The organism is Acrocarpospora corrugata, from assembly GCF_009687845.1.
Lineage (GTDB): Bacteria > Actinomycetota > Actinomycetes > Streptosporangiales > Streptosporangiaceae > Acrocarpospora > Acrocarpospora corrugata.
Window position 1 is genome coordinate 55707 of record NZ_BLAD01000039.1, and the last position, 57671, is coordinate 113377.

Annotated in this window: 45 protein-coding genes (2 of these 45 cut by a window edge); 27 read left to right on the forward strand and 18 right to left on the reverse strand. The window is 71.8% G+C overall.

Features of this window, described 5'->3' with window-relative positions; translation table 11 throughout:
* The 5 genes in view from Acor_RS06290 to Acor_RS06310 are tightly spaced (at most 51 nt apart) and all read left to right on the forward strand, a layout consistent with a single transcriptional unit that may run on beyond the window.
* Positions 1–30, forward strand: the end of a protein-coding gene (locus Acor_RS06290; protein WP_155335591.1) for an amidohydrolase family protein. Its footprint begins 1185 nt before the window's first position; the window shows 30 of its 1215 coding nt (coding positions 1186–1215); its start codon lies beyond the left edge, outside the window; the stop codon is at positions 28–30.
* Complete coding sequence (locus Acor_RS06295; RefSeq protein ID WP_155335592.1) at positions 27–1046, forward strand: peptidyl-alpha-hydroxyglycine alpha-amidating lyase family protein; 1020 nt, start codon at positions 27–29, stop codon at positions 1044–1046. Before Acor_RS06290 ends, Acor_RS06295 begins: the two co-directional genes overlap by 4 nt.
* The gene (locus tag Acor_RS06300; RefSeq protein ID WP_155335593.1) at positions 1043–2251 is read left to right on the forward strand and encodes a uroporphyrinogen decarboxylase/cobalamine-independent methonine synthase family protein; all 1209 of its coding nucleotides are present in this window, start codon (positions 1043–1045) and stop codon (positions 2249–2251) included. The genes Acor_RS06295 and Acor_RS06300 overlap by 4 nt, the downstream gene beginning before the upstream one ends.
* Before the next feature lie 17 nt (positions 2252–2268).
* Positions 2269–3822, forward strand: coding sequence for an ABC transporter substrate-binding protein (locus tag Acor_RS06305; protein ID WP_155335594.1), 1554 nt, complete (start codon positions 2269–2271; stop codon positions 3820–3822).
* Between the two features lie 51 nt (positions 3823–3873).
* Complete coding sequence (locus Acor_RS06310; protein WP_246238464.1) at positions 3874–4761, forward strand: SDR family NAD(P)-dependent oxidoreductase; 888 nt, start codon at positions 3874–3876, stop codon at positions 4759–4761.
* Here Acor_RS06310 and Acor_RS06315 read toward each other — a convergent pair.
* From Acor_RS06315 to Acor_RS06340, 6 genes are read right to left on the reverse strand one after another with little or no spacing between them, the layout of a single operon-like run.
* Positions 4758–5546 carry an amidohydrolase family protein gene (locus tag Acor_RS06315; RefSeq protein WP_155335595.1) on the reverse strand — a complete coding sequence of 263 codons (789 nt, stop codon included), beginning with the start codon at positions 5544–5546 and terminating at the stop codon, positions 4758–4760. The two genes, Acor_RS06310 and Acor_RS06315, sit on opposite strands and share 4 nt — an antisense overlap.
* A complete protein-coding gene (locus tag Acor_RS06320) occupies positions 5543–6346 on the reverse strand; it encodes an amidohydrolase family protein (protein ID WP_155335596.1) in 804 nt (267 codons plus the stop codon). Before Acor_RS06320 ends, Acor_RS06315 begins: the two co-directional genes overlap by 4 nt.
* Complete coding sequence (locus tag Acor_RS06325; protein ID WP_155335597.1) at positions 6340–6759, reverse strand: lipocalin-like domain-containing protein; 420 nt, start codon at positions 6757–6759, stop codon at positions 6340–6342. The genes Acor_RS06320 and Acor_RS06325 overlap by 7 nt, the downstream gene beginning before the upstream one ends.
* The gene (locus tag Acor_RS06330; RefSeq protein WP_155335598.1) at positions 6756–7502 is read right to left on the reverse strand and encodes an HpcH/HpaI aldolase family protein; all 747 of its coding nucleotides are present in this window, start codon (positions 7500–7502) and stop codon (positions 6756–6758) included. The genes Acor_RS06325 and Acor_RS06330 overlap by 4 nt, the downstream gene beginning before the upstream one ends.
* On the reverse strand, positions 7499–8422 hold the full coding sequence (locus tag Acor_RS06335; protein ID WP_155335599.1) for a cupin domain-containing protein: 924 nt from the start codon (positions 8420–8422) through the stop codon (positions 7499–7501). Before Acor_RS06335 ends, Acor_RS06330 begins: the two co-directional genes overlap by 4 nt.
* Positions 8423–8435: 13 nt before the next feature.
* Positions 8436–9329, reverse strand: coding sequence for a DUF6282 family protein (locus Acor_RS06340; RefSeq protein WP_155335600.1), 894 nt, complete (start codon positions 9327–9329; stop codon positions 8436–8438).
* 110 nt (positions 9330–9439) lie between these two features.
* Here Acor_RS06340 and Acor_RS06345 point away from each other — a divergent pair, with 110 nt between their 5' ends.
* From Acor_RS06345 to Acor_RS06365, 5 genes are read left to right on the forward strand one after another with little or no spacing between them, the layout of a single operon-like run.
* A complete protein-coding gene (locus Acor_RS06345; protein WP_170316807.1) occupies positions 9440–10234 on the forward strand; it encodes a CoA-transferase subunit beta in 795 nt (264 codons plus the stop codon).
* Positions 10231–11049 carry an alpha/beta fold hydrolase gene (locus tag Acor_RS06350; protein WP_155335602.1) on the forward strand — a complete coding sequence of 273 codons (819 nt, stop codon included), beginning with the start codon at positions 10231–10233 and terminating at the stop codon, positions 11047–11049. The genes Acor_RS06345 and Acor_RS06350 overlap by 4 nt, the downstream gene beginning before the upstream one ends.
* Positions 11046–11834: an alpha/beta fold hydrolase gene (locus tag Acor_RS06355; RefSeq protein WP_155335603.1), complete on the forward strand. Its 789-nt coding sequence runs from the start codon at positions 11046–11048 to the stop codon at positions 11832–11834. Before Acor_RS06350 ends, Acor_RS06355 begins: the two co-directional genes overlap by 4 nt.
* A gap of 26 nt (positions 11835–11860) precedes the next feature.
* A complete protein-coding gene (locus Acor_RS06360; RefSeq protein WP_155335604.1) occupies positions 11861–13426 on the forward strand; it encodes a class I adenylate-forming enzyme family protein in 1566 nt (521 codons plus the stop codon).
* A complete protein-coding gene (locus tag Acor_RS06365) occupies positions 13423–14304 on the forward strand; it encodes a CoA transferase subunit A (RefSeq protein WP_155335605.1) in 882 nt (293 codons plus the stop codon). The genes Acor_RS06360 and Acor_RS06365 overlap by 4 nt, the downstream gene beginning before the upstream one ends.
* Position 14305: 1 nt before the next feature.
* Here the strand turns inward: Acor_RS06365 and Acor_RS06370 are convergent, their stop codons facing one another.
* The gene (locus Acor_RS06370) at positions 14306–15307 is read right to left on the reverse strand and encodes an aldo/keto reductase (protein WP_155335606.1); all 1002 of its coding nucleotides are present in this window, start codon (positions 15305–15307) and stop codon (positions 14306–14308) included.
* 172 nt (positions 15308–15479) lie between these two features.
* On the opposite strand from Acor_RS06370, the gene Acor_RS06375 reads away from it, so the two are divergent.
* From Acor_RS06375 to Acor_RS06430, 12 genes are all read left to right on the forward strand, one after another.
* Entirely contained in the window at positions 15480–16973 is a 1494-nt protein-coding gene (locus Acor_RS06375; RefSeq protein ID WP_155335607.1) for an aldehyde dehydrogenase family protein, read from the forward strand.
* A gap of 30 nt (positions 16974–17003) precedes the next feature.
* On the forward strand, positions 17004–18089 hold the full coding sequence (locus tag Acor_RS06380) for a zinc-binding dehydrogenase (protein WP_155335608.1): 1086 nt from the start codon (positions 17004–17006) through the stop codon (positions 18087–18089).
* 89 nt (positions 18090–18178) lie between these two features.
* Complete coding sequence (locus Acor_RS06385) at positions 18179–18679, forward strand: VOC family protein (RefSeq protein ID WP_170316808.1); 501 nt, start codon at positions 18179–18181, stop codon at positions 18677–18679.
* 46 nt (positions 18680–18725) lie between these two features.
* Positions 18726–19847 (forward strand): alpha/beta hydrolase, encoded by a 1122-nt coding sequence (locus Acor_RS06390; protein WP_174876112.1) that lies wholly within the window; start codon positions 18726–18728, stop codon positions 19845–19847.
* Positions 19835–21067 carry an FAD-dependent oxidoreductase gene (locus Acor_RS06395; protein ID WP_155335610.1) on the forward strand — a complete coding sequence of 411 codons (1233 nt, stop codon included), beginning with the start codon at positions 19835–19837 and terminating at the stop codon, positions 21065–21067. Before Acor_RS06390 ends, Acor_RS06395 begins: the two co-directional genes overlap by 13 nt.
* The gene (locus Acor_RS06400) at positions 21064–22224 is read left to right on the forward strand and encodes an acyl-CoA dehydrogenase family protein (protein ID WP_218034164.1); all 1161 of its coding nucleotides are present in this window, start codon (positions 21064–21066) and stop codon (positions 22222–22224) included. The genes Acor_RS06395 and Acor_RS06400 overlap by 4 nt, the downstream gene beginning before the upstream one ends.
* A complete protein-coding gene (locus Acor_RS06405) occupies positions 22217–23860 on the forward strand; it encodes an AMP-binding protein (RefSeq protein WP_155335612.1) in 1644 nt (547 codons plus the stop codon). Before Acor_RS06400 ends, Acor_RS06405 begins: the two co-directional genes overlap by 8 nt.
* A complete protein-coding gene (locus Acor_RS06410) occupies positions 23857–24270 on the forward strand; it encodes an FAS1-like dehydratase domain-containing protein (protein ID WP_155335613.1) in 414 nt (137 codons plus the stop codon). The genes Acor_RS06405 and Acor_RS06410 overlap by 4 nt, the downstream gene beginning before the upstream one ends.
* Entirely contained in the window at positions 24267–24656 is a 390-nt protein-coding gene (locus tag Acor_RS06415; RefSeq protein WP_155335614.1) for a MaoC/PaaZ C-terminal domain-containing protein, read from the forward strand. Before Acor_RS06410 ends, Acor_RS06415 begins: the two co-directional genes overlap by 4 nt.
* Positions 24653–25534 carry an amidohydrolase family protein gene (locus Acor_RS06420; protein ID WP_281353163.1) on the forward strand — a complete coding sequence of 294 codons (882 nt, stop codon included), beginning with the start codon at positions 24653–24655 and terminating at the stop codon, positions 25532–25534. The genes Acor_RS06415 and Acor_RS06420 overlap by 4 nt, the downstream gene beginning before the upstream one ends.
* Positions 25535–25548: 14 nt before the next feature.
* A complete protein-coding gene (locus Acor_RS06425) occupies positions 25549–27045 on the forward strand; it encodes an FAD-dependent oxidoreductase (protein ID WP_170316809.1) in 1497 nt (498 codons plus the stop codon).
* Between the two features lie 61 nt (positions 27046–27106).
* Positions 27107–27814: an IclR family transcriptional regulator gene (locus tag Acor_RS06430; RefSeq protein WP_170316810.1), complete on the forward strand. Its 708-nt coding sequence runs from the start codon at positions 27107–27109 to the stop codon at positions 27812–27814.
* A 46-nt stretch (positions 27815–27860) separates the two neighbouring features.
* On the opposite strand, the gene Acor_RS06435 is transcribed toward Acor_RS06430, so the two are convergent.
* From Acor_RS06435 to Acor_RS06445, 3 genes are all read right to left on the reverse strand, one after another.
* Complete coding sequence (locus Acor_RS06435) at positions 27861–28304, reverse strand: DUF1707 SHOCT-like domain-containing protein (RefSeq protein WP_155335617.1); 444 nt, start codon at positions 28302–28304, stop codon at positions 27861–27863.
* A complete protein-coding gene (locus Acor_RS06440; RefSeq protein WP_155335618.1) occupies positions 28288–28992 on the reverse strand; it encodes a phosphotransferase in 705 nt (234 codons plus the stop codon). Before Acor_RS06440 ends, Acor_RS06435 begins: the two co-directional genes overlap by 17 nt.
* A gap of 78 nt (positions 28993–29070) precedes the next feature.
* Positions 29071–30582 carry a glycosyltransferase family 39 protein gene (locus tag Acor_RS06445; RefSeq protein WP_218034152.1) on the reverse strand — a complete coding sequence of 504 codons (1512 nt, stop codon included), beginning with the start codon at positions 30580–30582 and terminating at the stop codon, positions 29071–29073.
* Between the two features lie 318 nt (positions 30583–30900).
* Here Acor_RS06445 and Acor_RS06450 point away from each other — a divergent pair, with 318 nt between their 5' ends.
* The 5 genes from Acor_RS06450 to Acor_RS06470 all read left to right on the forward strand — a co-directional run bounded on the left by Acor_RS06450 (position 30901) and on the right by Acor_RS06470 (position 42296).
* Positions 30901–31737: an ABC transporter ATP-binding protein gene (locus Acor_RS06450; RefSeq protein ID WP_155335620.1), complete on the forward strand. Its 837-nt coding sequence runs from the start codon at positions 30901–30903 to the stop codon at positions 31735–31737.
* On the forward strand, positions 31727–32521 hold the full coding sequence (locus tag Acor_RS06455; RefSeq protein WP_155335621.1) for an ABC transporter permease: 795 nt from the start codon (positions 31727–31729) through the stop codon (positions 32519–32521). The genes Acor_RS06450 and Acor_RS06455 overlap by 11 nt, the downstream gene beginning before the upstream one ends.
* Positions 32522–32587: 66 nt before the next feature.
* The gene (locus Acor_RS06460) at positions 32588–37324 is read left to right on the forward strand and encodes a type I polyketide synthase (RefSeq protein ID WP_281353165.1); all 4737 of its coding nucleotides are present in this window, start codon (positions 32588–32590) and stop codon (positions 37322–37324) included.
* Complete coding sequence (locus tag Acor_RS06465) at positions 37321–41139, forward strand: SDR family NAD(P)-dependent oxidoreductase (RefSeq protein WP_155335623.1); 3819 nt, start codon at positions 37321–37323, stop codon at positions 41137–41139. The genes Acor_RS06460 and Acor_RS06465 overlap by 4 nt, the downstream gene beginning before the upstream one ends.
* Positions 41136–42296, forward strand: a complete 1161-nt coding sequence (locus tag Acor_RS06470) for an acyl-CoA dehydrogenase family protein (RefSeq protein WP_155335624.1) — start codon at positions 41136–41138, stop codon at positions 42294–42296. The genes Acor_RS06465 and Acor_RS06470 overlap by 4 nt, the downstream gene beginning before the upstream one ends.
* Here the strand turns inward: Acor_RS06470 and Acor_RS06475 are convergent.
* The 8 genes in view from Acor_RS06475 to Acor_RS06510 are tightly spaced (at most 41 nt apart) and all read right to left on the reverse strand, a layout consistent with a single transcriptional unit that may run on beyond the window.
* On the reverse strand, positions 42259–42882 hold the full coding sequence (locus tag Acor_RS06475; protein WP_170316812.1) for a 4'-phosphopantetheinyl transferase family protein: 624 nt from the start codon (positions 42880–42882) through the stop codon (positions 42259–42261). The genes Acor_RS06470 and Acor_RS06475 overlap by 38 nt on opposite strands.
* 11 nt (positions 42883–42893) lie before the next feature.
* On the reverse strand, positions 42894–43673 hold the full coding sequence (locus Acor_RS06480; protein WP_155335626.1) for a thioesterase II family protein: 780 nt from the start codon (positions 43671–43673) through the stop codon (positions 42894–42896).
* Positions 43663–44754: an HAD-IIIC family phosphatase gene (locus Acor_RS06485; RefSeq protein ID WP_155335627.1), complete on the reverse strand. Its 1092-nt coding sequence runs from the start codon at positions 44752–44754 to the stop codon at positions 43663–43665. Before Acor_RS06485 ends, Acor_RS06480 begins: the two co-directional genes overlap by 11 nt.
* Entirely contained in the window at positions 44754–45902 is a 1149-nt protein-coding gene (locus Acor_RS06490) for an acyl-CoA dehydrogenase family protein (RefSeq protein ID WP_155335628.1), read from the reverse strand. The genes Acor_RS06485 and Acor_RS06490 overlap by 1 nt, the downstream gene beginning before the upstream one ends.
* 1 nt (position 45903) lies before the next feature.
* Positions 45904–46152, reverse strand: a complete 249-nt coding sequence (locus Acor_RS06495) for an acyl carrier protein (protein ID WP_155335629.1) — start codon at positions 46150–46152, stop codon at positions 45904–45906.
* Between the two features lie 24 nt (positions 46153–46176).
* A complete protein-coding gene (locus tag Acor_RS06500) occupies positions 46177–47022 on the reverse strand; it encodes a 3-hydroxyacyl-CoA dehydrogenase family protein (RefSeq protein WP_155335630.1) in 846 nt (281 codons plus the stop codon).
* A 41-nt stretch (positions 47023–47063) separates the two neighbouring features.
* Complete coding sequence (locus Acor_RS42750) at positions 47064–56918, reverse strand: type I polyketide synthase (protein ID WP_155335631.1); 9855 nt, start codon at positions 56916–56918, stop codon at positions 47064–47066.
* Positions 56919–56944: 26 nt separating this feature from the next.
* Positions 56945–57671 carry the 3' portion of a type I polyketide synthase gene (locus Acor_RS06510; protein WP_155335632.1) on the reverse strand. 4079 nt of this gene lie beyond the right edge of the window, so 727 of the gene's 4806 nt are visible here — the last part of the coding sequence; its start codon lies off the right edge, out of view; the stop codon is at positions 56945–56947.

Sequence of the window (57671 nt, forward strand, 5' to 3'; positions counted from 1 at the left end):
TGGCTGCCGGCCACCCGGGGCGACGCGTGAGCCCGGTCACCCGCGGCGGCCGCCGCCGCTTCCAGGTCGAGGAGGGCTGGGAGCGCCTGCCGGACGGCCTGCGGCACGCGGACGTGACCGCGGTCGACGTGGACGCGGAAGACCGCGTCTACCTGTTCACCCGCTTCGACCACCAGGTCCTGGTCTACGAGCGGGACGGCACGTTCGTACGCTCCTGGGGCCTGGGCCTGTTCACCCTGCCGCACGGGCTGACGGTCGGCCCCGACGGCTCGGTCTACTGCGTCGACGCGGGCGACCACACGGTCCGCAGGTTCACCCCCGACGGCGAACTCCTGCTGACCATCGGCACCCCGGGCGAAGCATCCGACACCGGCTACACCTCCGACGGCCCGGCGCGGGTGCACCGCGTGGAGCGGGTCCGCCGCCCCGGCGGCCCGTTCAACCGCTGCACCGACCTGGCCGTCGGCCCGGACGGCGACCTGTACGTGACCGACGGCTACGGCAACTGCCGCGTGCACGTGTTCACCCCCGACGGCGAGCTGAGGCACTCCTGGGGCGAGGTCGGCACCGGCCCCGGCCAGTTCCACCTGCCGCACTGCCTGGCCGTCACCCCCGACGGCCGGGTCCTGGTCGGCGACCGCGAGAACGACCGCGTCCAGGTCTTCGACGGCGACGGCCGGTTCGTCACGGCCTGGACGGACGTGCGCCGCCCCTGCGCGCTGACCGTCGCCCGGGACGGCACGGTCTTCGTCGCCGAACTGTGGCGGCCGAAGGGCGGCAGGTCCTTCGTGCACGGCGAGACGGGCGAGGACCAGCCGGCCAGGCTCTCCGTGCTCGACCGGGACGGCCGCGTGCTCGAACGGTGGGGGGACTCCAGCCGGGAGCGCGCCGCCCCCGGCAACTTCATCGCCCCGCACGGCATCGCGCTGGACTCCCGCGGCGACCTGTACGTCGCCGAGGTGACCCACAGCTTCGCCGTCAGGCCCGGCCTGGTCCCGCCCTCGTGCGGCGACCACCAACTCCAGAAGTTCAAAGGAATCGTATGAGGCGCGACAACCATCGAATTCTCACCACGCACGGCGGCAACCTGCCCCGCCCGAGGGACCTGGACGAGCTGATCGCCCAGGGCGACCGGGCGGCCATCGACGAACGACTCCCTGGCGCCGTCGGCGAGGTCGTGGACCTCCAGCTCGCCTGCGGCCTGGACACCGTCAACGACGGGGAGTACGTCAAGGCCGCCAACCTGTCCGGCTACGCCGGCTACATCCACGCCCGGGTGACCGGCTGGGAGACCTTACCCATCGACCCGAGCCTGCCCCCGAAGCGCGAATACGTGGCCGCCCGCGACAAGGCCGACTTCCCCGGCACGTACGCCTCCGGGCTCTGGCTGGCGGGCTCCGGCGGCCCGGTCCGGCCGGGGTTCTCGACCCCGGGGGCGGCCCCCAAGCTGCCGACCAGCGGACGCGTGTGCACCTCCCCCGTCACCTACACCGGCCAGGACGCCATCGCGGCCGACATCACCGCACTCAAAACGGCCCTGGCAGGCCGGGAGGCGGACGGTTTCATCGCCGCGCTCGGCCCGCTCAGCCTGGGCGCGGGCGCCAGGAACGCGTACTACCCGACCGAAGAGGAGTACATGTACGCGGTCGCCGAGGCCCTCCGCGAGGAGTACCGGGCGATCACCGACGCCGGTCTGATCCTGCAGATCGACGAGCCGGAGTTCGCCACCACCTGGCAGTTCCATCCCAGCTGGACGGTGGCGGAGCTGCGCCGCTACCTGGAGTCCGCGGTCGAGGTGATCAACCACAGCATCGCCGGGCTGCCCGCCGAGCAGATCCGCATGCACACCTGCTGGGGCAGCGGTCACCGCCCGCACACGCGGGACATCGGCCTGGCGCACATCGCCGACCTGTTGATCAAGGTCAACGCGCAGGCGTACGCGGTCGAGGCCGGAAATGTCCGGCACTCGCACGAGTGGCGCGTGTGGGAGGACGTGAAGCTGCCCGAGGGCAAGATCCTCATCCCCGGCGTGGTCAGCCACGCGACCGACCTGGTCGAGCACCCGGAGCTGGTCGCGGAACGGCTGGTCAACTACGCCGGTGTGATCGGCCGCGAGAACCTGCACGCCGGCACCGACTGCGGGATCGGCTCCCGGGTGGGCCACGAAGAGATCGTCTGGGCGAAGCTGACCGCTCTCGCCGAAGGCGCCGCCATCGCCGCCGAGCGGCTGCGGACCAAAGCTCGACTCTGAAACATGGAGGCAAGGCCGTGAAACGAACGTCAGTCAAATCGGCCGGTGTGATTCTCGCCTTAGGTCTCGCCGTCGCCGGGTGCGGCGGCGGGACCGGAACCGGAGCAGGTTCCGGCGGGAGCACACAGGGAAACGCGGCGGGATTCGACCGCGACGCCATTCTGAGGTGGGCGGTGCCGGGCATGCCGACCTCCTTCGATCCCCGCAAGTCGGCGCCGCTGGACCCCGTCTTCCTGGACGTCGTCTACGAGAGCCTGATCAACCGGACCCCCGCAGGGGAACTCGCGCCGGGTCTGGCCACCGAGTGGCAGCTCGGGGACGAGAACAAGACGATCACCTTCAAGCTGCGGCAGGGCGTGAAGTTCCACAACGGCGAGGAACTCAACGCCGAGGCCGTGAAGGCGTCCCTGGAGGCGTACAAGAAGGAGGGGGCGCTGGCCGGCACCCTGGCGGGCCTGGACCAGGTCGAGGCGCTCGCCCCCGACCAGGTCAAGCTGACCTTCAAGGAGCCGTCCGGCTACATGATCAACGTGCTGGCCGGGGAGGCGGGCATCGTGGTCGCGCCGAGCGCGCTCACCGACCCGGGGCTGACCGGCAAGCCGGTGGGCACCGGGCCTTTCCAGCTGGACACCCTCAGTGAGGGCAAGGTGTCCTTCAAGCGGTTCGACGGCTACTGGGACGCCCAGCGGATCACCATCGGCGGCATCGAGATGGCGCTCTACTCCGACGAGTCCACCCGGCTGCGCGCGGTCAAGTCGGGGCAGGCGGACGGCACGTCCATCACGCCCGGCCAGATCAAGGAGTCCGAGGCGGCAGGACTGACCGTGATCAAGGGGCCGAACACCACCTTCAACGGCATCCTGATCAACACCGGCTCCGACAAGCTGAGCGACCCGAAGATCCGCCAGGCCATGCTGTACGCGATCGACCGCGAGTCCATCAGCAAGAACCTGTACGCCAGCTCGTGCGCGCCGGCCGTACAGCCGCTCCAGCAGGGATTCTGGGCGAACGTGCCAGAGCTGAACGACGTCAAGCAGTACTACGACCCGGCCAAGGCCAAGCAGCTGCTGGCCGAGGCGGGCTTCCCCGGCGGCTTCGAGATGCAGCTGGAGGTCGGCCCCAACACCTCCTACCAGACCCTGGCGCAGGCGCTCCAGGCCCAGCTGCAGCAGGTCGGCATCAAGGTCAACATCAAGGTCCTGGAATTCCAGCAGATGGTGAACGCGCGCAGGACCGGCAAGTTCACCGCCACCGTCTCGCTGCTCCAGGCCGGACGGCCCGACCCGAGCCAGTTCGTCGCCGACTTCTACCTCAAGGGCGGCCTCTACAACCCCGGCGGCTTCGAACTGCCGGGCGGCGCCGAGCTGCTCGCCAAAGCGCGGGTGAGCGACGACGTGACCCAGCGGGCCGCGCCGCTCCAGGAGATCTTCAAGAAGGTCCTGGAGGTGGGCCCGCCGGTGGTGCCGGTCTGCGGCGTCACCTACGTGGCCGCCTTCCGCAAGGGAGTCACCGGCATGAACGTGCCGGTGACGGGCGACTACGACTTCGCCCCCTTGAAGATCAGCTCATGACTCCCGGGGGCGCCCGCGTGGGGCGCCCCCACTCGACACGCAAAGAAAGGGATGACTGTGCGGCTCGACGACAAGGTCGCGATCGTCACCGGCTCCGGCCGGGGCCTCGGCCGCGCGTACGCCGAGGCGCTGGCCGCCGCCGGCGCGGGCGTGGTGGTCAACGACATCGACAAGGACGCGGCGGACGAGACCGTGGCCGCGATCACCGGCGCGGGCGGCCGGGCCGTGGCCGAGGTGTGCGCGGTCGGCACGGCGGAGTCCGCGGACGCGCTGGTCCGCCGGGCCGTCGCCGAATTCGGCCGGCTGGACGTGATGTGCACCAACGCGGGGGCGCTCCGCGACCGCACCCTCGGCAAGGTCACCGACGCGGAGTTCGACCTGGTGGTGGACAGCCACGTGCGCGGCACCTTCACCTGCGGCCGGGCCGCCGCCGCCCGGTTCCGCGAGCAGGGCGGCGGCGGCCGGCTGATCCTGGTCGGCTCACCGGCCGGCCAGTACGGCGGCTTCGGGCAGACCGCGTACGCGGCGTCCAAGGCGGCGATCATCGCCATGGTCCGGGTCTGGTCGATCGAACTGGCCAAGGCCGGGGTGACGGTGAACGCCATCGTGCCGATCGCGCTGACCCGGATGGCGGCGACCATCCCCAACCTGACCGAGGTGGTGGCCCAGGTGGAGGCCGGCGCCCCGGTCCCGCCCGAGCTGCGCCGCAAGGGCATCGGGACGGTTCAGGACGTGGCTCCGCTGGTGGTCTACCTGTCCTCGGCGGAGTCGGCCGGGATCACCGGGCAGTATTTCGGCTTTGGCGGCGACAAGTTCGCCGTCTGGGGGCACCCGAAGGAGGAGTTCACGACCTACCGGGAGGGCGGCTGGACGGCGGACCAGCTGGCCGCGGACTTCGCCGGGTTCGCCGAGCACTTCCAGAGTCACCAGGCACGCTAGAAATAGAAGGCCAGGGACGCCTGTGTGATCCGGTCGCGGACGGCAGGATCGGGCACGGTGGCCGCGAAGGAGTCCACCGCGTCCCGGTAGGTGACCGGCCGCCGCGCGCCGACGAAAGGGGCGTCGCTGCCCCAGAACAGATGGTCGGGTCCGGCGGCGGCCAGGAGTGTCTCGGCGTATCCGGCCAGGGTGGCGGCGGGGACGCGGAATCGGTATCCGGCCGACAGTTTCGCCCAGACCTGCCCGGTGACCAGGCCGCGCAGCAGGGCCGCGCCGCCGGGGTTGGCATAGCCGGTCTCCGGGTGCGGGTCGCCGAAATGGTCCACGACCACCTTCACCCCGGCCGCCAGCAGCGCGCCCAGGACCGGCGGCAGCCGCGCCGACTCGATGTTGAGCTCGACGTGCCAGTCCAGGGCGGCGACCTGGCGCAGGAGCGCGCGGTAGCCGGGCCCGGTCAGGTCGGGGAGGTCCGCGCGGCGACGCCACTGGAAGCGCACGCCGACGACACCCTCGGCCGGTGTCAGGTCGGCTATCAGGTCGGTGCCCGGTTCTGCGTCGATGGTGCCGCGCAGCCGCCGGTTCGCGCGGAGCGCGGCCAGCGTGTACGCGTTCCGGTCGGCGAGCAGGCTCATCGCCGAGATGACCGCGTGGCCGACGCCGTGTGCGTCCATCATCCGCGCGTACGCCTCGGTGGTCAGGTCGCCCTCGGGCCGGGTCCAGGCCCCGGGTGCCAGCGGCAGCGTCCGGTCGAACAGGTGGACGTGGGTGTCGACCAGCGGTGTCATAGGCCGTACAGGCGGGCCGCGGCGCCGCCGAGGACCAGGGCGGCGTCTTCGGGTTTGAGGCCGGCCACCGACTCGCGGCCGAGTCTGACCATGTCCGGGTAACCGACCGGGGTCTGCGTGACGTCCGAGCCCCACAGCACCCGCCCGGCCCCGAAGCGGGACACCAGCCAGGTGACGACGTCCGCCGGGGCGTCCGGCAGCCGGGCGTAGTTGAGGGTGGTGACTTTGACGTGCACCTCGGCCAGGTCGGTCAGCGCGAGCAGCGCCTCCGGCCGGTCGGGCTCCACGCTGGCGATGTGGTCGAGCACGACGGGCGTGCCAGGGAACTCGCGTACGACATCGGGCAGGGCGCGCAGGCAGTCGTCGCGGTTCCACCGGTAGATGTGCAGGCACATCGAAAGCCCGAGCTCGGCGGCCGACCGCCAGACCCGCCGTGCCGAGGGCCCCGCGAACCAGTCCGTCCCGCCGGGGCCGCCGTGCTGGTTGCCGCCGGGGGCGGTGAGCCGCATCGCCACCGCGCCGCGCCCGGCCCAGCGGCGTACCGTCGTCTCGGCGTCCGGAGCCTGCGCGTCGACCACGCACATGGCCGCCAGCCGGTCCGGATGCCGCGCGGCCGAGTCGACCACGTAGCTGTTGTCGAACCCGAACACGTGCGCTCGCTGCACCGCGACGGCGGCGGCGAGCCCGTGCTCGTCCAGCGCGGCCAGCAGCCGCTCCGCCGTCATCGGGTCGGTGACCTCGCGGTGGCTCGGGTAGGCGGGGTCGTTGACGGTCAGGTGCGCGTGCGCGTCGATCAGCATGAGAGGCGTTCCCAGACGAGGACGGGGGTGGGGGGATCGCCGTGGCCGCGTTCGGCGCGCAGGACCAGCCGGGATTCGGTCAGGACGGCCCGGCGGACCAGGGTGACGCCGATCCAGTTGGGGTAGAGGGCGGCTTCGATGTGGTGCAGGACCAGGTCACCGCGCCATTCGTACCTGCCGCTGTAGGCGCCGTAGCCGCGGACCGCCTCAAGGCGTTCGGCGTCGGTCGCCCAGCGCCAGTTGGGGGTGGCCAGCGGCGGCCGGTCTCCTGGCATGTACTGGACGGCCATGTAGCCGTCGGGGCCGTACAGGAGCCGGCCGAGCGGGGCGTCGCCGAGTGGCCGAGTGCCGTCGGGGCCGTCGCTTTCCATGTAGTAGTCGTCGAGACGCCAGCTTCCGGTGATCGAGGTCACGGCTCCTCCTTGTGGAAGGAGTGGACCATCGTGCGGGCGGTGCGGGCCAGCATGGTGACGTCGTTGCCCATGATCACGAACTGGTGGCCGAGGGCTACGGCCCGCGCGGCGGAGGCCGCGTCCACGCTGGCCGCGCCGCAGGGCTTGCCCGCCCGTGCGGCAGCCGCCCTGGCCCTGCCCAGCAGCCCCTGCAGCTCGGGGTCGGCCATCTCCACGCCGAGGGCGAGCGACAGATCCCCCGCGCCCAGGAACACCGCGTCCACCCCGGGCACGGCCAGGATGTCGTCCGCCGCGGCCACCGCGGCGGGGCTCTCCAGCTGCGGGACACAGATCACGTCCTCGTTGCCGGCCCGCACGTACTCGGCCCGGGGAGTGAGCCCCCACCGCCCGGCCCTGCTGGTTCCGCCCGAGCCCCGGCTGCCGAGTGGCGGGAACCGCACGGCCGAAACCACCCGCCTGGCGTCCTCGGCCGAGTCCACCCGGGGAACCAGAATGCCCCTGGCCCCGGCGTCCAGCACCCGCTGGATGGAGGAGGGCTGGTGGTCGGGCACCCGGACCAGCGGAGCCACCCCGGATGCGGCGGCCATGCTGATCATCTGGGCGGTCAGGCCCAGGTCCAGCGGCGCGTGTTCGAGATCGATGACCACGAAGTCGAACCCGGCGTGGGCCATGATCTCGACGCTCTCGACGGTGGCCAGCTTGATCCAGGTGCCCAGCCTGGGGGCGCTCCCGAAGAAGGTCACCCAGGCTCCCCTGGCGCCGGGTACTCCCCGGCGTTGAGCACCCACCCGGCCTTGGCCGAGAAGTCCGCGCGCGGCGGGCTGAACACGTCGATGAGCAGATGCCGCCCGGAGCCCACGGCCTGGCTGGTGTGCACGGAGGGCGGCGGGATGATCGCGGCCGACGGGCTGCCCACCCGGGCGTGCTCGTCCGCGCGCCACTGGGACAGTTTCGTCGTCCACGGAGTGCGGACGTGGTGGACGTAGTCGCCGGCCACGGTCAGCGAGCACTGCTCGAAGTCGTCGTGGTGGTGCGGGGAGAGCCGGTCGGGGTCGCGCGGCCCGTCGGCGGGGTCGCCGAAGTTGACCATGAAGGAGCTGGTCCGGAAGATCCGGCCGAACCTGCCCGGCTCCCTCGGGTGGTCGGCGGTGCGGTAGACGCGCAGCCGGTGCCCGGCGGGCGGGTCCGGCCACGGCTCCAGGAGGGCCACCCGCGGATGCGGCTCGGCGTAGGACGCGGCGTTGACGCAGCGGGCCAGCACGTCGGTGCTGCGCGCGTCGAACAGCCGGAACAGCTGGGCGTCGCCGCGCGCGGTGATCTCGCTGTCCCCCGGCGGCACGACGACCAGGCCGCCGCCGGACACCGTCCGGCGTTCCGCGGAGGCCGTGACCTCGATGGTGGTCGCGTCGTCCGGCAGGATCACCAGGTACTCCTCGCGCTGCTCGGCGGCGGTGCGGCGGAGGGTGTCGCCGTCGGCCAGGAGGCTGTAGGCGATGGCCAGGTTCTGGCCGCGCGCGTACCAGGTCCTGCCGCCGCGTGCGGTGCTCTCCTGGGGCGGCAGGTCCAGGAACTCGAAGGTGGCCAGCTCGGCGATCGGCGCGTTCGGGTCGCCGGCCGGGCTCCCCGCGTCGAGCGCGGAGCGCGGGTCGGTTGCGCTGTACATGCGGGTCCTTTCTTCAGTCGTCGAGACCGAGGAGATAGGAGGGATTGGTACGCACGATCCGCCGCAGGTCCTTCTCCGGCAGCCCGAGATCCAGCAGCGCGGCGCCGACCCGGAGGAAGGAGTCCACCGGCATCGGCCGCCCCTGCTGGCCGAGGTCGGAGGCGAGCACGGTGTGCTCGGGCCCGACCTGCTCGATCCAGTCGAGCAGCTGCCGGGGCGACCATCTCGCGTTGGCCACCTCGGGGTCGTACATGCTGGTCTCGTGCTCGATGTACGCGCCGAGCCCGATGAACTCGCGGCACTGCGCCGGATCCGAGCCGATCACGAAGTTCGGGTGGCTGACCACCAGCCGCCGCACGCCCCGGTCCCGCGCGGCGGCGAAGACCTCCAGGATGTCGCCAGGGGCCAGGTGCCCGGCGGAGAGCAGCGCCCCGGCTTCGGCGACCACGTCCAGCACCCGGCCGACCTCGGGGATCAGCGCGCCGCCGGGACCGCGCACGTCGACCTGGGCCACCGAGAGCGGGATGGTCGGCTTGGGGAAGCCGCCGCCGGAGTTGTGGTGGTCGATGTGCGCGCTGGAGGAGATGGTGGGGAACCACACACACCGCCCGCCCATCCGCAGGCACATCTCCACCGCGTACGGATTGATGCCGCCGACCTGGTTGTTGAGGGCGATCCCGCCGTACACCCGGGTGCTGAGCGGGGCCAGCAGGTCCCGCATGGCGAGCAGGTCCATCACCGTGTTGTGGTGGTGGGACTTGGCCAGCAGCGCCCGCATGCCCAGCCGCTCGCCGTCCCGGGCGGCGGCCACATGGTCGAACCGGCGCGGGAGCGGGTTGGGCCCGGAGTGGCAGTGCAGATCGACCAGCCCGTGCAGGGCGCGCTCGATCGCGGTGGGTCGCGTCATGTCGTTCCTCTTGACAGCGGCACCCGACACTTTGCAGGGTGTGTACACATTGCGGACTTGATGTACGATAAATGCGAAATTTCATCATGGCAAGCTTCCATGGGGGTCACGTGCCGGACACGACTTACACCTGGGCCGAGATGATGGCGATCTCCATCGCGCACGAGATGGCCGACGGCGACTTCGGCTCCGTGGGCGCCGCCTCGCACATCCCCGTGGCCGGGCTGCGGCTGGCGCAGCTCACCCACGCGCCGAACCTGTCCTTCTTCTGCGGCGGCAGCGGCGCGATGAACCCGAAGATGCGGCGGCTCACCGAGTCCTCCGCCGACTACCGCAACCTGGTGACCAGCGAGTACCAGTTCAGCCTGGACGACGTGGTGGACTTCGAGACCGCGATCAAGTTCGACTTCGCGTTCCTGGGCGGCATGCAGATCGACAAACACGGCAATCTCAACATGGCAGTGATCGGCCCGTGGGAGAAGCCCAAGGTGCGCGGGCCCGGCACGATCGGGCTGATCTTCCTCGGCGGCTTCAAGACCAGCTACATCTACACCGAGCACCACACGCCGCGAATCTTCGTCGACAAGGTGGACTTCGTCAGCGGGGCCGGCTGGCTGGACGGCGGCGACTCCCGGAGCAAGGTCTTCCGCCCCGAGTCCGACGGCCCCCGCCGGGTGTTCACCCCGCTGGGCGTGTTCGACTTCGAACCGGAGAGCCGCCGGATGCGACTGATCAAGGTGCACCCGTGGAGCGACGTCGAGCGGATCCGGGCGGCCACCGGCTTCGAGTTACTGATCGCCGACGACGTGACCACCGTCGACCCGCCGACCGAGGAGGAACTGCGCCTGCTGCGGACCGAGGTCGACACCGACGGCGTGCTGCGCCGCTACCCCGCCACGGCATGAACAGCCGCCGCCTCGTGGTGGACGGCTACCCCACCCACTACCTGGAGGCCGGCGACGGCCCCCCGCTGATCCTCCTGCACGGCGGCGAGTACGGCGCCGCCGCCGAGATCACCTGGGAACACTGCATCCCCGCCCTGGCGGCTCGCCACCGGGTCCTGGCCCTGGACTTCGTCGGCTACGGCCACAGCGCCAAGCTCCGCGACTTCGGCGGCCAGCGACGCCTGATGCTCCGCCAGATCACCGGCGTGCTGGGCGCCCTCGGCATCGACTCCGCGTACTTCGTCGGCACCTCGCTCAGCGGGCGGATGCTGCTCGACGTGGCCGGCCACCCCGCGCCGAGCTGGCCGATCCGGGCGATGGCCGTGGCCGGGATCGGCCTGGCCGCCCCCGCCGCGGACGCCCGGAAGGTCCTGGAGAACTTCGACGGCACCCTGGAGGGCCTGCGCCCGTCCATGGACGTGCTCTTCCACGACCCGCGCTGGCGGGACGACGAGGACTACCTGCGCCGCCGGTACGGCTTCGCCGCCATCCCCGGCGCGTGGGAGACGGCGGCGGCGGCGAACCTGCGCTCACCCATGCGGCGCGGCGACCGCCGCCCGCCCGCCCGCGACTATGGCGGCGTCGCCGTACCCACCTGCCTGATCCGCGGTGAGCACGACCGGCTGGTGCCGGACGGCACCTGGCGCGAACTGGCCGCCCAGATCCCCGGCGCGCGCACGGTCACCATCGCCGGCAGCGGCCACTACCCGCAGATCGAACGGGCCGCCGCGTTCACCGACGCGGTGCTGGACTTCTTCGCCCCGGAGGGATCATGAAAGTGGCGCGGGCCGGTTCAGGCATTCACCTGGAGTCCGGCGGTGGCCCTGGTCCGACGGTGGTGTTCCTGCACGGCTCCGCCGCCTCGGCGGCGGTCTGGAAGCCGCTCACCCGCGCGCTGGCCGGGCGCCGCCCCGACGCCGGCTGGCTCCTCGCCGACCTGCCCGGCCACGGCCGCTCCCGCTGGCAGCTCGACTACTCCCCGGCCGGCTACGCCGACTCGGTGGCCGCCGCGATCCGCGAAAACGCGGCCGACCACCCGGTGCACCTGGTCGGCCACTCCCTGGGCGCGATGGTCGCGCTGGCCCTCGCGGACGGCACCCGCGGGGTGACCCCGGCGTCCGTCCTGGTCCTGGCCATGAAGGTGAGCTGGACCGAGGCCGAACTGACCCGCCGGGCCGCCGCCGCGACCCGGCCGATCCGGATCCACCCCGGCCCGGAGCGGGCCCGCGAACTGTTCGGGCTGATCTCCGGGATGGGCGCGGGCTTCACCGAGGAGGACCTGGACAGCGGGATCACCGTCGCCGAGGGCGGCTACCGGCTGTCCGGCGACCCCCGGATCACCGCCGCGCCCCCGGCGACCGCCGCCGAACTGGCCGCGCTGGCCGCCCGCGCCGGCTGCCCCGTCCGGCTGGCCTGCGGCGACCGCGACCCCGGCATCCGGTACGGGGACCTGGCCGACGCCCTCGGCCGCCCGGTCACCGTGCTGCCGGACACCGCGCACAACGCGCACATCGAACACCCCGACCTGGTCGCCGAGCTGGTGGAACAGGCACTGCGCTGACGAGAGCCGACGAGAACGGAATCTTCATGCGAATCGAGACCCTGCTGCGGCAGAACGCGGTCCGGCGCGGCGACCGGCTCGCCGTCATCTGCGACGAGCGGCAACTGACCTGGGCCGAACTCGACCACGAGAGCGACCGCCTGGCCAACGCGCTGTCCGCGCTCGGCTACCGCGCCCAGGAACGAGTGGCGCTGGTGCTGGGCAACAGCCACCCCATCGTGACCGCCTTCTACGGCCTATGGAAGATCAACCTGGTCGCCGTCGGGATCAACCCCCGGATGACCGCACCGGAGATCGCCCGCATCTTGGCCCACTCGGGCGCGTCCGCGGTCATCTGCGACACCCCCGCCGCGGTCGAGGCCGCCGCCGCGCTGCCCGGCGTGCGCGCGGTGTTCACCGTCGGCCTGGACGGCCCCGAAGGCGGCGGCCACCCGGCACTCGCCGACCTGATCGCCGCCGGCGACCCCACCCCGGCGCCGGAGACCGGCGGCGGCGGCGACCTGCGCTCGCTGCGCTACACCAGCGGCACCACCGGCGCGCCCAAGGGCTGCATGGCCACCCACGACCAGCAGCTCGCGCACACCGCCAACTACCTGGCCGAGGTCGACGTGCCGCGCGGCGGGCCGACCTGGCTCTCGGTGCCGCTCACCCTGGGCGTCGGCGCGTCCTACGTGACCACCACCGCCTACCTGGGCGTGCCGCTGCTGCTGCGCCGGCGCTTCGACCCCGCCGCCTTCGTCCGGGACATCGCCGCGTACGGCGTCGAGCACGCCTTCCTGGTCCCGACCATGCTGGTCGACCTGGTCCGCGCGTTACCCGGCCTGGACCTGCCCGCCGCCCGGCGGCTCAAGATGATCGGGTACGGCGGGGCGTCCATCTCCTGGAGCCTGATCAGATCCCTGACCGAGGCGCTCGGCGTGGACTTCTACCACGCCTTCGGCGCCACGGAGGCGGGCGGTTTCACCGCGCTGCTCACCCCCGACGACCACCGCAACTTCCTGGACGCCGGGGCCACCTCCATCGTCCCGGTCGGCCGCCCGGCCGCGTACGCCGAGGTCAGGATCTTCGACCAGGCCGACCGCGAGGTGGCCCCCAGGGAGACCGGGGAGATGCGGATCAGGGCGGCCAGCGTCTTCTCCGGCTACTGGAGCCAGCCCGAGCTGACCGGCCAGGTGCTCAAGGACGGCTGGCTCCGCCTGGGCGACATCGCCTGGCGGGACGCGCGCGGCTACATCTACCTGGCCGACCGGGCCCAGGGCGTGATCAGGTCCGGCGCCCAGAACGTGTACGCCGGCGAGGTCGAGGCGGTGCTCCAGGCCTGCCCCGGCGTGGCCAGGGCGGCGGTGATCGGCGTGCCGCACGAGCGGTTCGGCGAGTCGGTCCTGGCGCTGGTGCAGCGGGTGCCCGGCGGCGACCTGACCGAGGAGCGGGTGCTCGGCTACTGCGCCGAGCGGCTGGCCGGATACAAGCGTCCCCGCGGGGTGGAGTTCGTCGCCGGCCTGCCGGTGGACGAGGGCGGAAAGATCAGAAGGTCCGAGCTGAAGCGCCTGACCGGCGCGCTGCTCGGCGAGGCGACCGAGGAGGCGCGATGACCGCGAACAAGGTGACGACCCCGGAGGAGGCGGTCGCGGACATCCCCGACGGGGCCGTGATCGCGCTCGGCGGAGTGCACTCGCACAACAGCCCGATGGCCCTGGTCAACGCGCTGATCCGGCGCGGGGTCCGGGACCTGGAACTGATCCCGACCCCCAGCGCGGGCGCGCCGGTGGACATGCTGATCGCGGCCGGCTGCGTACGGCGGCTGCACGTCTCCTACGTCGGCCTGGAGTTCCTCGGCCTGGCCCCCAACTACCGCAGAGCCGCCGAGAACCAGACCATCGACATCGTCGAGGGCGACGAGGCCTACATCGTGTACGGCTTCCGGGCCGGCGCGAGCCGCCTGCCGTTCCTGCCGCTGCCCCCGCTGTACGAGGGCACCGACCTGCCCAAGGTCAACCCGGCCATCCGCACCACCACCGACCCCTACACCGGGCGCACGGTCACCACCGTGCCCGCGCTCCGCGCCGACTACGGCCTGTTCCACGCCCAGGTCACCGACCAGAAGGGCAACGCCCAGATCTTCGGTCAGCGCCGCTTCGAGGACGTCATGGCCAAGGCCTGCGACCACGTCGTCATCAGCTCCGACGAGATCCTGGACGAGTACGCCCCCGCGCCGGACCCCCGCCTGGTGTCCATCCCCGGGGCCATCGTGGACCGGGTGGCGCACGCGCCGTTCGGGGCGTACCCGCTCTCCTCCCCCGGCCACTACGGCTATGACCGGGATCGCCTGGTGGAGTACCGCGACCTGGCCGCCCAGGACCGCACCAAGGAGTACCTGGAAACCTTCGTGCATTCGGTCGCCGACCACCAGGAACACCTGGAGAAGATCGGCACGCGACGGCTGCTCGCCCTGCGGCAGACCTTCCGCTGAGTCACCAGGAGTAGGCCTCGGGCGCGGGGCCGGGACCGGGGAAGATCTCGTCGAGCCCGGCCAGCGTCGCCTCGTCCAGGGCCACCTTGAAAGCCCGCACGGCGGCGTCGAGCTGCGCCGTCGTGCGGGGTCCGATGATGGGCGCGGTGACCCCGGGCCGCCCCAGCAGCCAGGCCAGGGCCACGTCCGCGGGATCCTCGCCCAGCTCCGCGCACAGGTCCTCGTACGCCTGGACGGCGGCGCGGTGCCGGTCCAGCTTGACCAGGCGGCGGCCCCGGTGCGGAGCCAGGCCGGCACCGGGCAGCGGCGCGCCCAGCTGGTTCTCGCGCTCCTTGCGCAGGATGCCGCCGAGCAGCCCGGCGTCCAGCGGGGACCACGGCATCATGCCCACGCCGTAGTGCCGGCAGGCGGGCAGCACCTCCAGTTCCGCGGTGCGTTCCAGCAGGTTGTAGATGGTCTGCTCGCTGACCAGGCCGAGATGGCCGCGCCTGGCCGCGCTCTCCTGGCCGCCGGCGATGTGCCAGCCGGGATGGTTGGATGAGCCCACGTAGACGATCTTGCCCTGGGTCTTCAGGATCTCCATCGCCTCCCAGATCTCCTCCCACGGCACGCTCCGGTCGATGTGGTGCGGCTGGTAGAGGTCGATGTGGTCGGTGCCCAGGCGGCGGAGCGAGTCCTCGCAGGCCCGGCGGATGTGCAGCGCGGACAGGCCGGAGTGGTTGGGCCAGTCGGCCATCCGGCCGTACAGCTTGGTGGCGAGCACGGTCCGGTCCCTGCGCCCGCCGCCGAGGGCCAGCCAGCGGCCGATGATCTGCTCGGTCAGGCCCTCGCCGAACCGCCAGCCGTACACGTTGGACGTGTCGATCACGTTGATTCCGAGCTCGTGGGCCCGATCCATGATCGCGAAGGCGTCCGCCTCGGTGGTCTGGGTGCCGAAGTTGTCGGTGCCGAGGACCAGTCTGCTGATCGTCAGACCGCTGCGGCCGAGGTTCGCGAACTCCACGGAGACTCCTTGAGCAGTTTCAATTATCGGACGATAAGTCCTATATCTAAGAGTCCGATGGTAACGTTGCCGGATAGCTGAGGCAAAAGTGCACGTTGCGGTCCCTTCGTAGCGGAACAGGCGGCGGATGCTCTTGGGCCCTGGCACAGAATTCGCCTGAGGAGAGCAGTCGTTGAGCACAAACCTCACCGCGCACCTAGCCACCGCCGCCCTTCCGGCGGCCCACAGTCACCTCTCGGGCACGCTCTGCCAGGGCGGCGGGCGGGAGTTCGTCACCAGCCACCCCGGCGACGGCACCCCGCTGGCCACCGTCCAGGAGGCCACGCCGGAGTTCGTGGACGCGGCCGTACGCGAAGCCGCCGGCGCCCAACCGGCCTGGGCCGCCACCGCACCGCACCAGCGGGCCCGGGTCCTGCGCGCCGCCGCCGATCTGCTGGAGGCCCAGGCCGTACGGCTGGCGCACCTGATCACCCTGGACAACGGCAAGACGCTGGCCGAGGCGTACGGCGAGGTGGCGGTGGCCGCGGCGCACCTGCGCGCGGCGGCGGGCTGGGCCGCCACCCTGGAGGGCAGCACGCTGCCCATGGACGGCGGCACGCTCCGGATGGTCTTCCGCGAGCCGGTCGGCGTGGTCGCCGCGATCATCCCGTTCAACAGCCCGCTCGTGTTCGCCGCCCAGAAGGTCGGGCCCGCGCTGGCGGCCGGCAACGCGGTCCTGCTCAAGTCGCCCGAGCTCAGCCCGCTGGCCGCCCCCGTGTTCGCCGGGCTGCTCACCGACGCGGGCCTGCCCGCCGGACTGCTCCAGGTGCTCCAGGGCACCGGCGAGGTGGGCCGCCGGCTGGCCGGGCACCCGGCGGTGACCATGGTGTCCTTCACCGGCAGCACCGCGGTCGGCCGCCAGGTGATGCGCTCGGCCGCCAACGACATGAAACGGGTGCTGCTCGAACTGGGCGGCAAGTCCGCGAACATCGTGTACGCCGACGCCGACCTGGACGCCGCCCTGCACGCCACGGTCGGCGGCATCTTCCGCAACGCCGGGCAGCGCTGCTTCTCCGGCTCCCGGCTGCTGGTCGAGGAGCCGATCGCGGCGGAGTTCACGGCCAGGGTGGTGGAGCTCGCCCGCTCGATCAGGGTGGGCCCGCCGTTCGACCCGGACAGCCGGCTGGGCACGCTGATCTCGGCCGCCGAGGCCGAACGGGTGCACGTGATGGTCGAGGAGGCCGTCGCCCAGGGAGCCAGGGTGCTGGCCGGGGGCGACCGCCCGCCGGGGCTGCACCCGGACGGCGCCTACTACGCCCCCACCGTGCTGGAGATCGCGGAACGGCCGCCCGACATCGTCTACCAGGAGGTGTTCGGCCCGGTCCTCACCGTGCAGCGGTTCAGCGGCGCGGCGGAGGCGGTGGCGCTGGCCAACGACTCGCCGTTCGGCCTGGTGGGCGGCTGCTGGACCCGTGACCTCGACCGGGCGCTGACCACCGCCCGGCAGGTCAGGTCCGGATATTTCTGGATCAACTCCTACGGCGCGCTCGCGCTGGACGCGCCCATCGGCGGCGTCGGCCTGTCCGGCGTCGGCCGGGAGCTGGGCCGCATCGGCCACGAGGCCTACACCGAGACCAAGACCGTGCTCATCGACACCGCCCCGGCCGACGCGCCGCGCTGGCACTGACCCCCATGAACCCATGAACAAGGAGACGCCATGCCCGCCTACTACCGAGGCGCCGTCGCCAGGGCCGCGCACGGGCCGCTGCGCATCGAGGACATCCCCGTCCGCGAGCCGGCGGGCGACGAGGTGCTGATCGAGGTGACCGCCTGCGGCCTGTGCCACAGCGACGTGCACTTCATGCACGGCACGTCGGGCACCGACTTTCCCTACCTGGTGGGGCACGAGGTGGCCGGGCGGGTGGCCGGGCTGGGGCCGGCGGCGACCGGCCTGAGCGTCGGCGACAGCGTGGTGGTCGCCCCGATGGTCGCGTGCGGGACGTGCAGGCAGTGCGCGGCCGGGCGCCCGCGGGGCTGCCCCGACCGGCTGCCCCGGCGGCCCAGGGTGCGGCTCGGCGACGGCGCGGAGGCGACCGCCGTGCTCGGGGTGGGCGGTCTGGCCGAGCGGGTCATCGTGCCGGCCAGGCAGGCCGTGGCGATCGATCCCCGGGTGCCTTCGCGGGTCGCGGCGCTGCTCGGGTGCGGGGTGCCGAGCGGGTTCGGGGCCGCCGTCAACACCGCCGAGGTCGGCCCGGCCGACGACGTGGTGGTGCTCGGGTGCGGCGGGGTGGGGGTCGCGGCCGTCGCCGGGGCGGCCTACGCGGGCGCGCGGCGGATCATCGCGGTGGACGTCAACCCCGCCAAGCTCGACGCGGCCCGGCGTTTCGGCGCCACCCACGTGGTGGACGCGTCCCGGGAGGAGACCGTGGCCCAGGTGCGGGAGCTGACCGACGGCCAGGGCGCGGACGTGGTGCTCGACGCGGTCGGCGGCCCCGGCTCCTTCAGCACCGCCGACCAGCTGCGCGGCCCCGGCTCCCGGCTGGTGGTGGTGGGCGCGCCCCGGCAGGGCGATACGGTCGAACTGCCGCTGCGCCGCCTGTTCCTGACCGGCGGCTCGATCCGGGTCTCGATCTGGGGCGACTGCGTGGCCGCCAGGGACCTGCCGCTGCTGGCCGGGCTCTTCCTGGCCGGGCGGCTGCCGCTGGAGGAGTACGTGAGCGGCGCCTACCCGCTGGACGAGGCCCAGGCGGGCTACGACCGGCTGATCGCCGGCGACACCCTGCGCGGCGTCGTGGTGCTGTGACCCGGTTGACAGATCGGCACGAATCGCCACACAATCAAAACATATTTCGGACTAGTTGTCCGATAAATGAACAAGATCGAGGAGTGATGATGGCGACAGCCGCTCTGCGCGCACCGCGCTCGCTCAACCACATCGCCTACCCGACCTGGAACTCGCAGGTCACGCACGACTTCTACACCGAGGTGCTGAAGTGCGAGTTCCTGGCCGCGATCCAGCTGGACGTGGTGCCCTCCAGCGGTGCGCGCACGCCGTACCTGCACACGTTCTTCGGGCTGCACGACGGGGGCGCCATCGCCTTCTTCGAGGTGGAGGGCCTGCCCGAGCCGAAGCCCGACGGGGTGCCGTCCTGGATCCGGCACATCGCGCTCAACGTGGACTCGATCGAGGAGCTCCACGCCTGGCGGGAGCACTTCGCCGCCAAGGGCGTGGAGAGCGTCGGCATCGTCGACCACGACGGGGTGTGGGAGTCGCTCTACATCTTCGACCCCAACGGCGTACGGATCGAGCTGACCGTTCAAGCCCGCGCGCTGACCTCGGCCGACGCCCGCGAGGGCGTGGAAACCCTGCGGAAGTGGAACGCGCGCGAGTAGCGCGAGGCCCCCGTCCCGATCGCGAACCGACCTTCAGGAGCCGCCCGTGCTGACCCGCGAACTACTTCCCGTACCGATGACGCCGGGCGGGCGCCTCGACATCAACTCGGGCGTCGCCCGGCTGAGCGGGAAGATCTGGGCCACCCTCTGGAAGGACGACCGGCGCCCGGCCGGCACCGCGGTGCTGATCGTGCACCCGTCCTCCAACTTCATCGGCCACTACGCGCTGGAGGAGCTGGCGTCCCGGGGGGTGGCCGCCGTCGGCCTGGCCACCCGGTACGTCGGCAACGACTCCGCTTTGATCATGGAGAACTGCGTCCTGGACGTTGGCGCGGCCATCCGCCACCTGCGTGAACTCGGCTATGACCGGATCATCCTGGTGGGCAACTCCGGTGGCGGCGGGCTGGCCGCGCTGTACCAGGCGCAGGCCGAGACGCCCACCATCACCCACACGCCCGCCGGGGATCCCGCGGATCTGACCGCCGCCGACCTGATTCCGGCCGACCGGCTCGTCCTGGCCATGGCCCATCCCGGCCGTGCGGTGGTCTACACCGAAGGGCTCGACCCGGCGATCACCGACGAGCATCAGCCGTTCGGTCGGGATCCGGAACTCGACATGTTCGAGCCCGCCAACGGGCCGGCGTACGGGCCCGAGTTCGTGACCCGCTACCGCCGGGCGCAGATCGCCCGCAACCGCCGGATCACCGGCTGGGCCGTCCAGCAGATCGAGGCGCTGCGCGCTCTGGACGGCCCCGACGACCTGCCCTTCGTCGTCCACGGCACCGCCGCCGACCCGCGCTTCCTGGACCTGACCCTGGACCCCTCCGACCGGGTCGCCGGCACCCTGTGGGGCAGCCCGTGGGCGGCCAACTACCAGCCCGCCTCGCTCGGGCACCTGACCAGCCTGCGCTCCTGGCTCAGCCAGTGGAGCTACGACCACAGCCGGGCCAACGCCTACCGGGAGCTGCCCGGCGTCAAGGCCCCCGTCCTGGTCGTGTCCGGCTCCGCCGACTGCGCGGCCTTCCCCAGCCACGCCCGCGGCATGTACGACGCCGTCGGCCACGACCAGCGCGAACTGGTCGAGATCAAGGGCGCCGACCACTACTTCCAGGGCCGCCCCGACCTGGCCGCCGCCATGTGCGACCACATCGTCGAATGGGCCGGGTGATGGGCGTGCTCGACGTCGCCGTGGTGGGGGCCGGTCCGGTCGGGCTCACCGCCGCGCTGGCGCTGGCCGGACGCGGGATCGCGGTCACCGTCTTCGAGGAGGAGGAGCGGCTCAGCACCGAGTGGCGGGCCTCCACCTTCCACCCGCCGACCCTGGAGATCGCCTGCGACCTCGGCATCGCCGACGCGATGCTGGCCGAGGGCCTGATCGCGCGGACCTACCAGATCAGGGACCGGCGGGACGGTCTGATCGCCGAGTTCGACTTCGGCCTGCTGGCCGACGAGACCGACTACCCGTTCCGGCTCCAGCTGGAGCAGTACAAGTACACCCAGATCATCAGTGACGTCCTGGGCGGGCGGCACCCGGAGGTCGGGATGCGGATGGGCGAGGGCATCACCGGGGTGACCCAGCACGCCGACGCCGCGGTGCTCACCACCGCCGCCGGGGAGCGGGTCGAGGCCCGCTGGGTGCTGGCCGCCGACGGCGCGCGCAGCATCGTGCGCAAAGCCCTCGGCACCAGCTTCGAGGGCCTCACCTACGACCACCGCTACCTGGTGCTGAGCATCGACTACCCGGTGGAGACCCTGCTGCCGGGCATCTGCGACGTCAACTACATCGCCGACCCCGGCGAGCACCTGCTCATCCTGCGGGTCCCGGACGTGTGGCGGATCGTCGTCGCGGTCCGGCCCGAGCTCGGCGCGGCGGAGGCCCTGACCGACGCGTACGTGGCCGGGCGGCTGCGCGCCCTGTTCGGCGACCACCCGGAGCTGCCGCTGCGGGAACGGAAGATCTACTCCGTGCACCAGCGGGTCGCGGGCAACTTCCGGCACGACCGGGTCCTGCTGCTCGGCGACGCCGCGCACGTCAACAGCCCGATGGGCGGCATGGGCCTCAACGGCGGCATCCACGACGCGTTCGACCTGTCGGTCCAGCTCGGCAAGGTGCTGCTGGACGGGGCGGGCCCCGAGGTGCTGGACGCCTGGGCGCACCGCCGCCGCAAGGCCGCCATCGAGGCGGTGCAGGAGCTCACCCACCGCACCACCACCGAGATGGCCGAACAGGACGAGACGGAACGGCTCGGCTTCCGGCGGCGGATGTCGCAGATCGCGGCGGACCCGGCGCTGGCGAAGGCGTGGATGCTGGACGCGGCGATGATCTCCAACGTGCGCGCCCACGGCCTGCCGCCACGCCCGGCCGGTCGCGGCCCTGGGGCGAGCTGATGGACTTCCAGCTCACCGACGAGCAGCGCGACATCCGCGACACCGCCCGAGCCTTCGTCACCAGGGAACTGCTGCCCCTGGAGGAGGACTTCCTCCGCTCCGGCGCGGCCCGCCTGCCGAGAGAGCAGGAACGTTCCCTCCAGGCCAAGGCCAGGAAGTTCGGCTTCTGGGGGATGAGCGCCCCCGAGCGGTACGGCGGAATGGCGCTGCCCGCCCTCACCCAGTCCCTCATCCACATCGAGGTGGCCAGAACCTGCGTGCCGTTCCGCTTCGGCGGCGAGGCCGACAACATCCTGTACGGCGCGGACGCCGCCCAGCAGGAGGAGTACCTGCTCCCGACCATCGAGGGCCGCCGGCTCGGCTGCTTCGCCCTCACCGAACCCGGCGCGGGCTCCGACGCCGCGGCGATCCGCACCAGCGCGCGGCGGGACGGCGCCGACTGGGTGATCAACGGCCAGAAGACCTTCATCAGCAACGGCGACGACGCCGACTACGCCATCGTCATCGCGGTCACCGACCGGGACGCCCGCCACGGCTCGACCGCGTTCCTGGTGGACCGCGACGCCGGCTGGACCTCGACCCCGATCCCGACCATGGGCAGCTGGCACCAACCGGCCACCCTCTTCTTCGACCAGGTCAGGGTCCCGGCCGGGAAAGTGCTCGGCGACGTGGGCGCGGGGTTCGACCTGGCCAAACGCTGGATCGGCAAGGGCCGGCACGTGATCTCCGCCCACTGCGTCGGCATCGCGGAACGCTGCCTGCGGATGGCCGTGGACTACGCCAACCTGCGCGAGACCTTCGGCCGCAAAATCGGCGCGAACCAGGCCGTGCAGTGGATGATCGCCGACTCGGAGACCGAACTGGAGGCGGCCCGCTGGCTCGCCCTGCGCGCCGCGTGGGACGTGGACCGGGGCGCCGACGCCCGCCACTCCGTGGCCATGGCCAAACTCTTCTGCTGCCAGATGGTGGGCCGGGTCGTGGACCGGGCCCTGCAGATCCACGGGGGGATGGGCTATTCGAAGGAACTCCCGCTGGAGGGCTGGTATCGCGCGGTCCGCGCGATGCGGATCTTCGAGGGGACCGATGAGATCCAGAGACTCATCCTGTCGCGAGACCTACTACGTGGATTCACCCGGATAGGAGGCCACCTTGCCTGAGCCGACAATGAGCGTGGCCGCCGCACTGCGTGCGGCGGCGCTGGCGGCGGGCGACCGGCCCGCCATGATCAAGGGCGACCGGCAGCGCGGCTACCGCGAACTGGAGGCCCGCGCCGAACGCGTGGCCGCGGCACTCGCCGAACGGGGCGTGCGGGCCGGCTCGACGGTGGCCATCGCCCTCTTCAACTCCTTCGAATACGTGGAGGCCGTGTACGCCGCGTTCAAACTCGGCGCCCAGCCGGTCAACGTCAACTACCGCTACCGCGAGCAGGAACTGCGGTACGTCCTCGAATACACCGGCGCGGCGGCACTCGTCTACGACGTCAGCCTGGCCGAGCGGTTAGGCGGGGTCGTCTCCGAACTGGCCGCGCCGATCGCCCTGGTTGAGGTCGGCGGGGGTGCGTCGTTACCGGAGGCGCTGCCGTACGAGCACGCGGCCGGGTCCGGAGCCACCGGCTTCGCGCCCACCGAGGACTCCCCGCACGGCATCATCCTGCTCACCGGCGGCACCACCGGCACGCCCAAGGGCGTGATCTGGGACCGCGACGGACTGCTCGGCATTTTCACCTCGATCTTCCGGCAGCACGGCCTCGCCACTCCCCGGACGCCGGCGGAGGTCGGCGCGGCGGTCCGCGCGCTTCAGGCCGGCGACCAGGTCCCCGTGGTGCTGCCGATGTCGCCGCTGATGCACGGCACCGGCTTCTTCAACTCGATGCGCACCCTGATGGGCGGGGGCGTGCTCTGCTTCAGCGCCTCCCGGTCCCTGGACGCCGACGAGGTGTGGCAGACCGTGCAACACCACGCGGTGACCGAGATGGTCATCGTCGGTGACGCCTTCGGCCGCCCGTTGACGGCGGCGCTGGAGGCGGCCGAGCGCGACGGGCGACCGTACGAGCTGGGAAGTCTGCGGCGGATCACCAGCTCTGGGGTGCTGTGGAGCGCGGAGGTGAAACGCGAGTTGCTGCGCCGGGGCCGGAAGCTGACCCTGGTCGACAACATCTCCGCCTCGGAGGGCGGCCCGTTCGGGCTGGCCGAGGTGAGTTCGGAGGCCGAGGTGGCCGACGGGCGGTTCTCGCTGGCCTCGGTGGCCCGGGTGCTGGACGAGCACGACCGGGATGTCGAGCCGGGCAGCGGGCAGGTGGGCGTGCTGGCCAGTGCCGGTCCGCAGCCGGTCGGCTACCTGCACGACCCCGACCGGACGGCCAGGATCTGGCGGACGATCGACGGGGTGCGCTACGCCGTGCCCGGTGACCTGGCCTCGCTGGACGCGGACGGCCGGTTGATCCTGCTGGGCCGGGGTGACGGCGTGGTCAACACCGGCGGGGAGAAGGTCTTCCCCGAGGAGGTTGAGCAGGCGCTGATCACGCATCCCGCCGTGGACGACGCGATCGTGGTCGGGATCCCCGACCCGCGCTGGGGTCAGATCGTGACCGCGGTGGTCGCCCCGGCGGGCGCGCTGGGCGAGGTGCCGGACGACGAGCTGATCCAGCACGTACGCGATCGGCTGGCCGCCTACAAGAGCCCGCGCCGGATCATTCGGGTGGCCGTGGTTCCGCGCACGCCCGCGGGCAAGGCCAACCGTTCGCTGGCCAGGCAGCTGGTGACCGACCGGACTTCCACCGAGGAGACAGCGTGACCGGCATACCGTTCCCGATCGAGCGAGGCCACGTGCTGGCCTTCGCCCGCGCCCTGGGCGAGGAGACGGCGGCCGTCCCGCCCACCTTCCCGATCGCGTTCGCCCAGTTCGACCCGGACTGGCCGCTGCGGATGCAGCCGGGAAAGCCCTGGAACGGCTCAGGGGCAGGACCGGGCGTGTCCTCGAACGGCACCGGCGGGCTCCACGCGGAGCAGGAGTTCGAGTACTTCCGGCCGATCCGGGTCGGGGAGACCCTGTCCGCGCGGCGCGGCGACGGCCGCACCTGGCAGAAGCCGGGCAGCCGGGGCGTGCTCCACTTCACCGAGCGCCACTTCGAGTTCTACGACGCCGACGAGAAGCTCGTCGCCCGATCGACCACGGTGTCGGTGCGGGTCGAGGAGGCACGATGACCCAGGTCACCCGGGTGGTGGTCACCGACCTGAAGCGCACCCAGATCGTCATGTACGCCGGGGCCTCCGGCGACTACAACCCCCTGCACACCGACGAGCCGTACGCCACCGAGATCGCGGGGAACCCCACCGTGATGGCCCACGGCATGCTCACCATGGGCCTGGCCGGGCGGGTGCTCACCGACTGGTTCGGGCACGAGAACATCCTCCGCTACCGGGCCAGATTCAAGGCCCCGGTCTGGCCTGGCGACACCCTCACCGTCACCGCCAACGTAACCAGCATGGCCGAGGGACGTGCCGAGATCGCTCTCGTCGCGGTCAACGCCGCCGGAACCGCGGTCCTCACCGGCACCGCGACCGCGCTGGTCACCGGAGAGACGGAATGAGCGGCCCGATCATGGACGTGGCCGCGCTGACGGCGATCGACGTGCACACCCACGTGCAGGCGTCCGTCCTCGACGACCAGGCCGCCGACGGCGACGGCTTCGCCGCCATGGCCGAGTACTTCAAGGCGGGCCAGGTCACCAGGTTCACGATCCCGATGATCGCCGACTACTACCGGCAGCGCCGGATGGCCGCGGTCGTCTTCACCGTGGACACCATGCACGTCAGCGGACGCGAACAGCACCCCGCCAACGAGGAGATCGCCGAGCAGGCGGCACTCCACGCCGACGTGCTGATCCCCTTCGCCAGCATCGACCCCCACCGCGGCGCGGCCGGCGCCAGAACCGCCCGCCGCCTGATCGAGCGGTACGGCGTCCGCGGCTTCAAGTTCCACCCCACGTCGCAGGGCTTCTACCCGAACGACCGCATGGCCTACCCGTTGTACGAGGTGCTCGCCGAGCACGGCCTGACCGCCCTGTTCCACACCGGCCAGACCGGCGCGGGCGCGGGCACCCCGGGCGGCGGCGGACTGCGCCTGAAGTACTCCAACCCGATGCACGTCGACGATGTGGCGGCCGACTTCCCCGATCTCCAGATCATCCTGGCCCACCCGTCCTTCCCCTGGCAGGACGAGGCCCTCGCGGTCGCCCTGCACAAGCCGAAGGTGCACATCGACCTGTCCGGCTGGTCCCCCAAATACTTCCCGCCGCAGCTGGTGCAGTACGCCAACACCCTGCTGAAGGAGAAGGTGCTGTTCGGCTCCGACTTCCCGATGATCACACCCGATCGATGGCTGGCCGACTTCGACAAGCTGGATATCCGCGACGAGGTCCGCCCGAAGATCCTCAAAGAGAACGCGGCCCGCCTGCTCGGCCTCTGACCAAGGAGATCGCGATGTACCACTCCGGGCCGTTCGACCGGACCGTAGACGTCCTCGTGCTCGGCTTCGGCGACGCCGGCGCGGTCGCCGCCATGACCGCGCACGACGAAGGCGCTGAGGTCCTCGTCGTCGAGAAGCAGCCGTCCCACGACCACCGGCCCAACAGCAGGTACGCCGCCGGCTTCTTCCTGGTGCCCACGGACGTCGAGCGCGCGGTCGAATACCTCACCGCGCTCTACGCCGTCAACGGCGAGACCGTCGACCCCGAGCTGATCCGCACCTGGGCCGTCGAAACCGCCGCCAACCCCGCCTGGCTGGAGCGCCACGGCGGCGGCTTCACCGAAACCGGCATCCTCGGCGAACACCACACCATCCCCGGCCACGACGCGATCACCGTCTACAAGACGAAACCGGGCCCACGCCCCCCGGGCTACACCGGCTGCCCGATGCACGGCTTCCTGCGCCACCTCGTCGCCGAACGCGGCATCGAGGTCCAGTACGGCACCGCCGCCCGCTGGCTGCTCACCGACGAGCGCGGCGCGGTGACCGGAGTCCTGCTCGAAGGGGACGAACGCATCGGCGTACGCCGGGGCGTGGTGCTCTCCGTCGGCGGCTTCGAGGCTAGCGAGCGGCTGAAGACGCAGCACCTGCCGGTCACCCCCGTGCACTTCTACGGCACAGAACACAACACCGGCGACGGGATCGCGATGGGGGTGGAGGCGGGCGCCGAACTCTGGCACATGAACGTCTGGCCCGGCCACTTCGTGGCCCGCTTTCCGGACAGCGGGTACGGCGGAGGCACCGCCGTCGACCTGTGGGGTTCGGGCAGATTCGGGCCCGCCGCGGACCGGCGCCCACCCGGTTCGATCTTCGTGGACGCCTCCGCGCGCCGGTTCCTCGGCGAGCCGGGCCCGCAGCACGCCGCCCACCTGGAACTCCTCGCCATGGACGCGACCCGGCTCACCCATCCCCGCGTACCGACCTGGTGGATCTTCGACCAGGCCAGGTTCGACGCGGCCACCCTGGTCCCGACCTACTCCGGCCCCACCGGCCCGGTCGGCGACCTCGCCTGGAGCCCTGACAACACCGAGGAGCTACGCCGCGGCTGGATCCTGTCCGCGGACTCCCCCGCCGAACTGGCCGGGCGATGCGGCCTGAACCCCGCGGCGCTGGAGACGACACTCACCCGCTACAACGCCTGCTGCGCGGCCGGGACGGACGCCGACTTCGGCCGGGACCCGGCCACGCTGACGCCGATCAACGGTCCCCGGTACTTCGCGCTGCCGCTGTGGCCTGGCGGCTCCCACACCCTGGGCGGCCCACGCCGGGACGCGCGAAGCCGCGTGGTCTCGGTCCGGGGCGGATTCGTGGAGAATCTGTACTCCGCCGGTGAGCTAGGATCCTTGCACGGATTGCTCTATCCGGCCGGCGGGGGCAGCATCGCGGAATGCCTCGCGTTCGGCCGGATCGCGGGGCGCGACGCCGCGGCCAACAAGGTCATCGGAGCATGACTCGGATGCAGCGAACTGCTCCGGGCGGATGGACACCGACAGCGGTAGGGGTGACTTCGTTTTGGGCGCAGGTGATCACGCCGTCGAGGGCGCGACTCCGGTCAGCGGTTCACAGACCCTGGATCGGGGCCTGAAACTGCTCGAACTGCTCGCCGCCGAAGACCGGGACATGACCGTGGCCGAACTGGCCGCCGCGCTCGGCATGCACCGGCAGGCCGTCTACCGGCTGCTGACCACTCTGCGCAGCCACCGCCTGGCCGCAGAAGGCAGCTCGGGCCGCTACCGGCTGGGCCTCGGCGTCATCCAGCTGGCCCGCCAGGCCAACCCCCACCTGCGCCGGGCCGTCCTCCCCCACCTGCGCACCCTGGCGGAGGAACTCGGCGTCACCGCCCAGTGCGTGGTGGCCGAAGGCGACGACGCGGTCGTCCTCGCCGTGGTCGAACCCTCCGACGCGGTCTTCCACCTCTCCCAGCGCAGCGGCGCCCGCCACGCCCTGGCGCAGGGCGCCAGCGGCATCGCCATCATGATGTCCCGCGACCCGCAACCGCGAGACTCCGAAGCCGTGCTCGAAGCCAGATCCCGCGGCTACGCCGTCTCCCGCGGCACCCTGACCCCGGGCGCGGTCGGCATCGCCGTCCCGCTGTACGCCTCGGAGGGCCACGCGATGGACGCCAGCCTGGGCATCGTCTCCATGATCGACCTGGACGTGGACCGCACCGCCAGCCGCCTGATCGCCGCCGCCGACCAGATCACGGCCACCGAACTCTGAACTCGAAGACCCCAGCGCACATGTCGTGAGCTGGGGTTTCCTCAATTCACGACCGGTTGGGCCGGGTCATCGTGACGGCGTAGCTGAGGGCCAGGAGGGCCGCGCCCGGCGGGATGAAGACCCACATCGGCCAGAAGTAGAGAAGTTCGCCCTCCGTGATGCTGAGCAGGACCCAGATGGCCAGGTTGAGGGCGACCTTGGCGGCCCACAGGACCCAGACGACCTTGAGCCAGCGCGGCAGCGCCCCCGTCGACACGGTCAGTGTCCTGGTCTGGGTGGCGGTGGCGGCGGGAGTCGCGCTGGGGGCGGTGCTGGGCAGGTCGAAGAAAAGGTTGTCCAGGTCGGCGTAGGTGACCGAGGTGTAGGCGCGGCCCATCCGGTCGTTGTACTCGTCCAGGCTGAGGCGGCCCTCGTCCACGGCGGCCAGGAGCCTGGCGACTGCGGCCTCGCGATCGCCGTCGGATACCCGAACTTCACGTCGATCTTCCATTGGTTGCCTCCTCAAGGGGCGTGCCGCTCACGAGGTGTTCGCGGGCGAGGAGGCGGTCGATGCCGGCCGTCTCCGCATTGTCGGCGTTTCGGTCGGTACGGCGGCGCTCCGCCATCACGTTCAGGTACGGCCGGGCCGCCTCCCGGTCGACCCGATCGAGGAAGGCCGCCAGCATGACGGCGCGGCCATGACGCAGATCGGGATCGGTCAGCGGAGCGGACGCGAGGGCCAGCCAGGTCGAGGCGACATCCGCCGCGGAGGCGCCACGCCCGGCGGTGGCCCAGTCGATGACCTTGGGGCCGTCCCGGGTGAGCAGGACATTGTGGGGGTGCAGGTCCAGGTGGAGCAGCTGGCCGCCGCCGCAGACCGCGGGGAGCCAGCCGGGGGCGCGTAAGACCGACAGCTTGCCGAGCAGGTCGGCGAGGAGCGCGCCGTGTTCGGATCTCCGGCACGGATGGGCGGCGGCGGACTGGAAGAGGCTCGGGCCGTCGATGCGCTCCATCAGGATGTCGGGGCCTTCCGCGTCGTACACCCGGGGCGCGGGAAAGCCGCCACGGGCGGCGTGCCGCATGACGGACGCCTCGCGTTCCAGGCTCCGCCCGTTCTTGGACCGCCGGATGACCTTGCCCGCTCCGGCCTCGTATATGTCGCAGTCGCGTCCCGACCCGATCAGACGACCTACACGCATGCCGCCAGGCTAAGTCGTCGGGAGCCGCGATTGACCGGGCGCCCGGTGGCAGCTTCTGCCCGCTCATAGGTGTCACCATCACGTGCGCCGGAGGATCGGCCAGAGGGTGGACCAGGGGACGGGAGCGGCGCCGCAGAGCTGGACGACCTGCTCGCCGACCTGATTGTCGAGGTCGTAGCCGGTGTCGACCGCGCCGAGGAGGCGGCAGTCGGTGAACCGGGAGGCGAGGCGGCGATTCTCGGCGGCGTGGATCAGCAGGACGGGGCCGTTGGCGGTGTCCGGGGGCGGACCCCAGTCGGCGTAGCTCATGTGTCCTGAATACGCGTGGGGGAGGCCGTGGCCGGGGCCGTACCGCGCGATCGCGGCGGCCTCGCCATAGTTCTGGGCGAAGATGACGGCGCGGGCTCGGTCCGGCTCGGGGATCTGGTTCCAGGCTCCCGCGACCGACCCGGCGAACTCCGGCCACCCGATCTGCTCCCCCACTTCGCCGTTCAACGCGTTCGGGAACCCCGCGAGGGAGGGGGGCAGGACCGGAAGGGCGATGACGACGTTGACGACCGCCGCGACCGCGACGGCCGAGACGAGAACGGGCGGGCGCGCCCAGCCGGCGATGGGCGCCACCCCGGCGGCCATCGCCACCAGCAGCAAGGGCAGCACGTAGTACGACTTGCCGCCCGTGAACTGAACGATCGCGACGAGCAGGAAGGTGGCCACCGGGAACAGCCGGGCCCAGCGGATCGACGGGTCCCGCCACAGCCGGATCAGGCCCGCCACCCAGATCGGGACGAAGATCGGCGAAAGCTGCACGATCAGCAGCGGGAGGAACATCGAGCGGTTCTCGTCGCCGTCGTGCTCGCTGATCCCGGCCGCGACCGCGAACTGCGGCCAGCCGTGCGCGGCGCTCCAGATCAGATTGGGGGCGGCGATGACCAGCGCGACCAGCGCGCCGATCGGCAGCCAGCGGGTGCGCAGCACGTGCCTCGGCCCGGCCAGCAGGAGCGCCGCGAACAGGCTCACCACCAGCAGCGCCATCAGCTGCTTGTTCTCCATGCCGACGCCGATCGCGACGCCGATCGCCAGGAACCAGCGGCCGTCGCCGGTGCGGAGCAGGCGCAGCGTCAGCAGGCTGATCAGCAGCCAGGCGAACATGTCGAAGGTCGCGGTGGCGAGCAGATGGCCCAGGCCCAGGACGATCGCGGACGTGGCCGCGCAGCAGGCGGCGACGGACTGCGTACGGCGGTCGCCGCCGAGTTCGCGGGCGATCAGGGCGACGGTCACGACCGTGGCCACGCAGAGCAGTGTGGCGACGACGCGGAGCGCGAACGGGGTGTCGCCGAGCAGGGCGGTGCTCGCGCGGGCGAGCAGCGGGGTCAGCGGCGGCTGGTCGACGTATCCCCAGTCGGGGTGGTCGCCGGCGACCATGAAGTAGAGCTCGTCCCGATGGAATCCGTACCGGCTGGACAAGGCGGTCAACAGGAGTGCGAGCAGCGCCGCGACCGCGGCGATCGGGCCTGCCGCGAACGATGGCAGCCCCCCACGGCGACTTTCGCCTTCCTCCGGCAACTTCGTGTCAGAGCGTTCGATAGTCACCCAGCGAGCATGACAGCTGTTCGTCAATAGGAACAGACCACTCCTGTCAAGGGCCGACATGGCGTCTTCACAGGTCAGACTGCCCGGCCGCGGTTGAACGCGCGACCCCTGTTTTTCCGGGGCGGCGCCTAGGGGGGTGACCCCTATCCGTTGGCCTGTTGTCCCCGGCCACTTCTTGCCAATAGCGGCCGGGCCGCCCGCCGCTACTGTAGCGGTAACTCGATTTCATCGGCCAATCGTATTCAACCCGAATTAACAATTCGCGAGACACGCGAAAAGCACTGTCTTTTCGATGTGAATACTCAAGGAGGTGACACGTTGCTGCAAGCCATCGATCTTGTCAAGCGATATGGCTCGGTCCTCGCATTGGACGGATTCAGCCTGAGTGTGGCGGCCGGTGAAATCGTCGGCCTGGTCGGGCACAACGGCGCGGGCAAGACGACCTTCGTGGAGATCGTGTCGTACCTGATCCGTCCGGACAGCGGTCACGTGACCATCGACGGCCGTCCTCCGTCGGCCAACAAGGGCAAGGTCGGCATCGCGCCGCAGCACATCGCCCTCTACCCGTCGATCACCGTGCGCGAGCATCTCGTCCTGTTCGGGAAGCTGGCCGGCCTGCGCCGCGCCGCGCTGGACAGCGCCATCGAGGAGCTGACCGTCGCGCTGCGGCTCGGCGCGTTCATCGACAGGCGGGAGGCGGGGCTGTCCGGCGGGCAGCAGCGCCGCGTTCAGGCGGCCACCGCGCTGATCAACCGGCCCGGTCTGCTGCTGCTGGACGAGCCGACCGCGGGCGCCGACCTGGAGACCCGCGAGGCGATGCTGGACGTGGTCAAGCAGCGCGCCGGCGACGGCGCGGCCATCGTCTACACCACGCACTACCTGCCCGAACTGGTGGAGTTGCAGGCCACCATCGCGGTCGCCCGCAGCGGCCGGATCATCGCGCGGGGGACCTACGAGGAGCTGGTGGACGGGCTGCCCGGCGAGGTGCGCCTCATCCACGACAACGAGGAGGAGGTCCGCGTCTCCACCACGCAGCCGGCCGCCACCCTGATCGACCTGCTCAGCCGGGCAGAGCGCCCGATCAGCACGATCGAGGTCCACAACCCCTCCCTGGACGACCTCTACCGATCCCTGGCGGTCAGCGATGCTTCTTGACACCGGCTACCGCGTCGGGCCGATCGCCGCGCTGCGCGAATCCGTGTACCGGATCCGCGCGCTGTCGAACCACAACACCATCATCCGGCTCCGCGACCCCGGCCAGACGATCAGCTACGTGGTCATGCCGATGGTCCTGATGCTGGTCCTGAAGCCGCTCTACGTGCGGGCGGTCGACGGCGGCACCACCAAGGTGGTGACCGGGCTGCTGGTCATGTTCTCGGTGTTCGCGATCTCCATCGCGGGCAACGCGATCCTGGCCGAGCGGACCTGGAAGACCTGGGACCGGCTCCGGGTGAGCCGGGCGCCGGCCGCCGAGCTGCTGATCGGCAAGACCCTGCCGATGTATCTGGTGATGGTCCTGCAGCAGATCATCCTCCTGACGTACGGCTGCCTGGTCATCGGCCTGCCCATCCCCGGCAACATCCCGCTGGTCCTCATGTCCATCCTGGTCTGGGCGTTCACGCTGCTGGCCATCGGCGCGCTGCTGGCCGCGATCGTGCGCAGCCACGGCGAGCTCAGCGTGATCTCGGACGTGGGCGCGCTGACGCTCAGCTCACTCGGCGGGGCGCTGGTGCCGCTGAGCCTGATGCCGGACTGGGCGCAGGTCGCCGCGCAGCTGTCGCCCGGCTACTGGGCCCTGCAAATGCTCCAGGCCGCCGTCGCAGGCGACACGGCCGGCACCCTGCTGCCCGCGGCGATCCTGCTGGGGATCGCGCTGGTCGCCGGCGCGTTCGCGGTTCGCCGGCTCACCCGCGGCTGGGGCCGCGGCGGGCTGCTCTGACCTCAATCGGCACCATCGATTTCTCCAGAATAGATTCGGTGATCAGTAGTGAATAGGGGCATGTTGATGAATCAGCAACATCCACCTGGTGACTCGCAACACGCCGCGGACGAGTCCGATATTGCGATCATCGGCATGGCCGGCCGATTCCCAGGCGCCAATGACGTCGAAACGTTATGGCGGAACATCAGCACCGGCGTCGAATCCTTCACGCGATTCTCCGACGCGGAACTGATCGAGGCGGGCGTCCCGGCGGGGACGTTCTCGAAACCGAACTACGTCCGGAGCCGGCCGATTCTCGATGAGGTCCGCGGCTTCGACGCGGCGTTCTTCGGCTACAACCCGCGCGAGGCCACGCTGGCCGATCCGCAGCAGCGTCTCTTCCTCGAATGCGTGTGGGAGGCGCTGGAGTCGGCCGGTTACGGCTCGTCCGGCAACCGCGGCACGGTCGGCGTGTTCGCCGGCATGAACATCAGCGGTTATCTGCTGACCCGGCTGCAGGCGTTCGCGATGGGCATGGATCCGTCCGCGCTGATGATCGGCAACGACAAGGACTCGCTGGCCACGAACGTGTCGTTCCGGCTGGACCTGTCCGGGCCGAGCGTGAGCGTGCAGACCTTCTGCTCGACCTCGCTGGTCGCGCTGCACCTGGCCAGCGAGGCGCTGCGCCGGGACGAGTGCGACATGGCGCTCGCGGGCGGGGTGTCGATCCGGGTTCCGGACCGGACCGGTTACCTCTGGGAGGAGGGCGGCCAGGAGTCGCCCGACGGCCATGTCCGGACCTTCGACGCCGAGGGCCGGGGCAGCATGTTCGGCGACGGCGCGGCCGTGGTCGCGCTGAAGCCCCTGGGCCGGGCGATGGCCGACCGGGACACGGTGCTCGCGGTGATCCGCGCGTCGGCGATCAACAACGACGGCGCGATGAAGTTCAGCTACCTGGCCCCCAGCATCGACGGCCAGCGCCGCTGCGTGTCCAAGGCGATCGAGAAGGCGGGCGTGGACCCGGCCCGGATCTCGTACGTGGAGGCGCACGGCACCGCCACCGAGGTCGGCGACCCGATGGAGGTCGCGGCGCTGACCCGGGCGTTCGGCCAGACCGAGAAGAAGCAGTTCTGCATCCTCGGATCGATCAAGCCGAACGTCGGCCACCTGGACCGCGCCTCCGGCGTGACCGGCCTGATCAAGGTCGTCCAGTCGCTGCGGCACGAACTGATCCCGGGGACGCTGCACTACAACGCGCCCAACCCCGAGATCGACTTCGACACCAGCCCGTTCTACGTGACGGCCCAGCCCACCCCCTGGCCGCGCGAGGCCGACCGGCCGCGGATCGCCGGGATCAGCTCGCTGGGCATGGGCGGCACCAACGCGCACGCCATCATCTTCGAGGCCCCCCTCCCGGCCCCGCGCCCCGCGCGCCCGCGCCGCTGGCAGATCCTCCCGGTGTCGGCCAGGTCGGCCGCCGCCGCCGAGCGGGCGCTGACCCGGCTGGGCGCGGGCCTCACCGCCGAACCCGGCCTGGACCTGGGCGATGTCGCCTACACCCTGCAGGTGGGCCGCAAGGTCTTCAACCACCGCAAGGTCGTCATCGCGGACGGCAACGCCAAGGCCGCCGCGGTGCTCGCGGACCCCGCTGGACCGCTGGGCCGTACCGACACGACGGTCGGCCGCAAGACCGGGTTCCTGATCGCCGGGGTCGGCGAGCAGTACCCGGGCATGGTCGCCGCGCTGTACCAGGAGGAGCCCGGCTTCCGGGCGGACGTGGACGAATGCGTCAGCGTGCTGGGCCTCACCGAGGCGTCCCAGCTGTCCGACATCTTCGTCCCGGCCGCATCCGGCGGGAAGGCCCCCGACCTGGCCGCCCTGCTCGGGCGGACCGGCGACGCCGCCCCCGAGGCCACCCCGAACGCGCATCTGATCCAGCCCGCCGTGTTCGTCGCCGAGTACGCGCTGGCCCGGCTGCTGATGAGCTGGGGCGTCAAGCCGGAGATCATGGTCGGCTACAGCCTCGGCGAGTACGTCGCGGCCTGCCTGTCGGGGGTGCTGTCGCTGGCCGACGCGCTCCGGCTGGTCGCCTACCGGGCCAAGCTGATCACCTCCCAGCCCGAGGGCGCGATGCTGGCCGTGGCCGCCGACGAGAAGCGGCTGAAGGCGGTGCTGGGCGACCTCGATCTGGACGTCGCGGTCCGCACCGGCTCGCAGCTGGTGCTGGCCGGTCCCGAGGAGACCGTCACGGCCGCCGCCGCGCTGCTCAGGGCGGCCGAGATCGGCTGCCGCCGGCTCCAGACCACGCACGCGTTCCACTCCAGGATGCTCGCCCCGATCGCGGCCGAGCTGACCTCCTGGATCAACGCCAACGTGACGCTGAACCCGCCGGTCATCCCCTACGTCAGCAACGTCACCGGCGCGATCGCCACCGCCGAGGTCGTCACCGACCCCGGCTACTGGGCCCGCCACATGTGCGAGACGGTCGAGTTCGGCGCCGGGCTCGCGCACGTGCTGCACGGCGGTGACCTGGCCCTGGCCGAGATCGGCCCAGGGCAGTCGCTCGGCGCGCTGACCCGCGGCCACCCCGACTGCGACCGGAACCAGTGGCCGCTGATCGTCACCACCCTGCCCGGCCAGGGCGACCAGGTCGAGACGCTCGCCGCCACCGCGACCGCGGTCGGCAAGCTCTGGCTGGCCGGCGTGCCGGTCGACTGGGAAGCCCTGCACACCGGTACGGACAGCGACTGGACACCCGGCCGGGTGCCGCTGCCCACCTACCCGTTCGAGCGCCAGGACTACTGGCTGGAGATCGACCAGTCGGCGCTGGGCACCGGCGCGCCGATGCTGGACGAGAGCGACCCCACCAGCATCGCGACCGCGCTGCCGCGCCTGCCGGACGAGCGGTGGATCAACATCCCGGTGTGGCGGCAGACCGCGCCGCAGCTGGTCCGCGAAGAAGAGCTCACCAAGTGGCTGATCTACGCCGACGCCGGCCTGGCCGACACGCTGACCGCGTCGGTCCACCGCGCGCTGGACGCGCTCGGCCACGAGATCGTCCTGGTCCGGCCCGGCGAGGCCTACCAGGACGGCCCTGACGGCATCGTCGTCCGGCCGGGTTCCCAGGAGGACGTCGTCGCCGCGCTGCGCGCGCTCGGCGGCCGGGGCTTCCAGCCGGAGCGAGTGGTGCACCTGTGGACCGCCGACCCGGCCCCGGCCGAGGGCGACGCCACCCAGGAGTGCCTCAAGCGCGGCCTGCACACGCTGGTCTCCTTCGCCCGCGCGGCGGTCGACCTGGGCCTGCCGGCCTGGGCGCTGGACATCGTCACCGTCGGCAGCCAGAAGGTGCTGACCGGCGACCCGATCCTGCCCGAGCGCAACACGATGCTCGGCCCGACCAGGCTCATCCCGGTCGAGTACCCGAGGGTCAAGACCCGCCTGATCGACATCGACGCCGACACCGGACCTGCCGCCCTGCGGGGGCTGCTGGCCGAGCTGCGGGCCGACCCCGTCGACCAGGTCGTCGCGCTGCGCGAAGGCCGCAGGTGGACGCCCGGCTACGAGGTGCTGGACGCGGCCACCATCGACAGGACGAACCCGACCGTGGCGGTACGGCGCGGCGGAACCTACCTGGTGACCGGCGGCCTGGGCGGCATCGGCCTGGGCATGGCCGAACTGCTGGCCGAGAAGTACCAGGCCAACCTGGTCCTGATGGGCCGCACCCCGGTCCCGCAGAAGGACCAGTGGAGCCAGATCCTGGCCGCCCCCACCACCGCCGACGAGGTACGGCGGCGCGTCGAAGGGCTGCGCCGGTTGGAGGGCAACGGCACCAAGGTCATCACGGTGGCCGGCGACGTGTCCCAGGTGGCGGACGTCCGGCGGGCGGTCGACGCCGCGATCGAGACGTTCGGCGAGCTCAACGGCGTCCTGCACTGCGCCGGCGTACCGGCCGTCGGCCTGATGCAGTTCAAGACGGTGGCCGACATCGATCGGACGCTGGCGCCGAAGGTCGCCGGTTCGCTGGCCCTGGCCGAAGTGCTGAAGGACGTGCCGGTCGACTTCGTCGCCCTGTACTCCTCCACCACCTCCGCCACCGGCGGCGGCGCCGGCCAGGTCGACTACTGCGCGGCCAACGCCTTCCTGGACTCCTTCGCGCTCAGCGACCCGCTGCCCGGCACGCTGGTCACCTCGGTCGACTGGTGCGAGTGGACCTGGAACGGCTGGACCGAGGGCCTGGAGAACTACGACGAAGGCTCCAAGCAGTACTTCACCTGGTACCGGGGCCTGTTCGGGCTCAGCTACGAGGACGGCTTCGAGACCCTGATGCGGGTGCTGGGCAGCGGCGAGCGGCATGTCGTCGCCTCCACCCAGGACTTCGCGCCGCTGGTCGCGATGAGCCGCAAGTCCTCGATCGAGAGCCACCAGGCGACGGTCAAGAAACTCAGGGACGCGTTCGGACGGCACCCACGGCCCGACCTGTCGACCGCGTTCGTCGAGCCGCAGAACGAGACCGAGGAGAAGATCGCCGAGGTGTGGACCGAGGCGCTCGGCCTGGAGTCGGTCGGCGTGCACGACAACTTCTTCGAGCTCGGCGGCAACTCGCTGCTCGGCATGGAGATCATCACGGAGGTCCGGAAAGCGCTTGAGCTGTCCTACCTGCCGCCGCACATCCTCTACCAGTCGCCCACGATCTCATCGCTCGCCGAAGCGGCCACCGCGGGCGAGGCCAAGGAAGAGCAGACGGCCGACGTACGCGAACAGCAGCGCTCGTCGCGCATCGAACAGCGGCGCAACATGCTCCGGAGCGGGAGGACGTCATGACGGAAACCGACTACGACTCGGCGGTGGCGCTGATCGGCATGTCCGGTCGATTCCCCGGCGCGGACAGCGTCGCGGAACTGTGGCGCAACGTACTGTCCGGGATCAAGGGACTGCGCGAGATCACCGACGCGGAGCTGCGCGAGACCGGCGTCGAGCCGGGGCAGATCGCCGACCCGCGCTACGTGCGGATCGGCGGCCCGCTGGCCGACCTGGACAAGTTCGACGCGACGGTCTTCGGGATCAACCCCCGCGAGGCCGAGATGATGGACCCGCAGCACCGGCTGTTCCTGGAGTGCTCGTGGGAGGCGCTGGAGAGCGCCGGCTACTGTCCCACCGACGTGCCTGGACAGGTCGCGGTGTTCGGCGGGTGCGGGTTCCCCGACTACGTCGTGCAGAACATCGCCCATCTGGCCCGCCAGCCCGGCGGGGCGATGCTGATCGCGATCGGCAACGAGCGTGACTCGCTGGCCTCGCTGGTGTCGTACAAACTGGGTCTGCGCGGCCCGGCCGTGTCGGTGCAGACGTTCTGCTCCACCTCGCTGGTGGCGGTGCACCTGGCCTGCCAGAGCCTGCTCACCTACGAGTGCGACATGGCGCTGGCCGGCGGCGCGTTCACGCCGCTCCCCCAGCCGGCCGGCTACCTGTACGAGCAGGGCGGCATCATGTCGCCGGACGGGAAGGTCCGCAGCTTCGACGCCGAGGCGGGCGGCACCGTGATGGGCAGCGGCGTCGGCACGGTGGCGCTCAAGCGCATGTCGGACGCGATCGCCGACGGCGACGTGATCCACGCCGTCATCCTCGGCTCGGCCGCCAACAACGACGGCCGGATGCGGGCCGGCTACACCGCGCCGGGCGTGGACGGCCAGGCCGAGGTGATCGAATCGGCGCTCGGCGTGGCCGGGGTCAAGCCCGACACCATCGGGTACGTCGAATGCCACGCCACCGGCACCATGCTGGGCGACTCGATCGAGCTGGCCGCGATGAACCGGGTGTTCACCCAGCCGCGCGAGATCCCGGCCGTGCTGGGTTCGCTGAAGCCGAGTCTGGGCCACCTGGACCGGGCGTCCGGGGTGACCGGGCTGATGCGGGCCGCGCTGAGCCTCAAGCACGAGCTGCTGCAGGGCGTGCCGGACTACGTCCAGCCGAACCCGGCGCTGGCCACGGCGCAGGACCGGTTCACCGTGCTGACCGAGCACCGGCCGTGGCCCGAGGGTCCGCACCCGCGCCGGGCCGGGGTCAGCTCGTTCGGCCTCGGCGGCACCAACGCGCACGTCGTCCTGGAGCAGGCCCCGCCGCGCGAGGTACGCCAGGCCAGGCCGGGCCCGCACCTGCTGACGTTCTCCGCGGCCGACGAGAACGCGCTGAACGAGCTGGGCGAGAGGCTCGCCGGCCATCTGGCCGGCGAGTCCGGCGAGGACCTCGCGGACGTGGCGTTCACGCTGCAGATGTCACGCGGCGGCTTCGCCCGGCGGCGCGCGGTCGTGGTCGCCGACCGCGACGACGCGGTCCGGGCGCTGGCCGACTCCTCCCGCTGGATCAACGCCAAGACCCAGCGCCGCAACCCGAAGGTCCGCCTGGTCACGCCGGACGGCGTGCCGGAGACCTGGTGGCCAGAGCTGCTCGCGGCGGTCGACGCCGTGTTCGGCATCGAGGACGGCACCGACCGCCACGACGCGCTCGGCGCGCTGTCGGACGGGCTGCGCCGCCTGGGCGTGCAGATTCCGCGCGAGGACCCGGGCCCGGCCACCGGCGTCGAGGAGATCACCGTCGCCCCCGCCGAGGGCGTGCCCGCGGCCGAGTGGCTGCTGGCCACGCTGGCCCGGCTGTGGCAGGCCGGCAGCACGATCGACTGGACCGCGCTGCACCGCGGCGCGGGCCGCCGGGTCGAGCTGCCCACCTACCCGTGGCAGCGGCGCCACTACTGGGTCAAGGCCAACCCGAACATGCAGGCCGCCCCGGTCAGCAACGACAAGACCTTCGACCGGTCGAAGTGGACCTACCTGCCGACCTGGAAGCAGCGCCCGTTCGCGGTCGCCGACCTGGACGAGCGGCTGCGGGCGGGCGGCCCCTGGCTGGTCTTCGCCGACGACGCCAGGGGCGAGGCCCTGATCGACCGCCTGAACACGGCGGGCGCCGAGGTCACCGCGGTACGGCGCGGCCCGGCCTTCACCCAGGACGACGCCGGAGACTTCACCCTCCAGCCGGACAAGCCCGACGACATGGCCGACCTGCTGTACTCGCTGGTGGTCGCGCCACGCGCGATCGTCCACGGGTTCAGCCTGGCCGGGGTCACGCCGGAACCGGGCCAGGACCCGGTCGAGCACTTCGACGCCGAGCAGCGCCGCGGCTTCCTGTCGGTGCTGGCGCTGGCCAGGGAACTGGTCGACAACACCGGCTCCGCGCCGCGCGCCGAACTCGCCCTGCTCACCTCGCAGGCCGTCGGCGTGCTCGGCTCGGACCTGCGCCACCCCGAGCAGGCCACCCTGGCGGCGCTGGCCCCCAGCCTGTCCCAGGAGAACCCCCGGATCCGGGCCAGGACGATCGACGCCGACACCGTCGAGCCCGGCGACGAGGCCGCGCTCGGGCAGCTCACCACCCAGCTCCTGGCCGCGATCCTCACCCCGCACGAGGGCCCGGTCGCGGTCCGCGCCGGCGAGACCTGGCTGCGGACCTACGAGCAGTTCCCGATCGACGAACTGACCGACGAGACCCGCCCGATCAGGAACGGCGAGACCGTGCTGATCACCGGCGGCCTCGGCGACGTCGGGCTCGTGCTGTCGCGGCACCTGGCCGGCGCGTACGGCTGCAACCTGGTGCTCACCGCCAGGTCGCCGCTGCCGCCCCGCGAGGAGTGGGACGCGTTCCTGGCCGAGACTCCCCCAGGCGGGGAGCGCACCGCCCGGCACATCGGCAACATCCTGGACCTGGAGAGCCGGGGCGCGGCCGTGCTGTGCCTGTCCGCCGACGTGGCGGACGAGGAGCGGATGGCGGCCGTCGTCGCGGCCGCGGTCGAGCGGTTCGGCGGGATCGACGTCGTGGTGCACGGCGCGGGCGTGCAGGACGGGGCGTACTTCAACTTCGCCCACCTGATGGACCGCGACCAGTGCGACGCCCACATGGCGGCCAAGGTCAAGGGCTTCCACGTGCTGCAGAAGGTGCTCGGCGGGCAGGCCCCCGACCGGCGGATCACGCTGTCGTCCATCGCGGCGGTGCTGGGCGGCATGACGCTCGCGCCGTACGCGGCGGCCAACGCGGCGCTGGACGCCTACATCCGGCAGGCCAGGGTGGGCGACCGGGGCCGCTGGGTGACCGTCGACTGGGACACCTGGAGCATCGACGCCGGCCGCCTGGAAGGCCACAGCGAGGCCGTCGTCGGCTTCGCGATGGCCCCGGCGGAGGGCGTCGACATCTTCGAGCGGGCCCTGTCGGCCACCGACAGGGTCGGGCACCTGGTGATCTCGACAGGACCGCTGGAAGGCCGGCTGACGCAGTGGGTCACCGGCGACATCCACAGCGTGGACGACGCCTTCGACGACCAGGAGCGCCACCCCCGGCCGGACCTCAACAACCCGTACGTGGAGCCGAAGGAGGGCACCGAGGCGGCGCTGGCCGACATCTGGTCGCGGGTGCTGGGCATCGAGCCGATCGGCGCCACCGACAACTTCTTCGAGCTGGGCGGCCACTCGCTGCTCGCGATCGAGCTGACCACCAGGATCCGCAAGGCGCTGAACGCGTCGGTCCCGGTGACCGGCCTGCTGGAGTGCCCGACGGTGCGCCTGCTGGCCGAGCTGCTCGACGACCGGGAGGCGGAGTGAAGCAACCGGAGTACCTGCGGGCGGTCCAGGCGTTCGCCCGCAGGGAACTGGTCGGCCAGGACGCCTACCTCGACTCGCTGGCCGAGGCCCCGCTCCCGCTGTACGAGCGGTTCGCCGACACCGGCCTGGCGAACTGGTGGGTGCCGAAGGAGCACGGCGGCCCCGGCCTCAGCCTGGAGGAGAGCGTCCGGATCGTCGCCGAACTCGCCTACGCCGACGCGGGCGCCGCCTTCACCCTGTTCATCCCGGTCCTGACGACCAGCATGCTCTCCTGGTACGGCTCCCCCGAACTCCGGGACCACTACCTGGGCAAGCTGGTCGCCGGGAACGGCTTCTGCGCCACGCTCGGCAGCGAGCACGCGGCCGGCAGCGAGCTGGCCCGGATCACCACGACCGCCAGGAGCGAAGGCGACCACATCGTCCTGAACGGGGAGAAGGCGTTCTCCACCAACGCCGACTTCGCCGAGTTCCTGGTGGTGATCGCCCGCGCCGAGGACGACCCGGCCGGCTACCTGGCCGTGCTGGTCCCCCGGGACACGCCGGGCGTCCGGATCGACAGACGGTGGGACGTGCTGGGGCTGCGCTCCTCGGCGACCTACCAGGTGACGCTGGCCGACTGCCGGGTGCCGGCCGCCAACGTGCTGCGCGGCAACGGGCTGCGGCTGCTGGAGGTGGGCCTGAACGCCAGCCGCATCCTGATCGCCACGACCGCGCTCGGCATCTCCCGCCGGATCCGCGACGTGTGCCTGGAGTACGGCAGGTCCAAGCAGGTCAAGGGCTCCGCGCTGGCCAACAACGCGGTGTTCGCGGCCAAGCTGGGCCAGTTCGAGGTGCAGATCGACGTGATGGCCAACCAGTGCCTGGCCGCGGCCCGCCGGTACGACGAGATCGCGGCCCGGCCCGACGCGGGCGAGGAGTTCCTCCGGGTGGGCACGCTGAAGGCGGCGCTCACCACGAAGATGTTCTGCGGCCAGACCGGCTGGCAGATCGCCTCGGCCGCGTCGGAGATGTTCGGCGGCGTCGGGTACACCCACGACGCGGTGATCGGCAAGCTGCTGCGCGACGTGCGGTACGTGTCCATCGTGGAGGGCGGCGACGACGTGCTGCGGGACCTGGTGTTCAGCCGGTACGTGGTGCCGGTGTCGAAACGGTCGTGACAGCGGTCGTAACGACGGCGCCCGCATAACCGGGCGCCACGTCCAGCCAGCGAAGGGAACGCGACGAACCCACCGTCGCGTTCCCTTCCGGCGTCACCAGCGTGTCCCGCAGGCCGGCCAGGCCGACCCCGACCGCTTTGACATACGCCTCCTTGGCACACCAGAACCGGAAATATCCCTCTACGGGGGACGCGGCCCGGGTCAGGTGGTCGACCTCGGCGGGCTGGTACAGGTGCCGGGCCATGGCCAGGTGGTCCAGGTTGTGGCGGACGCGCTCGACGTCGACGCCCACCCGCAGGCCCGGCGGAGCCACCCCGATCAGCGCCCACTCCTCCGAGCGCGACAGGTTGAAGTCGATCGGATGGCCGACCAGATACGGCCGGCCGTTGTCCTCCGCGCCGAACACCAGCCCGGCCGGCGGCACGCCGCCGAGCCGGCCGAGCACCGCGCGCAGGACGCCGTGCGCGACCGTGAAGCGGCGGCGCTCGACCGGGTCGGCCAGCGCCGCCGCACGGGCCCTTTCCTGGGCGGAAAGCAGCGGGGCCCACCTCGCGCCGTCAGGCCGATCGAGGTGAACCCGCCACACGCAGGGTTGCCTCACATCCATTTGAGCAGGGCTTTGGAGATGAGCTTGTGCGTCAGCGCGGCCTGCTCGAACACGGCGAAGTGGCCGCCGACGAACGGCTGGAGCTCGTACTCCTTGGTGGTCTGCTCGCCCCACGGCGTCACGGTCTCGGCTTTGATCCGGGAGTCGTCGGTGCTGGGCATGGCCGTGATGGGCAGGTTGAGCGGCTTCTCCTGGCGGTACTCGTAGGTCTCCTTGACGGTGAAGTCGGCGACCACGGCCGGGAGGATCATGTCCAGCACGCCGGGGTCGGCCAGCAGCCACTCCGGCGTGCCGCCCAGCTCACGGAGCATGGCCACCACCTCGGGCCTGCTCATCTGCCCGACCGGCTTGCCGTCCTCGTAGGCGAGCTGCGGGGCGACCGAGCCGGACACGAACAGGTGCACCGGCGGCGGGCCGCCGCGGCGGCGGATCTCGCGGGCCAGCTCGAACACGACGAGCGCGCCGAGGCTGTGGCCGTACAGGGCGTATCTGCGGTCGACCGAGCCGAGCGAGACGTCGGCCAGGATGATCTCGGCCAGGTCGGCGACCAGCGGGCCCATCCGGTCGTAGGCGGGTTCCCTGAGCCTGCTGTCCCGGCCGGGGAGCTGCATCGGCTGGACGGCCACCCCGGGCAGGACGCGCTGCCAGCTCCGGTAGGTGGAGGCGGCGCCGCCGGCGTGCGGCAGGCAGTACAGCGCGAGCGCGCCGGGGCCGGCCCCGGTCTGGCTCGCGAACGGCATCCAGCGGCCGATCAGATCGTCAACGCTCATCGCCAGCCCCATCGACGATCTCCAGGTGGACGTACGGCGGGGGCGGCTGGACAGTGGTCAGGTCGGCCTCCAGCACCACGTGCACGCCGTCCCTGCTGACCTCGCGGAACCCGGCGAAGGCGTAGGTGATCTGCATCATCCGGTTCCGGCCGGTCTCCACGAAGTCGGCCCGTACACGCGCGCCGGCCGCCTGGGCCAGCCGCATGATGTGGTTGAGCAGCACCATGCCGACGCCGCGGGACATCACCCGGCAGGACATCAGCATCATGTTGAGCCGCCAGACCCGCTCGCCCTTCTCCACCAGGGCGAGGCCGATCTTGCCGTACCCGCCGAACCTGTCGGTCAGGGAGGCGACCAGCAGCAGGTGGCCGGGGGACTCGCGGAGCTCGTCCAGCTCCTCGTAGGAGTAGGTGCGGCCGGTCGAGTTGAGCTGGTTGGTGCGGACCGTCAGCTCCTCGGCCCGCTGCAGGTCGTCCCGTACGGCCGGGGCGATGGTGAACCGCATCTCCAGCCCGGCCAGGAACTCCTCGTTGGTGCCGACGAAGCCGGCCTCCAGCTCGTCCCTGGCGGCCTGGCCCTGGTACATGATGCGGCGCTGGGCGGACTCGTCGGTGACGAACCGGGGGATGAACTCCGGCCGGGCCAGCGCCTCCTCCAGGTCCAGGATGTCGACCAGGGTGACCTCGGGCAGGCTGTGGCCGACCTCGCCGCGCTCGAACTCCTGGTCGTCGATGAACGCGAACGCGTCCAGGCCCAGGTTGAGCGCCTTCGCGAGGCGCGCGATCGAGTCGGATTTGGCGTTCCAGTTGATCTGCGGGTGCAGGAACATGTCCTCGATGCCGAACTCGCGGAGTTTCTCCAGCGCGGCGTCGCGGTCGTTCTTGCTGGCGATCGAGTGCAGCACGCCCATCTGGTCGAGCCGGTGGATGTGCGCCACCACCGCGGGCCGCAGGGTGACGTCGCCGTCCTCCAGCAGCACGCCGTCCCAGAGGGTGTTGTCCAGGTCCCAGACCACGCACTTGATCCGGCCCCGAACCGGCTTCTCCGGGAGGACAAAGGGGGTTTCGTCGACCACGGTCATCAGATGATCTCCCGTTCTGCCTGGCCAGCGATGGTGATCCGCTGGATCTCGTTGCTGCCTTCGATGATCTCCATCACCTTGGCGTCCCGGTACAGCCGCGCCACCGGGTAGTCGTGGCCGCATCCGTTCGCGCCGTGGATCTGGACCGCCTCGGACGCGTGCCTGGCGGCGGCGGTGGAGGCGAAGTACTTCGCCACCCAGGTCGCCATGATCGTGGACGCCTCGCCGGCGTCCTTGAGCCGACCGGCCTCCGCGACGAGCAGGCGGGCCGCCCGCGCGTCGGTGACCATGTCGGAGAGCTTCGCCTGGATCAGCGGCAGCTCCTTGAGCAGCGTCCCGCCGACGGTGCGGCGGGACGCGTACGCGGCGCACGCCTCCAGCGCGGCCTGGATGATGCCGACGGAACCGGTCGCCACGCTGTAGCGGCCGAGGTCCAGGGTGCCGGTCAGCACCATGCCGGCGGTGAAACCGCTCGGGCCGAGCAGCGCGTCCGGGCCGAGCACGACGTCCCGGAAGGAGACCTCCGCGATCATCGACGCCCGGGTGCCGAGCATGTCCTCGATCGGGGCGACATCCACGCCGGGGCTGTTCCTGGGGACCAGGAACGCGCCGATGCTGGTGGCCGTGCGGGCGAACACCAGGAACAGGTCGGCCCGCTGGCCGTTGGTGATCCACTTCTTGACGCCGTTGAGCACCCACCCGCCGTTCTTGGCCACGACGTTGCTGGAGATCCCGGAGGCGTCACTGCCGGCGCCGGGCTCGGACAGGCAGAACGCGGCGAGCACGTCCCCCCGGCTGAGGGCCGGCGCCCACTGCTCGCGCTGGGCCGGGCTGCCCCACCGCTGCACCGCCCACGACACCATCGTGTGCACGGTGAGCAGGCTGCGGACCGAGGAGCAGCCCCGGCCCACCTCCTCGTGGACCTCGCCGAGGGTGACCAGGTCCATTCCCGCGCCGCCCACCTCCGGGGGGAGGAAGGGGGCCCAGAGCCCGGCGGCGGTCATCCGCTCCAGCAGTTCCTCGGGCACCCGGCCCTGCCGGTCGTACGCGTCCGCGTACGGCACGATGTGCGTGTCGACGAACGCGCGGGCGGACTTCCGGTCGGTGACCCGAAGCGTGTCCGGCGCGCTCTCAGCCAGGATCGCCATGTCAGACCCGCGCGGGGGAAAGCCGGCCCACCAGCTCCGCCATGGTGTTGGCGGTCCGGAAGTTGTCGATCTTCAGCTCGTCGTTGGGGATGGCGATCGCGAACGTCTTCTCGATGAACATCACCAGCTCCATCGCGAACAGCGAGTTCACGAAACCCAGGGCGAAGATGTCCTGGGACTCGTCGATCTCCGCCTGCGGGTAACGGGAGCGGACGAAGTCGAGGATCTGGTCCTTGGTGCTGCCGGACATGGCTGACTCCTTAAGGGGGTGCGCTTAGTTGGCGTAGGTGTAGAAACCGCGGCCCGACTTGCGGCCGTGCAGGCCCGCGTCGGTCATCTGCTTGAGCAGCGGGCAGGGGCGGTACTTGCTGTCGGCGTAGTGCTCGTAGAGCACCTCGACGCTGTAGAGGATGGTGTCGACGCCGATCAGGTCGGCCGTCTCCAGCGGGCCCATCGGGTGGCCGAAACAGCTGCGGAACACCTCGTCGACGGACTCGGCGGTGGCGACGCCCTCGTGCACGAGGAACGCGGCCTCGTTCACGGTGAGCATCAGGACCCGGTTGGACACGAAACCGCAGGCGTCCTTGACGTCGATCGCCTTCTTGCCCATGGCGGTCAGCAGGTCGCGGGTGCGCTCGACGGTCTCGGCGGTGGTGTGGAAGCCGGGGATCAGCTCGCAGGCCGGCTTGGCCGGGACCGGGTTCATGAAGTGCACCCCGACCACCTTGTCGGGGCGGCCGGTGACGGCGGCGACCTTGGTGATCGGGATCGCGGAGGTGTTGACGATGAAGATGGTGTCGGGCCCGCAGACCGCGTCCATCGTCTCGTACACCGACCGCTTGACGTCCCAGTTCTCCGTCACGTTCTCGATGACGACGTCGGCCTTGGCGACCGCCTCGGCGCCCACCGCGGTGGTGATCCGGGACAGCACGTCGTCGGGGTCCAGGGCCGGGCCGCCCATCAGGCGGCTCATCCTGGCGTTGCGCCAGATGGTGGCACGGGCCGCCGCGAGGATCTCCTCGTTGGTGTCCACCAGCACCACGTCGTGGCCGGTCTGGGCCAGGTTCTGGGCGACGCCGACTCCCATCACGCCAGCGCCCACTACACCGATTACCGTCATGACCTCTCCGTTTCTCTGGTTTGTCGTGCTGTCGGTGGTGCTCACCTGCGCCGGCGGGAGGCCGACGATTCGAGGCCCGACCGGCGGAGCTGGGCGCGGACGTGGCTGCTCCCGCCTCCGTCGGCCGTCCCGGACGCCGGTGCGGCGCCCGAGACGAGGGCCTCGATGGTCGCGCCGAGCGCGGCCACGGTCGGCGCCTCGTACAAGATGTGCGGGGGGAGTTCGGCGAGGGCGAACTCGCGGCGCAGGGCGGCCACGATGCTGACGCCGAGCAGCGAGTTCCCGCCGAGTTCGAAGAAGTTGTCCAGCACGCCGACCCGGTCGAGCCGGAGCGCGTCGCACCAGATGGCCGCGACGGCCTCCTCGGTTGGCCCGGACGGCTCCTGGTAGGGCGTGACCAGCTCGGGCCGGGGGTGCCGGTCCGCGCTGCCGCCGGACCCGGCGGGCGAGGTCACCGCCTCCAGGTTGAAGCGCGCGCTGCCGGTGACGACGGTCTCGAACTCCTGGGTGGAGACGATGACCCGGGGTTCGCCGCTGGCCAGGGCGCGCAGCAGAGATCGGTAGCCTTCCTCGAAGTCGATGCCGACCCTGATCCGGTTCTCCTTGAAGAAGGTCTGCAGGCCCTCGTCGTAGCCGGCCAGACCGGCCTCCCAGGCGTTCCAGGTCCACTCGCCCCAGTCGATCGAGACGACGTTGCGACCGGTGGCGGCCAGCCGCTGCGCGTAGCCGTCCAGGTAGGCGTTGGCGGCGCAGTAGTCGACCTGGCCGGGGCCGCCGCCGGTGGCGGAGGTGATCGAGGAGAACAAGGCGAGGAAGTCCAGCCCGATCTCGCCGGGTTCGCCGATCCGGAGGGCTTCGGCCAGCGCCAGCGTTCCGGCGATCTTGGGGGCGAGTACGGCGTCGAGCTCCTGCGGCCGCTTGAACTGCATCAGGCCCATGGCCGGAAGGCCGGCCGCGTGCAGGACGCCGTGCAGCGCGCCGAACCTTTCGATCGCCGTGTCCACGGCCCGTTTCACCGCGGCCGGGTCGGCCACGTCGCCGACCACGATCTCGACTTCGCCGCCGAGGTCGCGGATGGCCTGGACCTGGGCGCCGCGGCGGGCGTCCTCGCCCTCGCCGTCCAGACCGGTACGGCCGAGCAGGACGAGCCTGGCCTTGGCGTCGCGGGCGAAACGTTCGGCCAGGCCGAGCGCGATGCCGCCGAGGCCGCCGGTGATCAGATAGACGCCGTCTTCGCGCAGCGGGGTGGTCTCGGGGGTGGCCATGGTCTCGTAGCCGGGCAGGTAGCGGCGTCCCCTGCGGAGCGCCACGATCCGGTCCGTCTGCGGGCGGCCCAGTTCGGCGACCAGGCCGGCGTGCGTGTCGAGGTCGATGAAGCGGGTGGTGACCGTCGGGTACTCCAGCGGGATGACCAGCGAAGGGCCGATCAGCGTCGAGCCGTCGGGGTTGACGGCCTCGCCGGGGAAGACCTCCTGGGTGCCGGCGACCGCGATGTCCAGCGACCAGCCGTCGAGGCCGGACTCGCCCGCCGCCCTGGCCAGCGCGACCAGGGTGTGCAGGCCGTGCTCGATGGGGCGGTCGCCGGAGTCCAGGGTCCACAGGTGCACGACCCGGTCGAGCGGGCGGCCGGCGGCGCGCAGGTCGCGCAGCAGGGCGAGGGTGTCGGCGACGCTGCCGGGGCGGATCGTGTGGCCGTCGCGGGTGGCGGCGTAGCCCTCGCCGGGGCGGACCAGGGTGACGGCCGCGCCGGTCGCGGCCAGTTCGGCGGCCACCTCGTCGGCCACGCCTTCGCGGGTGTAGACGAGCCACGAGCCGGGCTGGGCGGCGCTGGGCGCGGGGGCGGCGGTCTGCCGCCAGACGGGCAGGTGCAGCCACTGCTCCTCGGGCAGCTTGGGCAGGCTGGTGATCGCGTCGAACAGGTTGCCGCTGTCCAGGGCCTTCAGCTTCGGCTTGGGCGTGGACGGCGACCCGTCGATCCAGTAGGGGTGCCGCTGGAACGGGTAGGTCGGCAGCGGGATCCGGCCCGGCAGGTTCGCGGTCTCGGCCTCGGGCAGCCGCCCGTGATAGGCGTTCCAGTCCAGCTCAGCGCCGACCAGCCAGAGCCGCGCCAGGCAGCCGGCCAGCACCTCGTCGTCCGGGCGCCTGTCGCTCCCGCCGGGCAGCACGTTCAGGATCAGCGGCCACCGCCGCGGCGGGCAGCCGGCCCCGCGTACCAGGGCGCCGAGCGACTGACCTGGCCCGATCTCCACGACGGCCAGCTCGGGGTCGGCCAGCAGCGTCTCGACGCCGGCCCCGAACCGCACCGTCCGGCACATGTGCTCGGCCCAGTAACCCGGGTCGCAGACCAGGTCGGCGTCGGCGAGGCCCCCCGTCAGATTGGAGATGTACGGCAACTGCGGCGGGTTCAGCCGGATGTTGGCCTTCACCCAGTCGGTGAGCTCGCCGCTGATCGGCTGGAGCATCCGGGAGTGGAACGCGTGCGTGGTGTCCAGCGCCCGGCACGGGATCTCGGCCCGGCGCAGTTCGGCGACGAGCTGTTCCATCTCCTCCCGCGGCCCGGCGACGACCGCGACCTGGGGGCCGTTGACGGCGGCGATGTCCAGACCGCGCCGCTCCAGCCGGAACTTGCGGCGCACGTCCTCGGCCGGCATCGAGACGGCGACCATGGACCCGGCCGGCATCGTGGCGATCAGTTTGGCCCGGTGGGTGACCAGGGCGATCGCGTCCGGCAGCGACAGGACGCCGGCCAGGCAGGCGGCGACGTACTCGCCGAGGCTGTAGCCGAGCATCAGCCGAGGCTGCACTCCCCAGGCCATCAGGGTGCGGGCCAGGGCGTACTCGACGGCGAACAGGGCGGGCTGGACGACTTCGGTGCGCTCCAGCGCGGCGGCCCTGTGGTCCTTGGCGTCCCCGGCGGTGACCCGGCCGAGCAGCGCGGCCAGGTCGACGCCCGCGCCGCGCCCACCGGCGACCAGGCCGGGCAGATCGACGTCGCCGAGCGGCTCGCGGAGCAGTTCGAGGCTTTCGTCCAGGGCCGCGCGGAACACGGGCTCACGCTGGTAGATCTCGGTGACCAGGCCCGGGTACTGCTCGCCCACGCCCGCGAACAGGAACGCCGCCCGGCGGCCCTGCACGGCGTCGACCCGGGACAGCACGCCGTCCTGGGCCGCTTCGCCGGTGAAGGTCAGGGCGGCGTCGGCGAGGGCGGTGGTGACGACGACCTTGCGGTGCTCGAAGGTCTTGCGGCCGACCTGGAGGGTGTACGCGGCGTCCGCCAGCCGGGTGTCGGGGGCGTTCCTGAGGTGTTCGCCGAGCCGCTGGGCGGCCTGGTCGGCGGCGGTGGCGTTGCGGGCCGAGACCGGCAGGATCTGGTAGCGGCGCCCCTTCTCGTCCTCGACGGCGGCGGGCCGCACCGGAGCCTCCTCGATGACCACGTGCACGTTGGTTCCGCCCATCCCGAGCGAGTTGAGCCCGGCGATCCTCGGCCGGCCGTCGCGGGTCCGCCACGGGGACAGCTCGGCGTTCACGTAGAAGGGGCTGTTGTCGAAGTCGATCTCGGGGTTGGGGGCCGTGTAGTGCAGGCTCGCCGGGATCACCCGGTTCGTCAGGGCGAGCGAGGTCTTGATCAGGCCGCTCGCGCCGGCCGCGCGGTCCAGGTGGCCGATGTTGGTCTTGACCGAGCCGATCGGGCAGTACTGGGTGTCCTGGGTCGGGCCGAACGCGCGGGTGAGCGCGGCCACCTCGATCGGGTCGCCGAGTTCGGTGGCGGTGCCGTGCGCCTCGATGTAGCTGATGTCCTCGCCGGTGACCTTGGCGTCGGCCATCGCGTCGGCGATCACCCGGGCCTGGCCGACCACGCTGGGCGCGGTGTAGCCGACCTTGAGCGCGCCGTCGTTGTTCATCGCGGAGCCGCGGATCACGGCCCAGATGTGGTCGCCGTCCCTGACCGCGTCGGACAGGCGCTTGAGCAGGACCACCGCGGCGCCGTCGCCGAACATGCTGCCCTTGGCCTGCGCGTCGAAGGTGCGGACGTGACCGTCGGGCGACTCCATGCCGCCGGGGCCGAAGATGTGGCCGACCTTGTCGGGAACCCGGATCGAGACTCCCCCGGCCAGGGCCATCTCGCAGTCCCCTGAGCGCAGGCTCTGCACCGCGAGGTGGACGGCGACCAGGGAGGTGGAGCAGAACGTCTGGACGGCGACGCTCGGGCCGTGCAGGTCGAAGAGGTAGGAGACCGTGGTGGTGAGGGCGTCCTTGTCGTTGCCCATGATGATCTCGTAGTGGCTGACGTCCTCGTCCTCGCTGAGCAGGCGGTCGCCCATCTGGAGGAGGTAGGTGCTGATATTGGTGCCGCCGTACACGCCGACCCGGCCGCGTTGCTCGGGGGTGCCGTAGCCGCCCTGCTCCAGGGCCTCCCAGCAGACTTCGAGGAAGGCGCGCTGCTGGGGGTCGGTGAGGGCGGCCATCCGGGGGCTGATGCCGAAGAACTGGGCGTCGAAGCCGGCGATGTCGTCCAGGACCGGGCGGGCGGGCACGTACGCGGGGTCGTGGATGAGGGCTTCGTCGACGCCGGCGGCCTTGAGCTCCTCCGGGGTGAAGAAGCTGATCGACTCGACGCCTTCACGGAGGTTGCGCCAGAACGCGTCCACGTTGGCGGCACCGGGGAACTTGCCGGCCATGCCGACGATCGCGATCCGCCGGTCGTCGTCGGTCTGCGTCGCGGTGGCGCGGGGGGTGGCGGTGACCTGGGGGGCGATCGCCCTGGTTCGGGAGGCTATGGCATTGGCCTGGGAGGCGCCGGTTTGGGAGGCGTTGGTTTGGGAGGCGTTGGTTTGGGAGGCGTTGGTTTGGGAGGCGTTGGTTTGGGAAGCTGCGCCGCGTTCGTCCAGAATGGCGGCCAGCCGGTGCACGGTCGGGGCCTCGAAGAGCATCACCGTCGGCACTGCGACGCCGAACCGCTTCTTGATCAGCGTCAGCATCTGGAGCGCGATCAGCGAGTTCCCGCCGAGGTCGAAGAAGTTGTCGCGCGTGCCGACAGGCTCGACGCCCAGCACCTCCGACCAGAGCCCGGCCAGCGAGCGCTCGGTGCCGGTCAGCGGCGGGCTGTAGGGCTGCGGCAGCTCGGGCCGGGGGAACCGCTCGCCACCATGCGTCGGCACAGCCGCGGCGGCGATCTTCGGCAGCCGATCGTCCAGGCCACCGGCCGCCACCACAACGGCGGGCCGGCCAATCGCGATCACGCTGTCGAGCGCGGCCAGCGACTCAGCGGCGGTCATCGAGTGCGCGACCATCGCAGCACCCATCCCACCTTCGAGACGCTCCAGCGTGACCGCCCAGGTGTCCCAGCTCGCGGCCAGCCACCCCTGCCGCCGGGCCAGAGCGGTGAGCGCGGCGTTGGCGGCCGAGTAACTGCCGAACGCGATGCCACCGAGGATCGACGAGGTCGACGAGAACAGCACGCAGAAGTCGAGCTCCAGCCCGGCCAGTACATCCGCCAGAACGCGGGCACCGGTGACCTTGGCGCCGAAATGGCGAGCCACGGCGGCCTCGGTGACATCGCGGAGCGGGAGAAACGTGTCGGGCCCGGTCTCAGCGGCGGCATGCACCACCCCGTCGATCCGGCCCACGTCGGCGACGACCGCCCGCATCGCGTCGGCGTCGGTGACATCCACGCGCGGAGTGAGCACCTCCGCACCCAGCGCGCGCAACCGCTCGACGCCATCGCCACGCGGGCCACTCCGGCTGGTCAGAATCAGTCGGCCCGCACCGGCCCGGATCAGGTGCTCACCGACGAGCAGCCCGACATCACCGAGCCCACCAGTGATCAGATAGGTGCCGCCGGAACGTACCCCGTTCTTTCCCGAGGCAATCTTCGGCGCGGTAATTTCGCCCGCGCCGATCTCGGCCGCTGCGATCCCGTCGCTGATCCCCTCGGCGCTGATCCTCTCCGGGAGGATTCCTTCGGTGCTGATCCCCTCGGCGCTGATCCCCTCCGGGAGGATCCCCTCCGGGAGGATCCCCTCCGGGAGGATCCCCTCCGGGAGGATCCTGCCCGCTGCGATTTTGTTTGCTGTGGCCTCGGCAGGGACGAACTCCTGCACGTGGCGGCGGCCGTTCCGGTATGCGCTGAGGATGTCGGTGGTGGTCCGCCGCAGTTCGGCGGTGAGGGCGGCCGCGTGGCCGGCGGCGCTCGCGCGCGGATCGAGGTCCACGCAGCGGCAGTCGAGGGTCAGGTACTCCTGGTTGCCGACGATCGGCAGCGTCGCAGCCGCCGCCTGGGCCGGGTCGCCGTGCTCCCCCGGTGCGACGGACTGGCCGCCCAGGGTGGCGACGACTACGCGGGTGCTGTCGACGCCTTCGCCGCCTTCGTCGCCGAAGGCGTCCAGCAGCCGGGCCAGCGGAACGACGGCACGGCTGTCGTCGCCGTCCGCCGGGGCGAGGAGGCGGAGGTCGACGACGACGGAGGGCCCGCCGGCCGCCAGCCGCCGGGCGAGCGCGACATGGTCGTCGGCCGAGGCGGGGTCGATGGTGAAGCCGCCGGGGATCTCGGCGAACGACGTCCCCGCATGTACGGTCACCACCTCGCCACCATCGGCGCGGAGTGACTCGGCCAACGCCCCGGCGACCCCGGCCCCGTCGACACCGGCGGCGCTGTCGGCCCCGTCGACACTGGCGGGCCTGTCGGCGCTGTCGGCGCTGTCGGCGCTGTCGGCGAACAGGACATACCGGCCTACGGCGTCGAGCTCGGCGGGCAGTGCCTCGGCCGTCCAGCGGGATTCCAGCAGCTGGACATGGCCGGGGACATCGCCACGGACGCCGTCGGAGACGCCCCGGGAGACATCGCCACGGGCACCGCCGGGGGCATCGCTACGGGCATCGCTACGGGCACCGCCACGGGCGTTGCCGGGGATGTGGTCGTGGTCGGCTGTCAGGCGGGGAGCCTCGGCGGGTCGTCCGGCCGGGGGGTCGATCCAGTAGCGCTCGCGTTGGAACGGGTAGGTGGGCAGTCCGACCTTGGAGGCCGGTCGGTCCTGTCGGTAACCGGGCCAGTCGATCGGGGCGCCGGACAGCCAGAGCCGCCCGATGGCCTCGGTCAGCACGGTCGAGCCGGGGCGGGGGTCGGCGGCGGCCGGGAGGGTGGGGATGATCAGCGGCCAGCGTTCCCGCGGGCAGTCGCGGTGGGCGCGCACCATCGCGCCGAGCGACTGGCCGGGGCCGATCTCCAGCAGGGCCAGGTCGCCCTGCGCCAGCAGGGTGCCGAGCACGGCGTCGAACCTGACCGGCGAGCACATGTGGTCGGCCCAGTAGCCGGGGTCGGTGGCCTGCGCGGCTGTGATCAGGTCGCCGGTGACGTTCGACACGTATGGAATCCGCGGCGCGGAGAGTTCGATGTGGGCGGCGATCCAGGCCGTCAGCTCGGCGCGGACCGGCTCCATCATCCGGGAGTGGAACGCGTGCCCGGTGGCCGGCGGACGGCACGGCACCCCGTCGGCCGCCAGCAGCGCCCGGACCTCGTCCATGGCGGCGGGCTCGCCCGCGAGCACGGTCAGGTCGGGGCCGTTCTCGGCGGCCACGTCGATCCCGGTGATGCCGCCGCGCGCGATCCGGCCGGCCAGGTCGGCCGAGCCGAGCGGGACGGCGCTCATCACGCCCGCGGGCAGCGTGTCGATCAGTGTGGCCCGGTGGGCGACCAGCCCGAGCGCGGACTCCAGCGAGAGCACGCCGGCCAGGCAGGCGGCGACGTATTCGCCGAGGCTGTACCCGGCCAGCACGGCCGGTTCGACGCCCCAGCCGATGAGGGTCTTGGCCAGCGCGTACTCGACGGAGAAGAGCGCGGGGTGGAGCAGAGCGGTCGGCATCACGGCGGGGGTGACGGCGTCGCGGCCGAGCAGGGCGCTGAGGCCGCCCCCGGCGCGGGTGGCGCGGGTGCGGAGCAGTTCCTCCAGCGGGTCGATCCCGCCCATCCGGGTGCGCAGGATCGCGCGGCACTCGTCCAGGACGGCCCTGAACGCGGGTTCGATCGTGTAGAGGTCGTCGGCCAGGCCCGGGTACTGCTCGCCGGTGCCCGCGATCAGGAATCCGACCGGGCGGTCGCTCCGGCTCTCCGCACGCCCCAGCACGGCGGCGCCCCGCATTCCGGCGACGGCCTCGTCCACCGTGGCGGCGACGAGGAACCGGCGATGCTCAAAGACTCGGCGGCCAGCTTGCAGGGTATGAGCGACATCACCCAACCGGAGCGCACCCAACCGGAGTTCAGAGGTGCCAGCAGCCTCACCCAACCGGAGTTCGGAGGTGCCAGCAGCCTCACCCAACCGGAGTTCGGAGGTGCCAGCGGCATTGCCCAACCGGAGTGCAGAAGCGCCGGCGACCTCACCCAACCGGGGTTCGGAGGTACCAGCGGCCTCACCCAACCGGAGTGCAGAAGCGTCGACGGCCTCACCCAACCGGGCTTCAGAAGCGCTGGCGAGGTGGTCGGCGAGGTTGGCGGTCAGTTGGTCGGCGGCCTTTGCTGAGCGGGCCGACCAGAGGAGCAGTTGCGGGCGGGGCTCCTCCTGCGGTCGGGAGAGTGGTGGGGCCTCCTCCAGGACGACGTGTGCGTTGGTGCCGCCGATGCCGAACGCGCTGACGCCGGCCCGGCGGGTGCGGCCGGCCCTGCGCGGCCATGCGCGTAGGCCCGTGACCACTTCGAGTCGGGCGTCGCCTGCGCTGAGCTGTGGGTTCGGCGTGGACAGGTTGCGGGTTGGCGGGATCTCGTCGTGCCGGAGTGCGAGCGCCGCCTTGATCAGGTTGGTCACGCCGGCGGCCCGGTCGAGGTGCCCGACGTTGGGCTTGACCGAGCCGATCAGCAGTTCCTCGCCCCGGAAGACCTGCTGCAGCGCGGCCAGTTCTGCGGCGTCGCCGAGCGCGGTGCCGGTGCCGTGCGCCTCCACGTAGTCGATGTCGGCCGGTACCAGACCGGCGGCGGCGAGGGCCTCGGCCATCACGGCTGCCTGGCCCTGCACGCCGGGCGCGGTGAAGCCGACCTTGCGGCCGGCGTCGTTGTTGACCGCCCAGCCCCGGATGACGGCGTAGATCTGGTCGCCGTCGGCGAGTGCGTCCTCCAGGCGGCGCAGCGCGACCACGCCGACGCCGCTGCCGAGCGGGGCGCCGAGGCCGGCCGCGTCGAAGGCGCGGCACTCGGCGTCCGGCGGGGCGATGCCGCCCTGCTGGTAGAGGTAGCCGACCCGGTGCGGCACGCCGACCGCCACGCCGCCCGCCAGGGCGAGATCGCTCTCGAAGCCGGCCAGGCTGCTGGCGGCGGCGCAGATCGCGACCAGCGAGGTGGAGCAGTAGCTCTGCACCGAGTAGCTGGGACCGGACAGGCCGAGGGTGTGCGAGACCCGGGTGGTGAGCGAGTCCTTGTCGTTGGCCAGGCCGACCGCGAGCTCGCCCATGAGGGCGCCGGTCTCGCTGGGCACCAGGTTGTTCTGCAGGTAGGAGCTCCACGCCGAGCCGCCGAAGACGCCGATCGCGCCGTCGAACCGGGTGGGGTCGCAGCCCGCGTCCTCCAGCGCCTCCCAGCTGTGCTCCAGGAACAGGCGGTGCTGCGGGTCCAGGATCTGTGCCTCCTTCGGGCTGAACCCGAAGAACCCCGCGTCGAACAGCTCCACGCCGTCGATCACGGCGCCGGCCCGCACGTATCCGGGGTCGGCGAGCAGTTCCTCGGTCACCCCGGCGGCGCGGAGTTCGTCGTCGGTGAACCTGGTCACTCCGGAGCGGCCGGCCCGGATGCCGGCCCACAGCGCGGCCACGCCGGGCGCGCCGGGGAACCGGCCGGACATCCCGACGATGGCGATGTCGGTGCCGGAACCCTCGTCGTCGACCACATCATCTGTCGTCATATCGGGCGTGCTCATATCGGGCGTCCTCATGTCGGGCGTCCTCACTTCCGCGTCCCCGAGCGGGCGCGGCGGCGCCGCGACCCCCGTGCCGAGCTGGTGTCCAGGGCCTGGCGGGCGCCTTCCGCGGCGTCGCCGGCCACCGCCGAGGCGAATTCCGCCACGGTCGGGTGTTCGAACAGCACGGCGGGCGCGATCGGCACGCCGAGTTCCTTCTCGATGGCGAGCACCATGGCCATCCCGACCAGGGAGTTGCCGCCGAGGTCGAAGAACGGGTCGTGCACGCCGACCCGGTCGATGCCGAGGTAGGCGCCCCAGATTTCCGCGATGGCGGCCTCTGACTCGGTCCTGGGGGCGGCGTAGTCGGTGCGGAGTTCGGGGCGCGGGAAGCGCTCGCCGAGGGAGACGGCCGTGGCCGCGCCGACCAGCGCGTCGAGGTCGACCATGGCGGACCAGTCGCGGAGCACCTCGCGGAGCGGCTGCCGGACCGCGAGGACGCTGCCGTGCCCGCCGGCCACGATCCGGTCCAGGAGGGCGCAGCCGGCGTCGTCGGCGAAGCCGTACCGCTGGCGGTAGGCACGCACGCGTTCGGCCAGGGCGGTGGCGGATTTGAGGCTTTCGCTCTGCCAGTCGTCGTGCTGCCAGGGGCCCCAGGCGATCGACACGACTCGCGTGGTGGGGGCCGAGGCGGCGAGGGCCTCGCCGTACGCGTCCAGGACGGTGTTGGCGGCGCAGTAGTCGGCCTCGCCGATGCCGCCGAACGCGGTGACG

What these genes read in the sequence shown, in the direction of transcription:
- Acor_RS06435 (WP_155335617.1), bottom strand. Translation starts at nt 28,304, where the DNA reads ATGGAAGATCGACGTGAAGTTCGGGTATCCGACGGCGATCGCGAGGCC.
- Acor_RS06340 (WP_155335600.1), bottom strand. Translation starts at nt 9,329, where the DNA reads ATGACGCGACCCACCGCGATCGAGCGCGCCCTGCACGGGCTGGTCGAT.
- Acor_RS06350 (WP_155335602.1), top strand. Translation starts at nt 10,231, where the DNA reads ATGAACAGCCGCCGCCTCGTGGTGGACGGCTACCCCACCCACTACCTG.
- Acor_RS06455 (WP_155335621.1), top strand. Translation starts at nt 31,727, where the DNA reads ATGCTTCTTGACACCGGCTACCGCGTCGGGCCGATCGCCGCGCTGCGC.
- Acor_RS06500 (WP_155335630.1), bottom strand. Translation starts at nt 47,022, where the DNA reads ATGACGGTAATCGGTGTAGTGGGCGCTGGCGTGATGGGAGTCGGCGTC.
- Acor_RS06495 (WP_155335629.1), bottom strand. Translation starts at nt 46,152, where the DNA reads ATGTCCGGCAGCACCAAGGACCAGATCCTCGACTTCGTCCGCTCCCGT.
- Acor_RS06425 (WP_170316809.1), top strand. Translation starts at nt 25,549, where the DNA reads ATGTACCACTCCGGGCCGTTCGACCGGACCGTAGACGTCCTCGTGCTC.
- Acor_RS06440 (WP_155335618.1), bottom strand. Translation starts at nt 28,992, where the DNA reads ATGCGTGTAGGTCGTCTGATCGGGTCGGGACGCGACTGCGACATATAC.
- Acor_RS06355 (WP_155335603.1), top strand. Translation starts at nt 11,046, where the DNA reads ATGAAAGTGGCGCGGGCCGGTTCAGGCATTCACCTGGAGTCCGGCGGT.
- Acor_RS06485 (WP_155335627.1), bottom strand. Translation starts at nt 44,754, where the DNA reads ATGACCGTGGTCGACGAAACCCCCTTTGTCCTCCCGGAGAAGCCGGTT.
- Acor_RS42750 (WP_155335631.1), bottom strand. Translation starts at nt 56,918, where the DNA reads ATGAGCACGCCCGATATGACGACAGATGATGTGGTCGACGACGAGGGT.
- Acor_RS06320 (WP_155335596.1), bottom strand. Translation starts at nt 6,346, where the DNA reads ATGCTGATCGACGCGCACGCGCACCTGACCGTCAACGACCCCGCCTAC.
- Acor_RS06385 (WP_170316808.1), top strand. Translation starts at nt 18,179, where the DNA reads ATGGCGACAGCCGCTCTGCGCGCACCGCGCTCGCTCAACCACATCGCC.
- Acor_RS06335 (WP_155335599.1), bottom strand. Translation starts at nt 8,422, where the DNA reads ATGTACAGCGCAACCGACCCGCGCTCCGCGCTCGACGCGGGGAGCCCG.
- Acor_RS06420 (WP_281353163.1), top strand. Translation starts at nt 24,653, where the DNA reads ATGAGCGGCCCGATCATGGACGTGGCCGCGCTGACGGCGATCGACGTG.
- Acor_RS06415 (WP_155335614.1), top strand. Translation starts at nt 24,267, where the DNA reads ATGACCCAGGTCACCCGGGTGGTGGTCACCGACCTGAAGCGCACCCAG.
- Acor_RS06465 (WP_155335623.1), top strand. Translation starts at nt 37,321, where the DNA reads ATGACGGAAACCGACTACGACTCGGCGGTGGCGCTGATCGGCATGTCC.
- Acor_RS06480 (WP_155335626.1), bottom strand. Translation starts at nt 43,673, where the DNA reads ATGAGCGTTGACGATCTGATCGGCCGCTGGATGCCGTTCGCGAGCCAG.
- Acor_RS06310 (WP_246238464.1), top strand. Translation starts at nt 3,874, where the DNA reads ATGACTGTGCGGCTCGACGACAAGGTCGCGATCGTCACCGGCTCCGGC.
- Acor_RS06360 (WP_155335604.1), top strand. Translation starts at nt 11,861, where the DNA reads ATGCGAATCGAGACCCTGCTGCGGCAGAACGCGGTCCGGCGCGGCGAC.
- Acor_RS06460 (WP_281353165.1), top strand. Translation starts at nt 32,588, where the DNA reads ATGAATCAGCAACATCCACCTGGTGACTCGCAACACGCCGCGGACGAG.
- Acor_RS06395 (WP_155335610.1), top strand. Translation starts at nt 19,835, where the DNA reads ATGGGCCGGGTGATGGGCGTGCTCGACGTCGCCGTGGTGGGGGCCGGT.
- Acor_RS06490 (WP_155335628.1), bottom strand. Translation starts at nt 45,902, where the DNA reads ATGGCGATCCTGGCTGAGAGCGCGCCGGACACGCTTCGGGTCACCGAC.
- Acor_RS06380 (WP_155335608.1), top strand. Translation starts at nt 17,004, where the DNA reads ATGCCCGCCTACTACCGAGGCGCCGTCGCCAGGGCCGCGCACGGGCCG.
- Acor_RS06300 (WP_155335593.1), top strand. Translation starts at nt 1,043, where the DNA reads ATGAGGCGCGACAACCATCGAATTCTCACCACGCACGGCGGCAACCTG.
- Acor_RS06365 (WP_155335605.1), top strand. Translation starts at nt 13,423, where the DNA reads ATGACCGCGAACAAGGTGACGACCCCGGAGGAGGCGGTCGCGGACATC.
- Acor_RS06315 (WP_155335595.1), bottom strand. Translation starts at nt 5,546, where the DNA reads ATGACACCGCTGGTCGACACCCACGTCCACCTGTTCGACCGGACGCTG.